The organism is Sulfitobacter sp. 1A13421, from assembly GCF_043557285.1.
Lineage (GTDB): Bacteria > Pseudomonadota > Alphaproteobacteria > Rhodobacterales > Rhodobacteraceae > Sulfitobacter > Sulfitobacter faviae.
In genome coordinates this window covers 55,937-102,747 of the sequence record NZ_JBIFFQ010000012.1, presented here as the reverse complement: position 1 = coordinate 102,747, position 46,811 = coordinate 55,937, and the positions used below count along the sequence as shown (strand labels likewise).

The following is a 46,811-nucleotide window of genomic DNA, read 5'->3' as shown; positions in this document are numbered from 1 at the left end:
TCCACATCAGTGTAAGGGGGTCATTTTTGGACGCCGATCACCCCTCTACGGGGTCAAAATTGCATGCTTGTTCACATAGTTGAGGGCCGCAGCGATAAAGCGGCGCTGACGGCGACGGCAAGGATGCTGGGCGTGAACTTTGAGGCCGCAGGGATTGCTATCCTGTCGGCTGAGGGGAAGTCCAATCTCGACCGCCCCTATGTCATTTTCCGTGAGTTGGGCATTCCGACTTTCCTGCTCTGGGATTGTGATTACCATCTGCCCGAAGCTAAGCGCAAGCCCGCCACAGACCTTGCCTTGAGCAAGCTCGCAAAGCCGGATCAAGTGTTCGATGCCGCCCCGACCGATGACCTTGTCAGCGATTGCTATGCGCACTTCGGCAATGCGCTGGAACACCGCCTCAAACAAGATATCACCCCGGAAATTCACGCCGAGTGCCTTGCAGCTGCCTGCGAGCCCTTCGGCGTGGAGCCGAACAATGACACCCAGAAAATCCCCGAAGTCGTTTATCAGACTTTGCAGCGCGCGAGGGAACAGGGTCACGAAAGCGAAATGCTGAAGGAGGTTGTGCGCTCAATGTGGCATTTTTTCCGCGATGAGGACCTGCCTGAACCGCCACAAGCGCAAGCCATGGTCGCCGTTGCGTGAAAGGCGACACTGAAATGACTGAGTTTGTGTCAGCCCGAGAGCGTCGCGCGCACGGTCCATGGAGCGATCTCGCGCTACATACGATCGGCTGGCGTGCATTTCAGGATCTGTGCTCGCAGGTCTGTGAGGTGGTGCTTAGCCGTCCAGTCGAGATTTTCCGGGAAGCTCAGGATGGCGGCCAGGACGCGGTGTTTCTGATACCGTCGAGTCCTGATGCCCGCGCCCCCGCCATAGGCACGATTCAGTGCAAGCACACCTCAGAAGCGCGCAAGGCGCTGAAGGCGGGCGACCTGTCGGGCGAGATCGAACACGTCGAGGAGCTGGTACATGCTGGTCTAGCAGACACGTACGTGTTCATGACCAACATGAGCATCGATGCGCCTGTCGCTGCCAAGATGCGCGCTCGCTTGCGAGAGCTCGGAGTGCGCAAGCCGCATATCTTAGGCAGCCAATATATCGTCAGGGTCATCCGGAGCAGCGCTCGCCTGCGCGCCCTCGTGCCACAGGTCTATGGTCTTGGCGATCTGACTTCGATCGTCGACGAGCGGCTCAGTGAACAGAGTCGGGCGCTCCTCGATAGTTGGATTCCGAAGCTGCGAACTTATGTTCCGACCAAGGCCCATCGCGAAGCCGTCAATGCCATCTCTGATCATGGAGTTGTGCTCCTGCTCGGCAATCCATCGAGCGGAAAATCGGCGATCGGGGCGATCATTTCAACGATAGCATCCGAGAACCCAGACAGTACGGTCCTAGCTCTCACCAGTCCCCGTGATTTCGAGACGGGCTGGAACCCGAACGACCCCGGTCGATTCTTCTGGATCGATGACGCATTCGGTCCGAACGTGCTGCGCGACGATTATGTCCAAGACTGGGCCTCAGCGTTTTCAAAATTGCGTGCGGCGATCAAGCACGGCAATCGCTTTCTGCTGACGTCGCGTAAGCACATCTATGAGGGTGCGCGGCGGCAACTAGGCCAGCGCAATCTAGCGCAATTCACAGACGGAAGCGCCGTAGTAGACGTGGGCGATCTAAATTTCGCTGAAAAATCCCAGATCCTGTATAACCACATCAATTTCGGCGAACAGAGTCAAAGTTGGCGATCTAACGTGAAACCGCACCTTGCGGCCGTGGCAGCAGTCGAGAATTTTCTTCCCGGCATTGCCGAACGGCTCGGGGACCCGAACTTTACCAAAGGGCTGGCACCACGCAAGACATCGCTTGTCCGCTTCATGGAAGAGCCGACCGAGCACCTGATCGATACTGTCAACGCCTTGGATGATCAGCTGCAGGCGGCGCTTATTCTGGTCTATGTTCATCAAGCCGGTTTTGATCCTTGTGACTATGACCAACAGGCTGCGAAGGCTGTCGCAGATCTGACCGGGTATTCAATCACCAAGATTCAAGATAGCTTCGCCGAGTTGAAGGGGTCGTTCCTGAAGCTCTCCGGCCCCAGGTGGACCTTCGCACACCCGACGATTTCGGACGCCCTGACTGAGGTCATGCGGCAGAAGCCACATATGATGGCGGCGTTGATCCGCGGCGCTCCTATCGACACCATCCTCGGAAGCTTTACATGCGAAGGAAGCCCGCTCATCCGAGATGCACTGGTCATCCCGACCACACTGGACGACGCTCTGGTCGCCCGCCTCGGCCGGACCCCCGATGAACTTCATCGAAATCGAATGCTGTTCCACTTTCTCTACTATCGCGCCAGCGAGGTGGTTTTCTTCAAAGCGGTTCAGCAAAATCCAGATTTGTTGGAGCGATTGTCTTGGCGGTCCAGTCCCGTTGTCGACGACCCTAAGCTTGCCACCCACGGACGCGCAAATCGCCTAGGACTCTTGCTAGACCATCTGCGCGAGGAAGCAGCAGACAGGCTCGTGTCAGCGGTGCAAGATGAGCTTGACACCTCTTTCTTCGAAGAAGAGGACATGCTCGGCCTACTGTCGCCGTTACAGTTGGTCGGCATGGGTATGGGATTGCGGACCACGATCTTGCCATCCCTCGAAGATCGGATCGATGAGATTTCGTCAGATGCCGATCTCGACGACGAACCCGATAGCCATTTCGTGAAATTGCTCGACTTTCTGGATCGCGTGGAGGCGATTGGCGTGGACACCGAAGCCACTGCTTTAGTCGAAGAAGCCCGTGATCAGGTCGGGCGCTCGATTGATGAGATCGAAGAACGCAAACGTGAGCGGGACGAGGAGGACGAGAGCGATACGGATTGGACTCACATCGTGACGCGCGAGAAGGAAGAAACCGTGCGGCCTCATGCGATGCGATCGACTTTCGACGACATTGACAAATAGAAGCGACCGGTCTTGAACGCTGCTTCGCACACCACCGTCTTCTTTGGGGTGACACAGGCCTTCTGCCGCCTTCGACATCACGACTGGTGTGGGCCAGAAGACATCCCAAACAACAGAATGGCACGTCCGCTAAGGGGCTGAGACTGGGCTTTCGCCGCGCTTGGCTCGAAGGTCTGGTTTGGGCCGTCGCGTCGTACCGACAGGGCGAATGTAAGTTTTTAAGCTCCCTGCACGGTCGGGACCAGACATAAAACCTTACTCCCGCGATCCTATGTCCAAGGTGCCGCCCCGCGCGAGAGATTGCCGGCACAAAGTCCCCGCTGTCACACCACCAGAACGTAAGCCTGTCACACGCCGAATTGCGGCCGGCCCCTGTTGTGCAACGTCAATCCTCACTGCCATCTTCGGCCTCGCGTTTCCGCTCGAAAGACGTCCATACGAACTCGCCAGTCTTCTTGTTCCTGTAGATGGCAACCTTGTCGCGCCTGAGCTTCCGAAATGGCATGTTCTCACGCTGCAATTCGGCGCGGGAAATCTCCCCACGTTCCAGCCGCTCCTCGTCTCGTTGCCGAGCTCGCGCTTTCTGCCGTTGCCGCTCTTCGAAATCGAAGTACTTGGGACCATCCTCGTCACGCATGTCATCCCTCCCCATTGTCGTGGAACGCCATACGTTCTCGCCAGGCCCCCAACAGTTCATCAAGCAGCGACAAGTCATCGAGCGGCCGATACCCAGGAACTTCGATCTGCACGAATCCGGACGGTGCCTCGTTCATCCCGAGGCCCTTGGCTATGGACCTCTCATAGTCGGAGAATTGGCGACCCAGCGCATACCACCGGGATGCCGTGCGTGCCCAACCCCGGCAGGCGTCAACCGCGACGAGCTGTGAGGTCATGATCCAACCGCCCGCAAGTCTCGGGTGCCCCGACACCATGCCCCAAAGGATTGGTGCGCCGTGGCGAGATACGTGGGGTCGCCAGTAGTTCAGCACAGGTGCCTCGGCGAGGTTAGTTTCGGAAGGGCCACCATCGGCGGCTTTGATGGCGGAACGTATTTTTTTGGCCCAGTGGGGCTGCGCAGGTTTCTTGTCCACGAGGAACTCCCAAATTGAAAAAGGCATGTTTGATGAACGACGGAGGTCGGGGGGCATTGCCATCCCCTCGCGATAATTCTTCTCAGTGCAACACGGGGCGGTTCATTGCCTGCTCGACAGCATCCAGCATTCGAATGACCGATCTCAGGCTGACGTGGTGCGGGGTCCGGATGGCCTCGATGACCTCCTTGACCGCATCAACGGCATCCTGAGGAAGTTCGCGACGCGCTCCTTCCCGTTCGGCAAATCCGATCAGGTGTTCTTGCGTCAGGGCAGCCAGTTCCGTGGGTGGACAGCGACTCAAGAAAGGTGCTGACAGACCACGCAGGCTATTGGCTGTCAGGATCCAGGTAATCCAGGACATATCGAAGCCGATGCGGAAGTACGGACATGACCAGTGGCGCGCGGTAGTCCTCTCAAGGAGCGGCAAAAGACCCTCGGTCAAAGAAAACCGCTGACCGCCCAATGACTGCACATCCCCAGCCTTCTCTATCTCGTCAATCACGATTACAGGATTGGCTATTTGAGACGCCATGATCCCTTCCAGAACCTTACCCGGGCTCGCCGATCCCCAGCCTCGCTGAGACCCCGTCACAGCAAACGAGGCGGGCTCCCCTGTGGCTTCGATGATTGTCGTTGGAACGGAGAGTAGGCCCCCCAGCAGGCGCGCCCAGTGGCTCTTCCCGATCCCTGGCGGACCAACGAGAAGCATCGGTCGGACAAGGGGCGCAGGATCGCCGTTGCGGACCGAAGCGCGCATGTCCCGCCAAAGACGATCGGTGGCAGGTGCCATCCACGGCATGGCGGTATGAATGGCGCTGGCGATCTCGTCGGCGCGATGTTCGGTCTCGACCGGCATAAGCATTGCACCCTTCCGGAAGACCTCGACCCGCGCACGGTCATTTCTGTCGAGGTGCGCCAACCCGGATTGGTTCACGACCTTGCGGAGATATTTTTGCGTCCGGCGCTCTATCTTTGCCCGGTCCTCTTCCGACACGCTCAATTCATCGGGAGGATTCTCCATGTTCTCCCTGTACCGCCACAGGAAACGTTTCAGGCGCGTGTTGAGCTCGAATTCAGTTGGCAGGTCTTCGGGAGGGAACCTGACATCGGCAAACGGTATTCGGGGCATTGGAAGTCCTCTCTGAGCCGGTCCGCCATTCGATTGGCGACCAGCATTTGGCAGCGCGGGGCTGCCAAGGGTTTCAGTCAGAGGATCCGGATCCTTGAGAACGTTATGAGAACATTGCACCGCCTAGGTCAATGGCATCAGGGCACTCCGCGGGCCCAGGCCAAAGTCAGTAGGCGCAAATCGCCAAATCAGCATTAAGTCATTGAAGTAAAAAGAAACCACCGACAACCCGGGTTGTCGATGGTGATTTGATCCGTGCCGGAGTGGTCAAAAAAACCCGATAGTGGACACTTTATGCTGGGTTTCACATTGCAATGCTTGATTGAACTGACCCTCATTTAGATTAGCCTCAGATCGAACAGGTCATGTAGCCTTAAAACGACACGAAGCCTGCGCCATTCCCGAACTGCTATATATAGCTGAATTTCATTCAGCACGCACAGCATCTTGAGATACGGAGAGGTTCGCGAAATCTATGCGCCGATTCCGAGGCAACTCTATCCCGATTTACAACCCTCAGTGCGTCCACGCCCCACGGCGACCGGTCGCGAAATTCTCGCCATAGCCGCCGGGGCGGACGTTGGGCTTGCGCTTGTTGGGCAGTTGCACCTGCGCGTCGATGCCGTGATCGCGGGCGTATTCTTCGGCGGCTTCGCGGGTGTCGAACTGCAAGCGCACTTGGCTTTGCGTATCATCTGACGAAGTCCAGCCCATCAGCGGATCGACCCTGCGCGCTTCCGCGGGCGAAAACTCAAGCAGCCAGACACGGGTCTTGGCCGTGCCGGAGGACATCGCTGTACGGGCGGGTTGGTAGATACGTGCGCGCATTTCGGGACTCTCGCTTCAATAACCTCGGGCTTTATCTAATATTCCGTGCCAAGGGGCAAGGGAATGCAGGCCCGCGCAAATAAACCCTACCATGCTGCGGTGCAGAGACTACATCAAGATCACCCCATTGGAGTGTTCCATATGACCCCCTTCGCCCTCTTCGCCCTACAAAGCCAGATCGCCGCCCTCGCGGTGGAAACCCAGATCGTGATGTCGCTGCGCCTCTTGGGCATGGCAGGCGCGCTGCCCGCCCGCCCCGGTGAGAGCAACCGCATGGTGGCCGAGAAAGGCCCGGCCATGGTCAAAGCCTTCACCGCCGGGACGCAGGCCATGATGCTGGGCAAACGCCCCGATCAGATCATGGACGCCTCGCTCGCCCCTCTGGCCCGCAAGGTGCGACAGAATCGCAAACGGTTGATGAAGTAGCGGCAAAAGCGCCCTTCGCGCCCCCCTGCCCCTTGAACCCCGCGTGAAAGAGGGCACCTATGGGAAGCTTGACGAAGGATACCCGCGATGCCCTATGCCCATTCCGACAAGACCGAGGGGATGCCGATGCTGGCAAACCCCGCCCCAGACGTGCGCAACCGCCCCAAACTGGAGGGCGGCCATAAGTTCAAACTGGTCACCGAATTCGACCCGGCGGGCGACCAGCCCACGGCGATCAAGGAACTAACCGAAGGGGTGAACTCGGGCGAGCGCGATCAGGTGCTTCTGGGCGCCACCGGGACGGGCAAGACCTTCACCATGGCCAAGGTCATCGAAGAGACGCAGCGCCCCGCCATCATCCTCGCCCCCAACAAGACGCTGGCGGCGCAGCTTTACGGCGAGTTCAAGGGCTTCTTCCCCGACAACGCGGTGGAATACTTCGTCTCCTACTACGACTACTACCAGCCCGAGGCCTATGTCGCGCGCTCCGACACCTTCATCGAGAAGGAGAGCCAGATCAACGAGCAGATCGACCGGATGCGCCACTCCGCCACCCGCGCGCTGTTGGAGCGTGACGACGTGATCATCGTGGCCTCGGTTTCCTGCATCTACGGCATCGGTAGCGTCGAGACCTACGGCGCGATGACGCAAGACTTGAAAGCGGGCGGCATGTACGACCAGCGCAAGGTCATCGCCGATCTGGTCGCCCAGCAGTACAAGCGCAACGACGCGGCCTTTCAGCGCGGCTCTTTCCGAGTGCGCGGCGACAGTCTTGAAATCTTCCCCGCGCACCTTGACGACCGCGCTTGGCGGCTGTCCTTCTTTGGCGAGGAATTGGAAAGCATCACCGAGTTCGACCCGCTCACAGGTGAGAAGACCGACACCTTCGAGCAAATCCGCGTCTACGCCAACAGCCACTATGTGACGCCGAAACCGACGATGCAGCAGGCCATCCAAGGCATCAAGAAAGAGCTGCGCACCCGGCTTGACCAACTGGTGGCCGACGGCAAACTGCTGGAGGCGCAGCGGCTTGAGCAGCGCACCAATTTCGACATCGAGATGCTGGAGGCCACTGGCGTCTGCAACGGGATCGAGAATTACTCGCGCTATCTGACGGGCCGCGCACCGGGCGAACCACCCCCCACCCTGTTTGAGTTCATCCCCGACAACGCCATCGTTTTCGCGGATGAAAGCCACGTCTCCGTCCCCCAGATCGGCGGCATGTACAAGGGCGACTACCGGCGCAAATTCACACTGGCCGAACATGGCTTCCGCCTACCCTCCTGCATGGACAACCGCCCGCTGAAGTTCGAGGAATGGGACGCCATGCGCCCGCAGTCGGTCTTTGTCTCGGCCACCCCCGCGGCGTGGGAGATCGAACAGACCGGCGGCGTTTTCACGGAACAGGTCATCCGCCCCACCGGCCTTTTAGACCCCCAAGTCGAGATCCGGCCCGTGGAAATGCAGGTTGATGACTTGCTCGACGAGGTGCGCCGCGTGGCTGCCGATGGCTACCGTACGCTTTGCACCGTGCTAACCAAACGCATGGCCGAAGACCTCACCGAATACATGCACGAACAGGGCATCCGCGTGCGCTACATGCACTCCGACATCGACACGATCGAGCGGATCGAGATCCTGCGCGACCTGCGGCTGGGCGCCTTTGACGTGCTGATCGGGATTAACCTTCTGCGCGAGGGGCTCGACATTCCCGAATGCGGATTGGTCGCCATCCTCGATGCCGACAAGGAAGGTTTCCTGCGCTCCGAAACCTCGCTGATCCAGACCATCGGCCGCGCCGCGCGGAACGCCGAAGGCCGCGTCATCATGTACGCCGACCGCATCACCGGCTCGATGGAGCGCGCCATGGGCGAGACCGAGCGCCGCCGCGCTAAGCAGATCGCCTATAACGAGGAACATGGCATCACCCCGGCCACGGTCAAAAAGAACGTCGAGGACATCCTCGCCGGGCTCTACAAGGGCGACGTGGACATGAACCGCGTCACCGCCAAGGTCGACAAGCCGATGGCGGGCGGCAACCTGCAAGCCGTGCTCGACGGGCTGCGCGCCGATATGCGCAAGGCCGCCGAGAACCTTGAGTTCGAAGAGGCTGCGCGCCTGCGTGACGAAGTCAAACGGCTGGAGGCCGTGGACCTTGCCGTCGCCGATGATCCGATGGCGCGGCAGCAGGCAGTCGACCGCGCCGTCGATGCCGCGCAGCAAGCCTCAGGCCGCAGCACCTCAGGCCGCGGCGGCATGCGTGGCGGCAATGTAAAACGCCGTAAACGCTAAAGAGAAAGGGCCGCACTGCTCGGGGTGGCCCTTGAACAATTCCAACACTAAAACACCGCAACTACCGTCGCAGCGCCGCCACCAAGGCCAACACCAGCGCAGCACCGATTGCAGCGACGACCAGCAGCAACAGCAAGCCCCCCGCGGCCACCACCGTCACGCCCAGCGCGGCAAGGATGAAGGGCAGCGCCACGGCGCCGACGACACCCAGAACGAGGTAAAGAACTCGGTTCCGGCCGGCCACGGCCCCGGCAATGGCCCCGGCGGCAAGCCCGACCACCACGAGCGCGATCAGCGCCACCGCGCCAAGCGTATCAAGAAAGGCTTCCATCGAAGAGTTCTCCTAAATCAAATGAAGGGTACGAATGGCACGCCGCATGCCCCAAGGGTCAGCAGCAGGCCGAGAGCGATCATTCGGCGCATCGGGGATTCCTTTCCAATCACGGCCAAACCAGCCGCACTTTCATCAGACCCGATCCGCTGCGCGAAAACAATGGGCTCCCCGGAATATCGCTGCAGCGAAAGGGAGGCGTCATCGCCTCCCCTAACCAATTGGAGCGCCCATCAAATCCAGTAATAAGGCACGCCGTAGTGATCGAACGTCCGCTCTTGCCATGCGCGGTCGCTGTGCCACTGCTCGGTCCGCTCCGGCGCGCCTTTGACTGTGGCCTCGTCGATGTTGGTCATGAAACCATCGCGCGAGGGGTCATAGTTCAGCGCGTTCCACGGCACCGGATAATGCTCTTCCCCGAGCCCCAGAAAGCCGCCGAAGCCCATAACGGCATAGGCGACCTTGCCGGATTTCTTGTCGATCATCAGGTGGTCGATATGGCCGATTTCGGTCCCATCCGCGCCGAAAACGGCGGTGCCGTTCACGTTGTCCGAAGAAACCAGCGATGCGGGTGCTGTCGTGTCAGTCATGGCTTGTTCCTCTCATGATTGCTGTACCCACAAAACCCAAGGCAGGCGGTGCCGGTTCCCGCAATACGGGCAGACTGGCGGGGATCGGCTTAGCCCCGGCGCGGCGCGGTCCGGGAACAATTGCGCGCGGCGTTGGGTTGATCACTCAATAGACACGCACGCATTCGAGAGGGATCAAACAATGGAATATGGACTTTTAGGGCTCATCATCCTCATCGCCGACATCTACGCCATCTATCAGGTCGTCACCTCCAGCGCCTCGGGCGCGGCCAAGATCGCATGGGTCTTGGGCATCATCATCCTGCCAGTGCTGGGCTTCATCGTCTGGCTCATCGCAGGCCCCCGCGGCAACAAGGCCCACGTCTGAGCCCACGTCGGGCGACCCTGACATTGCAACTGCAAAACCCGGTGCCCTCGGCGCCGGGTTTTCACCTTCCTCCCGGCAAGCAACGATTTGTTAACCGCCATTAACCAAGATCGCAGCAGGAGCCTGCCATGCGATCTGCCCTTTGCCTTACCCTACTGGCCTGCCAGTTCAGCCCCACCGCCGCCCACGCCGGGCCGTGGCTGCGCGAGGAAGGCACGACCTTCATCTCAAGCTCCTTCTCGGCGACTTACTTCTACGACCTCTCCCAAAGCACCTATATCGAATACGGGCTGCGCGAGCGGCTCACACTCGGCTTCGACCTCAACACCGCGCAAAGCCGTTTTGGCCTGCAAAGCGGCCATGCCACCGTCTTCCTACGCTTCCCCTTGGGAGAGCCGAGTGACACGGGCCGCTGGGCCTATGACATTGGCGCCGGGGCAAGCTGGTCGGGGGAACTCATCTCCCCCCACCTCAGGGCCGGGCTGTCTTGGGGCCGTGGTTTCACATTGGGCGAACGGAACGGCTGGCTGACCGTCGACGCCTCTGCCCGCTGGGAGTTCGGGTTTTCGCAAGAAGTCATAAAGATCGATAGCACCGCCGGGCTCGACTTCGCCCCCGTGACCACCGGAATGGCGCAGGTCTTTCTTACCTATACTGGCGGCGAGACCTACGCCAAATTCGCGCCCTCCGTCGTGCTGTCGCCCAGCTTCAGCAAATACCGCCTGCAATTGGGCAGCGAAATCCCCTTCGACGCGCCGGAAAATACCGCCCTGACCCTCAGCCTCTGGCGGAAGTTCTAAAGCAAATGGCCCCGCCGATCTCCGGCAGGGCCGTTCATCACCTCAGCGCAGCGCCACGGTTAGCGGTTGTCCATCCGCACCATGACAGAGACCTTGCCCTTCACCGGCGTCGGCCAAACCACATGCAGCTGATCCCGGTCCGGCCCTTCGGCGTGTTTCACATAAGGCATGTCGAACTGCGCCACGTTGTTGCCGTTGCGGATCGCCCCATGGGCCACCACCGCGTCGCTATTGAGCGCTTGCCCCTCGAAAGGCAGATGCCCAGCGGTATCAATCACCCAAGTCTCTGACGGGGTCGACTGGGTGAACTCGATCTCGGCCATATTCTCGACCTGCGTGGTCACCGCATGGAAGGAATTGCCCTTCATCACCACGTTCTTGCATCGCGACAGGTCAAGATCGGCAAAGGTCGTATCCACCCGCTCGGCGCGGTCGATGCTGCCGTTAAGGCTGCGGAACCGGTTGCCGGTGATGGTCACCCCGCTCAGGAAATGCCCCGCACCATGAGGTTTTACCACGATATAGCTGAACCACGGGGCCACCTCCCCGGACAGAAAGATATTGTCGCTGATGCTGAGCGCGCTGAACGAATAGCCCGTGGTGAAGGCCGGGGTCGGGTCCTGCTCATTCGTCCATTCGATAAAGCAATTGTCGACGTAATTCCCGGTCACCACCGCGCTGGTATGGGCCGAAGCAAGGATCAGCCCCGCCGAGCGCACACCGTTATCGACCGCATCCCCCTGAAAGAAGTGATTGCCCGTCACGATGCTGTTGCCCCCCGCCAGCAGTGCGAAGTGGCGGAACTTGGTCGCACGGCAGTCGCGCAGCTTCACGTCGTTGGCGTTGGTGTTAAGCGCGATGGAGGTCCGGTTCGGCACCGTCAGCGCATCCTCCGCCGACAGGAACTGGCAGCGGTCGATCAACATGCCCTGACAGCCCCCGCCGATCGAGGTGACGCCACGGTCTTTCGGGCGGCTGACGAAACAGTCCCGCAGGTGAAAGATCAGCCCCGAGGGCGCGAGGTTGATCGCGCTGCACCGGTTGTTGCACTGGAACTCGATATCATCGAGCACGAACTTCGACAGCGAGGCGAAGCCGCTGAAATCCACTATGTACTGGAACTTGCGGAAGGTGAAACTCTGCGTCCCCTCCGCATCGTAAAGCGGCGCGTTGAGCGTGATCTCCTGCGTGGCGACATTCTTGGACCGCACATAAATCTCGCGCCCCACCCCGGTCCCTTCGACCAGCGCGCCCACCGGCACATTGGCGATATTGGTCACATTGGTTAGCTTGCGCGCGTCCGAGGCCGCGTAGCGCGCCTGCGACGTCACCACCACCGTGTCCCAAGCGCTGCTCGACGCGGCCTCAAGCTGGCCGTTGCGGATCACCCGCCGGGTGGCATAGCTGGTCTTGTCCGGCACCGCCGCCTGCATGTCGAGCGGCCCGGTCACATTCACCTTGCGCCCCCCCATATCGAGCGAGTCGTGATCCGCGTTGTTCAAGAGCGCCTGAAAGGCTTTCAGAAAAGCGGTCTCTTCATTCTCGAAGGCTTCGATATAGCTGGGCAGATCGAAATTGCGGCGCAGCAACAGCACCGCCCCCACCGGCATGGTCACATGGCCCTCGAATTTGACCGGCGTGTCAAAGGTCACATCCCCGTTCAGCAGGTAGTTCCCCGCAAGCACCAGCACCGTGCGCCCCGCCGCCGCGGCATTTGCAGCCTCGAAGGCGGCGGAGTCGTCGCTCACCCCGTTGCCCACCGCACCAAAGTCGCGCACATCGACCTGCGCCAGCATGTCCCGCAAAAAGATCGAGGTGACATCCTCGATCACGATATCATCGATCCGCACCACGCCGCCCGTCGGCCCGGTCAGGTCCAACCCGAAATGCCCATAGACGGCCCCGGTGCCCCAGACCATATCGACCCCGCCGCGGTCGCCGCTGCCGATGATCGCGCTGACCTCGACCACCTCGCCATAGGCCGTCAGCGTGACCGACGGCCCGGCCTCCGTCACGCCGCTCACCCGGCCCCCGCCCGCCTGCGCCGGATAGCCCGCGATCCGCACCGTCGGCAGGTTGCCACTCACCGCCTTCACCCGCGCCGTGACCCGCAGATAGCAGCCCGGCAGCAGCGGGATCTGCCCCATGTAGCGCAGCCGTTGCGTGGCTTGCGTCTTCAGCAGTTCCAACGCCCCGCCAAAGTCCTGATCCGCGGGGACAAAAGCGGCATTTGCCGCGTTCTCATAGGTGTCCGACCCCGGCGTGCCATCGCCGCTCGACCAGACATCCAGCCCCGCCGCAAAGGGGGTGGGCATCAACACCACGCCATCGGTAATCGCCTTGTTCATCGCTTTTCCTTTCCCCGGTCCGCACCTCCCACCGGGGCGCGCCGCTCAACTGCTCAGGCTCGGCGAGGGCCGAACCGCGAGGTCAGGGAAGTATCAACGATGTATTAACCCGCATTTGCCCCGCCGCGCGGGAGCCGCGCAACAATGGTCAGACATTGGCCCCCGGCGCGTCGAGGATTTGCACCGCGCCGATGCGCCAGCCCGCCTCCGTCCGTTCCATCAGATAGCCCAACAGATGCGTGAACCCCTGAGGATCAACCACCTGCACTACCTGATAAAAACGCGCCCCATCCGCGCGCCGGTCAAGGAACCGCACCTCCGCCGGGTTCTGCACCATCGGGTAGCCATTGCTCACCATGCTGCGGAAATTCTCAGGGGTTTGGAAAAAACGCTGCAAATTCGGCGTGGCGAATTCTAATGCGGCGGCGAAATCATTCGCGCGAAAAGCGTCGAACTGGCGGTTGATCGTCTCTTCGATCTCAGCCTGCTGCGCCATCGCGCCAAAGCTCAGGAGGGCTGATAGCACCAGCCCTCCGAAAAACGTGAACATCCCTTTGCGCATTGCCTTTCCCCCTTGCCCTTGCTGAATGATCTAAGTCACGCAAGGGCAGAGGCAAAAGTTTCACGCGCTGGTCAGCTTGCCGGCCAGCGCATCGTCGATCAGCGCGACGGTCTCTTCCACGCCATAAAGCGCGATGAAGCCGCCAAACCGCGGCCCCTGATCGGCGCCCAGCAGCACTTGGTACAGCGCTTTGAACCAGTCGCGCAGCGGGTCGAAACGCTCCTTGCCCACGGCAAAGACCATGCTTTGCAGCGCCTCGGCATCCAGCCCGCCGTCCCAGCCCTTGAGCCGGTCGCGCAGGTCTTCCAGCGCTTCGCGCTCCAGATCGGTGGGCGCGCGGAACACCTTCGTAGGTTTCACGAAGTCATTGAAATAGCGCACCGCGTGACCTGCCGCCGCATCCATGCCGGGGTTGGTCTCGGGCGTGGCCTCGGGCGCGTAGCGCTGGATGAAACCCCAAAGCTGCGACTTGTCCTCGGCGCTCGACACGGAGGCGAGGTTCAAGAGCATTGAGAAAGGCACCACCATATCCGACTTCGGGACATCGCCGCCGTGGATATGCCAGACGGGGTTATTCAGCCGCGCCTTCACGTCCTGCGTCTCATAGGCGCGCAGCTGCTGGTGATACTCGTCGACCGCCTTGGGGATCACGTCGAAATACATGCGCTTGGCCGTTTTGGGCTTGAGAAACATGAAATACGACAGGCTCTCGGTGCTGGCATAGGTCAGCCACTGGTCGATCGAGATGCCGTTGCCGGAAGACTTGGAGATCTTCTGCCCGTTCTCGTCGAGGAACAGCTCATAGCTGAAATGCTCGGGCTTCTTGCCGCCGAGGATCTCGCAGATGCGGTCGTAGATCGCCGTGTTGGTGGCGTGCTCCTTGCCGTACATCTCGAAGTCGACGTCGAGCGCGGCCCAGCGGGCGCCGAAATCGGGCTTCCACTGCAGCTTCACGTTGCCGCCGGTGACCGGCAGGGTCATCTCGTTGCCGTCCTCGTCGTCGAAGGTGATCGTGCCGTCCTTGGCGTTGACCTCCTTCATCGGCACATACATCACGCGGCCCGTTTCGGGGTGGATCGGCAGGAAGATCGAATAGGTCTGCGCGCGCTCTTCGCGCAGCGACTTCAGCATCACCGCCATGATCTCGTCGTACTTCTCGCAAGCGCGCAGCAGCACCTCGTCGAACTGACCCGAGCGGTAGAATTCGCGCGCGGAATAGAACTCGTACTCAAAACCGAAGGTGTCGAGGAAGCGGCGCAGCATGGCGTTGTTGTGATGGCCAAAGCTCTCATGCGTGCCGAAAGGGTCCGGCACGGAGGTCAGCGGCTTGTGCATATGCTCTTCCAGCATCTCCCGCTGCGGCACGTTGCCCGGCACCTTGCGCATACCGTCGAGGTCGTCCGAGAAACACACCAGCTTGGTCGGGATGTCGCTGATCTCTTCAAAGGCGCGCTTGATCATCGTGGTGCGCAGCACTTCGCCGAAGGTGCCGATATGCGGCAGGCCCGAGGGGCCATAGCCCGTCTCGAACAGGACGTAACCCTTCTCTGGCGGCTTCTTTGCATAGCGTTTGAGCACCCGGCGCGCTTCTTCAAAGGGCCATGCTTTGCTGCTAAGTGCCGCGTCTCGGGTCTCGGACATGTCAGATCATCCATCTTTTGGCGTCCATGCGCCCAATGCGCACGGGGTCGCCCGTTCCTATTGCGTCACTCCCTGAGGGTCAATATTCTGCACCGCAACATACCTGTGCAAAGGATACCGCGATGCCCGACACATCTTCCCTCTCGCTCAGCGCCCAAGACAGCCTTGTCGCGCTGATGATCGCGGTCTCGGCCTCGGATGAGGACATCCGCACCGCCGAACTGGTCAAAATCGAATCCGCGCTGAACCTGCTGCCGGTCTTCTCGGGCTATGACAATGATCGCGTGGCGACGATCAGCAAGACGGTCTTTGACCTGTTTGAGCAGGAAGACGGGCTTGATGCCCTCTTTGGTCTGATCCGCGAAGCCCTGCCCGAACGCCTGAACGAAACGGCCTATGCGCTGGCCTGCGACGTGGCCGCCGCCGATGGCACGCTGGACGAGGCCGAGCTGCGGCTGCTCGAAGAAATCCGCTATGAGCTTAACATCGACCGGCTCCACGCCGCCGCGATCGAACGCGGCGCGCGGGCGCGGCACCTGACCTGAGCGCGGGTTAGGACTCTTCTAGCGCAACTTCCGGCTCGGCCCCGACCTCGGCTTCGGCATCCGGGTCGGGCGCCGCTGGCGTGTCTGGCGCGGCTTCGCCCTCCGGCTCGGGCTTCACGGCGACGTTATACAACAGGCCCCACCGCTCCAGCAGCCCACGTTGCACACGTTTGGCCCGCGCGTTCCAAGCCCGCGCCCCCGGCGGACGCTCTCGCTCGGCCCGACTGATCTTGGCCCGTTCCTCGATATTCGCGGTCAGGATCGTAAAGGCCAGCACCCGGTCCTCGGGCGTGGTCAGGAACCCGGCCAGCGCCGAGACGAAGTTCAGCGTGCCGGTCTTCGCGTCGATCTCAATCGGATTGTCGCGCTCAGGGCGGCCCCGATCATCGCGCAGATAGACCGGTTTCAAGATCGGCCGCAGCCCCGTGCCGTGAATGCGCGCCAGCCCCCCGGCCATGTCATGCACGGTCATCTTGCTGTCGTCACCAAGACCCGAATGGTCGATCATCGCCGGGTTTTCCATGCCCAGTTCCTCAATCGCCCATTTGTTCATCTCGGCGGCAGAGGCCCGCAGGCTCGGCACCGTACCCAACCGTTTGGCGCTGGCAGCCATGCCGACCATCTCGGCGGTGAGGTTGGTGGAGTATTTCAGCATGTCCTTGAGGATGGGCCGCAGCTTGGTGCTGCGGTGGGTAACGAGGGTCTCGCCCTCTGGCAGCGTCCCAATCAGCTCCGCATCGCCCAGTTTGATGCCATGGCTCCGGGCGATAGTGGCAAAGATGTCGCCCGCATAGACACCGGGCCGCCGGATCGGCAGCCAGCGCGCCCCGCCAGAGCCCAAGGCCCCTTCCGCGACCGTCCAGACATCGCGCTCAGGCCGGTTCTCGTAGGTATAAACCGGCCCGCTGCGATCCACGACTTCCATCGTGGCGACGCGCACGGCGGGGGCATAGCGCGCCGCGCGGCCCTCCATCGTCACGTCATAACCGTCGCCGCTGCGCTTCCACTCGAAATGCACCCGGTTGTAGTTCAGCGCGATGCCAGAGACGCCGGGGTTGTAGCCGACATGGTCAGGCTGCTCGGGGTCAATCGCAAAGGTCGCGGGCAGCGCGCCCTCATAGACCTTGAAACCGCCCTTCACGCCGATGATGCCCGCCTCTTTCAGGTCTTCGGCCATCTGCCCCAGATTGTCACTGTCGAGGGTCGGATCCCCCCCACCGACGAGGATCAGATCGCCCTGCACCTCACCATCGACGACACCGCCGGTCGCCAAAAGGTGCGTCTCGAACACATGATCCGGCCCCAGTTGATCCAGCGCATAAAGCGCGGTGATCGCCTTGATACTGCTGGCGGGCGGGATGCCATCGGTGGCGTTGGACGCCTCCAGCCAGATGCCGGTGTCTACGTCGACCACGGCAAAGGCCACCGTGCCGGTGATCCCGCTGTCGGCGATGATCTCGGACACATTGGGAATGGCCTGTTTATACAGGTCGGCATCGCGCCCCACGGGGCGCAACGAAGTGGTCGGCGGCTCGGCCCAAGCAGAGGCCGCCGCCAGTGCAGCGGCAGCCGTCCCAAGGAAAATGCGGCGTGTGAAACGTCGTGAAAAACTCTGGCTCATGGGCTAGATATAAACCCCAAGCGGCGTTCGGCCACAACCGGTCTGACAAGGGTGAAGCTTTCGCGGTTGCACAAAACCGCCGACCTGCTAACCCAACGTCATGCAACGCGCTATTCCGATCATGTTCATCGCCATGTCACTGATCCCCGCAGGGGACAGCGCGGGTAAAATCCTGACCTCAGGCATGGGGGTGGCACCGGTCTTCGTGGCATGGTCGCGCTTTGCCATCGGGGCGCTGATGGTGCTGCCGTTCCTGCCCCGTGGCACATGGGGGCTGATGCGCGACTGGCGGCTGTGGCTGCGCGCGGGCACCTTGGCCTTGGGGATCACCTGCATTCAAACCGCGCTCAGGACCGAGGCGATTGCCAATGTCTTCGCCGCCTTCTTTATCGGGCCGATGATCAGCTACCTGCTGGCCGCGATCTTTCTGCGCGAACGCATCAGCCTGCTGCGCAGCGCGTTGATTCTGCTGGGTTTTTGCGGCGTGCTGCTGGTGGTGCGCCCGGGGCTGGGCGGTGGCACAGGCGGGCCGGGGCTCCTTTTTGCCGTGGCGGCGGGGCTGTTCTACGGCGTCTTTCTCACCATGTCGCGCTGGCTGTCGGACCTCGCCCCGCCCCTTGCTCTGACCTTTACCCAACTGGCGATGAGCGCGGTGATGCTGCTGCCTCTGGGTCTGATGAACCTACCCGCAGCCACCCTGCCCGTCGCAGGGTTGGCCACTGCAAGCGCGCTGTTTTCGATGCTGGGCAATCTGCTGCTGCTCTATGCCTACCGCCGGGCGCCCGCCACGCGGCTGGCGCCGTTGGTCTATTTCCAACTGATCGCGGCGGTGTTGCTGGGATTGTTTCTGTTCAGCACCCTGCCCGATGCACTGACTTGGGCGGGGCTGGCGGTGATCATCACGGCGGGCATCACCTCGGCCCGGCTACGCTGAGCGCCAGCCCCCCGCGGCCCGCAGCGCGGTGGACGACACATCGACCATCGGCACATTCACGAAACACCACGCCGGCGCCATGGCCCGGCCCAGCAACTGGCTGTTCCGCCCTGCGATCCGGTAGGGCGCATAAAGCGCCGCCGCCCTGCTCATCCGGGCCGATATACGCTGCCCGGGGCGCGCAAGCACGCCCACCGGCACCGTCTCCATGATCTGCTGCCAGTCTTGCCAGAGGTGAAACTGCGCAAGATTGTCCGCCCCCATCAACCAGACGAACCGCACACCAGGATAATGCCGCCGCAGCGCCGCCAGCGTCTGAGCGGTGTAGCGCGTGCCAAGCTGCGCCTCGATCCCCGTGATCTCGACCTTGGGGTGATCCATCACCGCCCGCGCCCGCGCCATGCGTTGCGCCATGGGCGCCGGGCCATGCTCTTTCAACGGGTTGCCGGGGCTCAGCAGCCACCAGACCCGATCCAGCCCGAAGCGTTTCAATGCCTCGCGGGTGATATGCGCATGCCCCTCATGCGCCGGGTCAAAGGACCCGCCCAACAGGCCGACGACCTGCCCTTTGGTGGCGAATGGCATGGTATTGCGCAAGAAAATGGCCCCCGATCCGAAATCAGGGGCCAAAGGAGGGGCATTGCAGCCCTTTGTCAATGCGAAGCCCTTACTTGTGCTTCACGATCTCGCCCGAGCGCAGCCGCGCGACATAGCTGTTCAACTCACGTTTCACGATCGGCATCAGGAAGTAGAGCGCGATGATGTTCACGATCGCCATGGAAAAGAGCATCGCATCGCTGAAGTCGATCACCGGCCCAAGGCTCGCCGCCGCGCCGATCACGATGAAGAGGCAGAAGATCACCTTGAAGGTCAGCTCCTTCGCCGCCCCCTCGCCAAAGAGATAGGTCCATGCCTTGAGCCCGTAGTAGGACCAGCTGATCATGGTCGAGAAGGCAAAGAGCACCACCGCCACCATCAAGAGCACCGGGAACCACGAGAAGGCCCGCGCATAGGCCGCCGAGGTCAGCGCCACGCCGCTCACGTCGCCCTCGGTCGCGATCCGGCCCGCCTCGGCGTTCCAGATGTAGAGACCGGTTTCCGGGTCTTGGTTGAGCACGCCGCTGATCACGATGACCAGCGCGGTCATGGTGCAGATCACCACCGTGTCGATGAAGGGCTCCAAAAGGGCCACGTAACCTTCGGTCACCGGCTCCTTGGTGCGCACCGCCGAGTGGGCGATGGCCGCCGAACCGATGCCCGCTTCGTTGGAAAACGCCGCACGGCGGAAGCCTTGGATCAACGCGCCGGTAAACCCGCCGACCACGCCAAGGCCGGTGAAGGCGCCCATGAAGATTTGGCCAAAGGCCCAGCCGATCATATCCCAGTTAATGATCAGGATCAGGATCGAGACCAGCACATAGAAGATGCCCATGAAAGGCACGATCTTTTCAGTTACCCGCGCGATGGACTTCAGCCCGCCTGCGATCACCGCAAAGGTCACGCCCGCAAGGACAACCCCGGTGATCCAGCCCGGATAGTCGCCCAAGACACCCGCCAGCTGGGCATGGGCTTGGTTGGCTTGAAACATATTGCCGCCGCCAAGCGCGCCGAGGATGGTGAAGATCGAGAAGAGCACCGCCATGAAACCACCCAACGGCAGGCCCCGCTCGGAAAAGCCTTTGACAATGTAATACATCGGCCCGCCCGAGACATGGCCGTCGGGGAATTCATTGCGGTATTTCACACCAAGCGTACATTCGGTGAACTTGGTCGCCATGCCGAACAGGCCCGCGATGACCATCCAGAACGTGGCCCCCGGCCCGCCGATGCTGACCGCCACCGCGACGCCCGCGATATTGCCCAGACCCACGGTGCCCGACAGCGCCGTCGCCAGCGCCTGAAAGTGGCTCACCTCGCCCGCGTCGTCGGGATCGGAGTAATCCCCCTTCACAAGCTGGATCGAATGCCAGAACCCTTTGAGCTGGATGGCCCCAAAATAGACGGTAAAGACCACGGCCCCCACGACCAGCCAAAGCGCGATCCAAGAGAAATTCGTCCCCGGCAGCGGGGCAAAGATGAATGACACATACCAGCCGGTGTAATCGGCAAAGATCTGGTTGATACGTTGGTCGATGCCCGCAGCCTCTTGCGCGGCGGCAAGGCCCGGCAGCAATGACGCAAAGGCTGCCATCGCAAAGGTCAGTAACTTGTTCATGGCGTTTCCTTTCAGGGAATGATCGTGACCGGCACGCTGGAGCCCGCGACCAACCGGCCCGTCACCCCACCAAAGAGCCGCTTGAGGCCCCGCTCACCAACCCGCCCGACGACGATCTGAACCGCGCCGCGCTTCTTGGCCACCGCTTCGAGGATATCGGCCACGTCGCCATGCCGCACGATTCCCTCGACCTCGACACCGGCGGCCTTGGCCTCGGCCACGGCAGGGTCGAGCACCACGTCATGGGCGCGCTGCAACTCCTGCTCGCGCCGCTTGTGGCGCTGCTCGTTCTCTTCCTTGGTCTGAAAGGTGAAAGGCGACCATTCGATCACAAAGCAAACGGTGATCGAACAATCCCCGATCTGTTTGGCCTGTGACTGGGCAAACGCCAAGGCTCGCGCGCCGGCCTCCGACCCGTCCAGACCCACAACGATGGTGGATTTTGTCATGAGTATTTCCCTGTTGTTGCGCTGAAACCGGCGCACCGCGAACGGCGAGAACCGCCTTCAACCTCCCTACTCTGCGGTAGGCGGTTTTTACCGTCCAACCGCAGATTGAATAAATTCTAGCGCGAAAACGGCAGAAAAGTCGACCGAATTTCACTGATCGACTGAGCGGATCGCCTGCCAAACCCTTGCAAAACCATCCAATAGCCTGCCCAGCCATGCCGCCTGCGCGCGCCACGGGCGCGCCACGCAAACCGCCGCCGGGCAAGGTGCCTGTGCGGTACAGAGTGTTTGATATTGCCCCGCCCGGGCGATATTGCACTGCAAACCCCAAAACGCGTTGCAAGGATTCTCCAATGGCCGCCTATCAATACGTCTATCACATGTCCGGCGTCTCCAAGACCTATCCCGGGGGCAAGAAGACATTCGAAAACATCCACCTGAACTTCCTCCCCGGCGTGAAGATCGGTGTCGTCGGCGTCAACGGCGCGGGTAAATCCACCCTGCTCAAGATCATGGCCGGGCTCGACAAGGATTTCTCGGGCGAGGCTTGGGCCGCCGAGGGCGCCAAAGTCGGCTACCTCCCGCAGGAGCCGAAGCTCGACCCCGAAAAAACCGTCCGCGAAAACGTGATGGAGGGCGTGGCCGAGAAGAAGGCCATCCTCGACCGTTACAACGAATTGGCGATGAACTACTCGGACGAGACCGCCGAGGAGATGGCCAAGCTGCAAGACGACATCGACGCGCAGAACCTCTGGGACCTCGACAGCCAGATCGACGTCAGCATGGAAGCGCTGCGCTGCCCGCCGGACGACGCGATGCCGGAAAACCTCTCGGGCGGTGAGGCGCGCCGCGTGGCGCTCTGTAAGCTGCTGCTAGAAGCGCCCGACATGCTGCTGCTCGATGAGCCGACCAACCACCTCGACGCCGAGACCATCGCTTGGCTGCAGCAGCACCTGATCGACTACAAGGGCACCATCCTCTGCGTCACCCACGACCGTTACTTCCTCGACGACATCACCGGCTGGATTCTCGAACTCGACCGTGGCCGCGGTATTCCTTACGAGGGCAACTACTCCGACTGGCTGGAGCAGAAGGCGAAGCGGCTGGCGCAGGAAGCGCGCGAGGACAAGTCCAAGCAAAAGACGCTGGAGCGCGAGCTTGAGTGGATGCGCCAAGGCGCCAAGGCCCGTCAGGCGAAATCCAAAGCCCGGATCGCGGCTTATAATGAGATGGCCGAACAATCCGAACGCGAGAAGCTTTCTCGCGCACAGATCGTCATCCCCAACGGTCCGCGCCTCGGCAACAAGGTGATCGAGGTCGAAGGTCTGAAAAAGCACATGGGCGACAAGCAGTTGATCGACGGGCTCGACTTCTCCCTGCCGCCCGGTGGCATCGTTGGTGTGATCGGCCCCAACGGCGCGGGTAAATCGACGCTCTTCAAGATGCTGACCGGGCACGAGAAACCCGACGAGGGCAGCATCGAATACGGCGACACGGTTGAGTTGTCCTACGTCGACCAGAGCCGCGATGACCTCAACGCCGAGGACACCGTCTGGCAGGCGATCTCGGGCGGGGCGGAATTGATCAAGCTCGGCGACGCCGAGGTGAATTCCCGCGCCTATTGCTCGTCCTTTAACTTCAAGGGCGGCGACCAGCAGAAGAAAGTGGGCCTCCTGTCGGGCGGTGAGCGCAACCGCGTGCACATGGCGCGGCTCCTGAAAGAGGGCGGCAACGTGCTGCTGCTCGATGAGCCGACCAACGATCTGGACGTCGAAACCCTCCGCGCGCTCGAAGATGCGCTGGTGGATTTCGCCGGCTGCGCCGTGGTCATCTCGCACGACCGTTTCTTCCTCGACCGGATTTGTACGCATATTCTGGCGTTTGAGGGCGAGGCGCATGTGGAATGGTTCGAAGGCAACTTCGAAGACTACGAGGAAGACAAGAAGCGCCGTCTGGGTGCCGATGCGCTGGAGCCCAAGCGCCTGAAGCACAAGAAGTTCGCGCGGTAAGCATTGCGAATGAGCGATCTAAAGGGCGTCGGATTTCCGGCGCCCTTTTTCTTTTGCGCAACGCCGCAACAGCCCCGCCCGGTGGTACACCGGGCATCGCCCTCCCTCCCCCCGGAGGGCGATTCTGCAACGCTGCAACAGCTTGCCAGACCTCCACATCTTGCAGCGCCCTGCCAAACAGCGCGGTAGCGGATCGCCCCCCAGGGAGGGCGATGCCCTTACCGCTTACCTCCAACGCAAAAACCCGCCCGCAATGCGGACGGGTCTATCCCTTCAAAGGCTCCTGCCCTCAGCGTTCGTCGTCGATCGCCGTTTCCAGCTGCGCAAAGAGGTTATCCTCATCATGCCGCACCAGACCGTGCAGCGGATCCCAGCTTTGCAGATATTCGCGCAGCTTATTGCTGGCCGACAGACCCGACCAGAGGCGCTGTTCGGTCACCGAATGCACCTGCAATGACGGGGGCAGCCCGCCATTCATGCCCTTGCCGTCCCAGTTCTTCTCCAGATGCTCGCGCATCCGCTCGGCCATAGAGGCCGTGTTCAACCGCGCGCGGCTCATCACCACGCCGATGAAACGCCCGCTGCCCGCATAGGCCAGATGAAACCGCATGCCCTCCAGCGAATGTACCGAAGCGCGGGCCACCTGCTCCATCTGGCGGCGGAATGCCGGCGCCTTGACCGCGCGGTAGATGCCGCGCGCCCCCTCGACCGAGATCGAAAACAGGCTCATCGAGAAACAGCCGCTCGGCAGGCGCAGCAGGTAGTTCTCAAGCGCAGAGACATTGCTACAGGCCGAGACATCGAGATCGAAATCCTCGTCAAAGCGGATCTGCATCATCTGCGTCAACTCGGCCAGCGTATGCTGCGCCTCGCGCTCGCGCAGCAGAGACGCGTTGAGCATGCTGGCGGCATTGATCCGCGCGCTGAGTTCGACACCATCCAACGGTTTGCAAAGGAAATCCGTGGCACCCGCGTCAAATGCCCGCTGCATCATCGCAGGCTCTTTGCTGGCGGTGATCATGATGATCGGCACGGCGCGGTAAAAGGGCACATCGCGGATCATCTCACACAGGCTGATCCCGTTGATGCCCGGCATCATGATATCAAGCAGGAAGGAATCGAAGGGCCGGTTCGACTCCTGCATGATCTCCAGCGCCTCTTCCGAGCTTTCGCAGCAGGTCAGCTCGTAATTGTCATTCTCGGTCAGGCAACCTGTGAGCAGATCAAGGATGACCGGGTCATCGTCTACGGCAAGGATACGCATCATGTCTCGTTACTCCACATGGGGGGCGCTGGCAGGCGCACTAGGGGCTTTCTGGCAAAAAACCACCTACGCCGGGCAGCAATGAGACCGGTTTGCGGCAAACTCGGGACGGTGAAATTTGGCGTGTTTCCCGCAAAATATGGGGATCACGAAACTTCGTGGCGGGAATTTGCCGAAAACCACGCGACAAAGCGCGCCCAAACCCGCCAAAATGCGATGCCCCTTGAACGAATCCCCCCCGAGTGCAATATAGACGGTGCAGACGTTATCTTTTTCGACCCACTGTCTCCCTCATACGGCGCTCAGTCTATCGATCCAGACCAACCACGCCGGGCCATCGCACCAACGCGGATGGCATCAATATGGAGACTACGGATATGGCCACTGGCACCGTAAAATGGTTCAACACAACTAAAGGCTTCGGCTTCATCGCACCCGACGGCGGCAGCAAAGACGTTTTCGTGCACATTTCCGCTGTTGAGCGCGCTGGCCTGACCGGCCTGGCCGACAACCAGAAAGTGACCTTCGACATCGAAGCTGGCCGTGACGGCCGTGAATCCGCGACCAACCTCGCGCTGGCCTAAGGCCCGGGGGCTTCGGCCCTGATGCAAGAATTCGAACCGACCTGCTGACACCGGCAGGTCGGTTTTTTTATGTCCAGCCTTGCTAAAATAGCCTCCCATGGCAAAATGCGGGCGAAACGCATTATTTTGATGGAGCCTGCCATGCGCCGCCGTACCTTTTTGACCAGCACCGTGGCCGCAGCCGCCCTTCCCCTGATGGCGCAGGCGCGCACCGCCGCCTATGACCCCGCCCCGCAGATGGTGCCGATGAAAGCGCAATATGCGCCCGGCCAATTGCTGATCCTGCCGCGGAGTCATTACCTCTATTTCGTGACGTCGCCGGGCCAAGCGATGCGCTATGGCGTGGGCGTCGGCAAAGCGGGGCTGGAGTTCACCGGCACCGCGACCATCGACGTGAAAAAGGAATGGCCCACGTGGCGGCCAACCAATGAGATGATCGAACGCGACCCGCAGGCTTACAAACGTTTCATCGGCAACACCGACGCCCAGCCCGGCGGCCCCGGCAACCCCTTGGGCGCGCGGGCGCTCTACCTGTTCCAGAACGGGCGGGACACTTATTTCCGCATCCACGGCACCACACAGCCGAACTCCATCGGGCGGTCCGTGTCGAACGGCTGCATCCGGATGCTGAACGAGCATGTGATCGACCTCTACCAGCGGGTGCCGATTGGGACGAAGGTTACGGTACTCTAGGGCCCCTTTCGACAACACCCGGCCCGGAATCAAGCCGCAGGCGCCGGGCCATCGCCTGCCCGCCCCGGCGGGTAGGCGATTTAGTGAGTTCGGGTGCGCCATTGCGAAGGCGCATCACGGCTGAACCATAAAGTGGCACGAGGCTCCGTCGGATCGCCGGCCCGCGTGCAGGCGCTGGCCCTTCCGACCAAGAAAAAGGGCCAGCGCAGCGCCGGCCCCTCCCCTCATCATAGACGCCAAAGCTTACTGAAGCGCCTTATCCGTCACATCATGCGTCCAAGCGCCCTCGGGCTCCTTGGTGATCATGCCACCTTCCATGGTGATCGCCGCACTGCGATCAAAGGCCGCCTCGTCCAGCCGCCCGTCGCTGCCCTCGGTCAGCTTGGCGATCTCGCCCATCATGCGGGTCTGGTGCTTTTCGGTCTGCGCGCCGGTCTGGTCATTTTCCAGCACGATGTCGGCGGCTTCCTCGACATTCTCCTCGGCGTATTTCCAGCCTTTCATGGAGGCCCGGACGAAGCGCGCCAGTTTGTCGACCATCTCGGGGTCTTCGAGGTTCTCTTCGGTGGTATAAAGACCGTCCTCCAGCGTGGAGATGCCCTCGTCCTCATATTTGAAAACCACCAGATCCTCGGGCGTCAGCCCTGCGTCGATTACCTGCCAATATTCGTTGTAGGTCATGGTGGTGGCGCATTCGACCTGCTTTTGCAGCAGGGGATCGACGTTGAAGTTGATCTTCTGGATCGTCACGCCGCCCTCGGAGCCATCGGTCGGATAGCCCAGCTTGCCCATCCAGCTCATCAGCGGAATTTCATTGCCAAAGAACCAAGTGCCCAGCGTGTTGCCGGGGAAGTCCTCGGGGCTTTCGATGCCGTGTTCCTTGAGGCAGGTCAGCATCAGGCCGGATTTCGCGAAGGGCTGCGCGATGTTGACGATGGGCGCGCCCTTCTCACGCGCGGCCAGCGCCGAGGGCAGCCAGTCCACCATCACGTCGGCCCCGCCGCCCAGAAGCACCTGCACCGGCGCGATGTCCGGGCCGCCGGGCTTAATGGTGACGTCGAGCCCCTCTTCTTCGTAGAACCCCTTGTCCTTGGCCACATAGTAGCCCGCGAACTGGGCCTGCGTGACCCATTTGAGCTGTAGCGTCAGGTCGTCAGCGGCCTGCGCCACGCCCCCCCAGAGGCCCAAGGCCGCCCCGGCGGCGATCTTCGTGATGGTTTTCATTTTTATCTCCCTGTTGGTTGGTCGTCTCTAGTTCCTTTGGCTGGGGTGCCAGAAGGTCACCCGTCCTTCGATAAGGGCCATGATACCATAGAACGCCGATCCGGCTATTGCCGCGACAACAATCTCGGCCCAGACCAGATCAAGCGCAAGCTGCCCAACCGAGGTGGAGATGCGAAAGCCCATGCCCAGCACCGGAGAGCCGAAGAATTCAGCAACAATGGCGCCGATGAGGGCAAGGGTGGTGCCGATCTTCAACCCGTTGAAGACAAAAGGCATCGCCGCGGGCAGCCGCAGCTTCAGAAGCGTCCGCCAATAGCCCGCCGCATAGGTGCGCATCAGGTCGCGTTGCATCGCGTCGCTGGCCTGCAGCCCCTGCACCGTGTTCACCAGCATCGGGAAGAACACCATGACCACGACAATCGCCGCCTTGGACTGCCAGCCGAAGCCGAACCACATCACCATGATCGGCGCCATGCCGATGATCGGCAGCGCAGCCACGAAGTTGCCCACCGGCAAAAGGCCGCGTTGCAAGAAGGGAAAGCGGTCAATCGCCAGCGCCGTCAGGAAGGCCGCGCCGCAGCCGATGATGTAGCCGCTCAGCGCCCCTTTGATGACGGTCTGCACGAAGTCAATCCACAGGATATCGAGCGAAGAAGCCATGCGCGCTGCGATCACCGAGGGCGCAGGCAGCAGCACTTGGTTGATCTCGAACCCGCGCACCACGCCCTCCCAGACGGCGATCAGCGTGATGCCAAAGACCAGCGGTGCCGCCAGCGACGCGCCGCGCGAGGGCCGCTGGCGCGCCAGCCAAACGTTGAGCGACAGGCCGGCGACCCATGCGACGATGGCAAAAAGAACCCAGCCCATCATGCCATCCCCATCCGTTTCAAGGTCAGCCGCTGCACCAGCCCGATAAGCCCCACCATGGCCGCCGCAAGCGCCGCCGCCATGAGAAGCGCGCTCCAGATCTGCACGGTCTGGCCGTAGTAGCTACCGGCCAAGAGCCGCGCGCCGAGGCCAGCGACAGCCCCCGTCGGCATCTCGCCCACAATGGCCCCGACCAGCGAGGCCGCGACCCCCACCTTCAGCGAAGTAAAGAAGTAGGGCATCGAAGACGGCAGCCGCAGTTTCCAGAAGGTCTGCCAGCCGCTCGCATTCCAAGTGCGCATCTGGTCAAGCTGCATCTGGTCGGGGCTGCGCAGCCCCTTCACCATGCCCACGACGACGGGGAAGAACGACAGATACATGCTGATGATCGCCTTGGGCAGCAGGCCTGACAGGCCCACGGCATTCAAGACCACGATGATCATCGGTGCGATGGCGAGGATCGGAATCGTCTGGCTGGCGATCACCCAAGGCATCACGCTCATGTCCATCGTGCGGTTGAAGACGATGCCCACGGCGAGAAGCGTGCCGAGCGCGGTGCCCATGACGAAGCCCAGAAAGGTCGCACTGAAGGTGACCCATGTGTGGTAGATCAGCGAGCGTTTCGAGGTGACCTTCTTCTCCACCGTGGTCTTCCACAGTTCCGCGCCGACCTGATGCGGCGCGGGAAGTTTTGGTTTCTCCTGCGACCAGGTGTCGGCCACCAATTCCGAGAATGTCAGCGTTTTGTCGGCCCGTGCCGCCACATCCCGCGCCCATTGTGCGTTGAGCGCGACAGCCGCGCCATACCAGACGACGATCAACAGACCCACGACCGTGAGAACGGGGATAATGTTACGCATCAATCGTCCCCATGCCCGGCGCGCAGCCCCTCGCGCACGCGGTGCGCGATTTCCAGAAACTCGGGCGTCTCGCGAATCTCCAAAGGCCGTTCGCGCGGCAGCGGACTTTCGATCACGTCGGCAATCCGTCCGGGGCGCGGGCTCATCACCACGATCTTGGTGCTGAGGTACACCGCCTCGGGGATCGAATGGGTAACGAAAGCAATCGTCTTTTCCGTCCGCGCCCAAAGCTTCAGCAGTTGCTCGTTAAGGTGGTCACGCACGATCTCGTCGAGCGCGCCGAAAGGTTCGTCCATCAGCAGGATGTCGGCATCGAAGGACAGCGCCCGCGCGATGGAGGCGCGCTGCTGCATCCCGCCCGAAAGCTGCCAAGGAAACTTCTTCTCAAACCCCGAAAGCTCCACGAGGTCGAGCACCCGTTTCACCCGCTGGTCCTGCTCGGCCCGGGGCACGCCCATGATCTCCAGCGGCAAGCGGATGTTGCCGCCGATGGTGCGCCATGGGTAGAGCCCCGCCGCCTGAAAGACGTAGCCATAGGCCCGCGATTTACGCGCTTCCTCGGGCGAGACGCCGTTGATGGTCACGCTGCCGCCCGTGGGCTGCTCGAGGTCGGCCATGACCCTCAGAAAGGTCGTCTTGCCGCAACCCGAGGGGCCGATGAAGCTGACGAAATCCCCTTTGTGGATCTCTAGGTTCACGTCTTTCAACGCGTGGACCGGCCCGTCATTGGTTTGAAAGGTCAGGTCAAGATTGCTGGCGCTGATCACGCTCTGGCTGTCATTCACGTATTTTACTTCCCTGTTGGTCGGCCGCTTTTAGCGCGGCACTTTACCCGGTTGTCGTGGCGGTTCTACATCGCTCAGATCCCCGCCGGGATGTTCAGCGGATCACGCTTGATCATCTTGGGGCTGTTGAGTTCCTTCCATTTGCTGAGGGCCACGTTGGCGCTCGGGAAGGCCGGGCGCGGCACGAAACGGCCCCGGCCGGGCTGCGGCTGGCTGTTCTGACCCCAAGCCCAGATCACCTCGCCACGGCTCAGGGTATAGCGGCTCTGCGCCTTGACCTCGAAGCCCTCGAAGACGTTGTAATCCAGCACCGAATGGTGGTTCGCGGGGCTGATCGTCTTGGTGATCTTCGGATCCCAAACCACGATATCGGCATCCGCCCCTTCGACGATCGCACCCTTCTGCGGATAGATGTTGAGGATCTTGGCGATATTGGTCGAGGTCGCGGCGACAAACTCGTTTGGTGTCAGGCGGCCCGTCTCCACCCCTTCGGTCCAGAGCACCGCCAGACGCTCCTCCAGCCCGTTCGAGCCGTTGGGAATGATCCGGAAATCATCGCGCCCCGCGCGTTTCTGCTCGGTCGAGAAGGCGGCGTGGTCGGTCGCCACCACCTGTAGGCTGCCCGATTGCAGGCCGGCCCAGAGGCTGTCCTGATGGTCTTTCGAACGGAAGGGCGGCGACATGACGCGGCGCGCAGCATGGTCCCAATCGGTGTTGAAATACTCTGACTCGTCCAGCGTCAGGAACTGGATCAGCGGCTCGCCGTAAACCCGCATCCCCTTCTGCCGCGCACGCCGGATCGCCTCATGCGTCTGCTCGCAAGACACATGCACGATATAAAGCGGCACACCCGCCGTGTCGGCAATGGTGATGGCGCGGTTCGCGGCCTCGCCCTCAAGCTCCGGCGGGCGGGAATAGGCATGGCCCTCCGGCCCGGTGATGCCCTGATCGAAATACTTCTGCTGCAACTCGGCCACCAGATCGCCGTTCTCGGCATGGACCATCGGCAGCGCGCCCAGTTCTGCACAGCGCTTGAAGGAGGCGAACATCTCGTCGTCCTCGATCATCAAGGCGCCTTTGTAGGCCATGAAGTGCTTGAAGCTGTTCACCCCCATGTCGACCGCGTCCTTCATCTCGTTGAAGACGGTCTCGTCCCAGCCGGTGACGGCCATGTGATAGCCGATGTCCGAACAAATCTGCGGCGCCGACTTGCGGTGCCATTCGTTGATCGCGTTCTTGATACTGCCATCGGCGCCGGGCAGGCAGAAGTCGACCACCATCGTGGTGCCGCCCACCGCCGCGGCCCATGTGCCGGACTCAAAGGTCTCGGCCGCCGTGGTGCCCATGAAGGGCATCTCCAGATGCGTATGCGGATCGATCCCGCCGGGGATCACATAGGCGCCTTCCGCGTCGATGTATTCGTCACCCGTAAGGTCTTCGCCGATGCGCTTGATCTTCTCTCCCTCGATCAGCACGTCGGCCTTCCATGTCCGGTCCGCCGTGCAGACCATACCACCCTTGATTACCTTGCTCATCGTCTTCTCCCCATCTTTTCTGGCAATTCACGTCGGGGGGGGGCCGGGGCAGCACCCCCGACCTCCGCCCGAGTGTTCAGCCCTTTATTTCCGCTGTCTCCAGCACCGCATGGAGCAGCACATCCGCCCCCGCCTTGGCCCAATCCTTGGTGATCTCCTCTGCCTCGTTATGGCTCAGACCATCGACACAGGGGCACATCACCATCGCCGTCGGCGCCACGCGATTGATCCAGCAGGCGTCATGCCCCGCGCCCGAAATCAGGTTCATATGGCTGTAGCCCAGCCGTTCGGCAGCGTTGCGCACAGCCGTCACGCAACCCTCGTCAAAGGCCACGGGATCAAAGCCGCCGACCTTTTCGAATTCGATCTGCACATCCATATCGTCGGCGATCTTTTGACCCTCTTCGCGCAGACGGGCCTCCATATCCTCGATGACCGACAGTTCGGGCGACCGGAAATCGACGGTAAAGACCGTCTTGCCGGGGATCACATTGCGTGAATTGGGATAGACCTCGATATGGCCCGCCGCGCCGACCGCATGAGGCGCATGGCTGAGCGCGATCTCGTTCACCTTCTCCAACACCCGCGCCATGCCCAGCCCCGCGTCGCGGCGCATCGGCATGGGGGTGGAGCCTGTGTGGCTGTCCTTGCCGGTGATCGTCACCTGCGTCCAGCTTAAGCCCTGCCCGTGGGTCACAACGCCGATATCCTTGCCCTCGGCCTCGAGGATCGGGCCCTGTTCAATGTGCAACTCGAAGAAGGCATGCATCTTGCGCGCGCCGACTTCCTCCTCGCCGCGCCAGCCGATGCGCTGCAACTCGTCACCAAAGCTTTTGCCCTCAGCATCGGTGCGCGCGTAAGCCCAGTCTTGCGTGTGGATGCCAGCAAAAACCCCCGACGACAGCATCGCGGGGGCGTAACGGGTGCCTTCTTCGTTGGTGAAGTTGGTCACGACGATCGGGTGTTTGGTCTTGATGCCCAGATCGTTCATCGTACGGATGATCTCCAACCCGCCGAGCACGCCAAGGATGCCATCGTATTTCCCGCCCGTCGGCTGGGTGTCGAGGTGGCTGCCTACATAGACCGGCAGCGCATCGGGGTCGGTGCCCTCCCGCTGGGCGAACATATTGCCCATCTGGTCGAGCCCCATGGTACAGCCCGCCGCTTCACACCACTTTTGGAACAGCGCGCGGCCCTCGGCGTCTTCGTCCGTCAGCGTCTGGCGGTTGTTGCCCCCCGCCACGCCGGGGCCGATCTTGGCCATTTCCATCAAGGAATCCCACAGACGGTCGGGATCAATCTTGAGGTTCTCTCCGGGCGCGGGCATAGGTCACTCCTCTGTCATCGGCTTGGGCCGTGTTGTTTTTTTACCATTTGGTAAATCCACGATTGCGATTAGGTTAGGCTCTGTCAAGAACTGGTTTGAAACAACCCGCCGCCGATCCGGCAAACGCCTTTTTTAGCAGCACCAAGGATCATTGCCTTGCCCGAAAGCTCCGCCAAGAAACCCAGCCGCATCCAACGACGTAACCGCCGGGTGATTCTGGATGCCGCGCTCGAAGTCTTCTCCAAACACGGCTACCGGGGTGCCACGCTGGATCAGATCGCCGCCGAGGCTGGGCTGAGCAAACCGAATATTCTCTATTACTTCAATGGCAAAGAAGACATTCACGTCACTTTGCTGTCGCAGCTGATGGAAACATGGCTCGACCCGCTGGTGGAACTGGACCCCGAAGGCGACCCCCGGCGCGAGATTTTGGACTATGTCGAACGCAAGCTGACCATGTCGCGCGAATTGCCGCGCGAGAGCCGTCTTTTCGCCAATGAAATCCTGCAAGGCGCACCCCGGATCGAGCCGGAATTGCACAGCCATCTCAAACCCCTGTTTGATGAGAAATGCGCCGTGATCGCGGGCTGGGTGGCGGCGGGAAAACTGCCCGCGCTGGACCCGGAGCACCTGATCTTCTCGATCTGGGCGACGACCCAGCACTACGCGGATTTCGAGGCGCAGGCGCAAATCCTGCTCGGTCCCGAGACCGACCCCCGGCCCCGCGCGCAGGCCCATCTTCGGGCGATGTTCGGCGCGCTTTTGGACCAGCCCGCGCCAGCGCCAAACGGTTAACCATAACGGCCAGCGGCACCCTGCGTTTAATCCCCCGTTAACACATGCCCCCCAGTCTAACTGGCGGGTGCGGGCTCCTTCCAAGGTAAAGGGGCAGTGATGAATGTAGGCGATATAAAGGGCGCAGGGGCTGCGCGGGATGCGAAGGGCGCAAATCCGGCAGCGTGCGGTGAACCAGCGGGCGCGCCGCCCGTCACCCGCGAAGAGATGGCCCGGGATGCGGCAATGGCGCTGATCGTGGCGCGGCGGGAGATGGCAGAGATACCGCCCCCCGCTGCCGATACCGCCACCCCGTCGCGCAGAAAGTCCTGAACGCGGGGCGCGGTGGCACTTGTCTTACTCCGCCGGTTCGACCGCGTTGACGGAGGGGTTATTGGGGTGCGTGGTCCAATTGGCATAGTCCGGCGTCACCGTCTTGCCCGTGCGCAGGTCGGTGGTGCCCGCCGCCAGTTCCTCCATCGAGATGCAGTCCTCAACCGGGCAGACATTGACGCAGAGGTTGCAAGCGACGCATTCCTCTTCGATCACGGTAAAGGTGCGGTCTTCGGACATGGCGATGGCTTGGTGGCTGGTGTCCTCGCAAGCCGCAAAGCAACGCCCGCAGGAGATGCAGAGGTCTTGGTCGATCTTCGCCTTGGCGACGTAGTTCAGGTTCAACTGGTTCCAGTCAGTGACATTCGGCACCGCGCGCCCCACCAGTTGGTCGACCGAAGTCAGCCCCTTCTCGTCCATATATTCCGACAGGCCCGAGATCATCTCTTGCACCACCTTGAAGCCATAGGTCATCGCCGCCGTGCAGACCTGCACATTGCCCGCGCCAAGGGCAAGGAACTCCGCCGCGTCGCGCCATGTGGTGACGCCGCCGATGCCGCTGATTGGCAGACCGTGGGTCTCGGGGTTGCGGGCGATCTCGGCCACCATGTTGAGCGCGATGGGCTTGACCGCCGGGCCGCAATAGCCGCCGTGGGTGCCCTTGCCGTCGATCGTGGGCTCAGGCGCGAAGAGGTCCAGATCGACCGAGGTGATCGAATTGATCGTGTTGATCAGGCTCACCGCATCCGCGCCGCCGCGCTTGGCGGCCTCGGCGGGATAAATCACGTTTGTGATGTTCGGCGTCAGCTTCACGATGACCGGCATCCGCGTGTACATCTTGCACCAGCGGGTGACCATTTCGATATATTCCGGCACCTGCCCCACGGCAGAGCCCATGCCCCGTTCGGCCATGCCATGCGGGCAGCCGAAGTTCAGCTCGATCCCGTCGGCGCCGGTCTCCTCCACATGCGGCAGAATGGCTTTCCACGCCTCCTCCTCACAAGGCACCATGATCGAGGCGATGAGCGCGCGGTCGGGGTAGTCGCGCTTGACCGCTTTCATCTCGCGCAGGTTCACTTCCAGCGGGCGGTCGGTGATCAGCTCGATGTTGTTGAGGCCCAACAGCCGCCGATCCGCGCCCCAGATCGCGCCGTAGCGTGGGCCGTTGACGTTGACCACCGGCGGCCCTTCGGAGCCGAGGGTCTTCCATACCACCCCGCCCCAGCCCGCCTCATAGGCGCGGCGCACATTGTATTCCTTGTCCGTCGGCGGGGCGGAGGCCAGCCAGAACGGGTTGGGGGATTTGATCCCGATGAAGTCGCTTCTCAGATCAGCCATGTTATGTCTCCCTCTCGGCGCGGCCTCAGCCCGCCGCCCCCATCAATGTGGTGTGAATGTCCATCGCCGCGTCGCGGCCCTCGGCCACGGCGGTCACCGTCAGGTCATCGCCGCCGCTGGCGCAGTCGCCCCCGGCCCAGACCCCGTCGAGGCTGGTGCGCCCGGTGCCATCGACCTTGATCTTGCGCCCGTCGAGTTCGGGCAGGCCCTCGCCCAACAGCGTCTGACCGATGGCCTTGAACACCTGATCCGCTTGCAGGCGCAGGGTTTGGCCGGTGCCCTTCATCGCCTCATCGACATATTCAAACTCGATCTCGCGCACCGACCCGTTGCCATGGACGGCAATCGGCACCGCATGGGTCACGATCCGCACGCCCTTGGAGGCGGCGAGGTCCTGCTCGAACACGCTTGCATTCATCCGGTCGCGCCCGCGGCGATAGACCAGCGTCACATTGAGCGCGCCCAGCAGTTTCGCCTGCACCGCCGCGTCCACCGCCGTCATCCCGCCACCGATCACCACCACGTCGCGGCCAATCGGCACGCCGGAGATATCGCTGGCCTGCCGCAGTTCGGCGATGAAATCGACCGCATTGGCAACCCCGGCCTTATCCTCGCCCTCGGCCCCAAGGGCATTAACGCCGACCAGCCCCATCCCGAGGAAAACCGCGTCGTAATCGGCCTTCAGTTCATCGAGAGTGACATCCCGGCCCACGGCAACCTCATGCCGGAAGGTGATCCCGCCGATCTGCATCAGCCAATCCACCTCGGCCTGCGCGAAGCCGTTCGGGGTCTTATAGGCCGCGATGCCATATTCGTTCAGCCCGCCGGGCTTGGGCCGCGCGTCGATGATCTCAACATCATGGCCCAGCATCGCCAGACGGTGCGCGCAGGACAGACCCGCCGGCCCCGCGCCCACCACTGCGATGCGCTTGCCCGTGGCTGCGGCCCGCTCGAAGGGATGCACGCCCTGCGCCATCAAATGATCCGTCGCATAGCGCTGCAACTGGCCGATCAACACCGGCTTGCCCTCGGCCACCTCGCGCACGCAGACCTCTTCGCAAAGCGTCTCTGTCGGGCAGACCCGGGCGCACATGCCGCCGAGGATGTTCTGGCTCAGGATCGTCTTGGCCGCCGCATCGGGCGTGCCGGTGGCGATCTGCCGGATGAACAGCGGAATGTCGATGTCGGTCGGGCAGGCCGTCATGCAGGGCGCGTCGTGGCAAAAGTAACAGCGGTCCGCCGCGACCAGTGCCTCATGTTCGTCCAAGGGCGGATGAAGATCCGAAAACCCCTCGGCATAGCTCTGCGGTTCTAACCGCCCCGGAACGATCCCCGGCTCAAACACATCTCGTGCCATATCAAAATCCCTGTCGTTTTCTTGGTGTTTTGAAAACGCTCTCATGGAATCATTTTTTTATCAACTGGTAAATTTTTGAAAACCGCGCCTGCCGGAAAATCCCGAGATGCCTGCCAGTTTTGTAACAGGCAGGTTATATTTCATGGGCGCTTCCTTGCTTGCGGCCCCTCGCCCCGTAAAAATCCTTGATTTTAAAAATAGAGATTCCAATATCACAACTGCGACGCGAAGACTTTTCGACCCGGCTGCCCTAAGGCTCCAGCGATCACGAATTCGACCGAGCCGCGCTGCCGCATGTTGCGGGCAGATCAAAGAGAGGGAGACACGGGGCATGGCTACTGGCACCGTAAAATGGTTCAACACGACAAAAGGCTACGGCTTCATCGCACCGGATGCGGGCGGCAAAGACATCTTTGTCCATATTTCCGCAGTAGAGCGCGCGGGCCTGACCGGGCTGGCCGACAACCAAAAGGTCACTTTTGACGTCGAAGCGGGCCGCGATGGCCGCGAAAGCGCGAGCAACATCGCGCTGGCCTGAACGGGCCACATCACGAGGATCGAAACGGACGCTGCGGCGTCCGTTTTTGTTAGCGGCGCTCGGCGGCGCGGGCGGAAAGCTCTGCCACCGCAGGGCCGATGTCCTCCACGATCAGCGCCACCCCTTCGGCATTGGGGTGGATGCCGTCGCCTTGGAAATAGCGCTGCACCGTCTCGCTCCGCGCGCTGGCGGCATTCTTTTCCTCGGCCAGCAGGCCGGTAAAAAAGTCCGGGTAAAACAGCGTGCCGTAAGCCTTGGCCAGATCGGGGTAGAGCCCTTCGAACTCCGCCTTATAGCCTGCCCCATAGTTGCCCGGCGCGCTCATGCCGACCAAGAGCACCTCAACCTCCGCCTTTTCCGCAGCGGCAAGGATGCCGTCGATGTTGCCGCGCGCCTGCGCCGGGTCCAGCCCGCGCAGCAGGTCGTTGCCCCCCAGCGTCACGATCATCGCGTCCACCTCGGGCGTCAGGGTCCAGTCGACCCGCGCCAGCCCGCCAGCTGTGGTATCGCCCGACACGCCCGCGTTGAAGATCTTGGCCTCGACCCCCTCGGCATCCAGCCAGTCTTGCAATTGCGGCACGAACCCCTCCTCGGCGGGCAGCCCGTAGCCTTGGGTCAGGCTGTCGCCGAGGGCTGCGATCACCACCTCCTCGGCCTGCGCCGCGCTGCCTAAAACAAAGGCAAAACAGATCAATACCTTGCGCATCCTTCGCGGACCTCCATATCCATCACGTATCCCAAGCCAAAGGCGACCCGATGAGCGACCCTGTCTATGACCTTCAAGATGTCACGCTGAGCCTCAAGGGCAATGCCGGCCCCGTCGATATTCTGCGCGGCATTTCGTTGCAGGTCCAGCAAGGGGAGAGCATCGCGCTGACCGGCGCTTCCGGGTCGGGCAAATCCTCGCTCCTGATGGTCATGGGCGGGCTGGAGCGCGCCACCGGCGGCAAGGTCACCGCCCTCGGCCATGACCTGAGCGCGCTGCGCGAAGACGGGTTGGCCCGGTTCCGGCAGGGGCGCATGGGGATCGTCTTTCAGTCTTTCCATCTCATCCCCACCATGACCGCGCTTGAGAATGTCGCCACCCCGCTGGAGCTTTCCGGCGCCGAGGGCGCCTTTGACCGCGCCCGGGCCGAGCTTGAGGCCGTGGGACTGGGCCACCGGATCAACCAATATCCCGCGCAGATGTCGGGCGGCGAGCAACAGCGCGTGGCACTCGCGCGCGCCGCAGCACCCCGCCCCGCGATCCTCTTGGCGGATGAGCCGACAGGCAGTCTCGACAGCCGCAATGGGGCCGCGATCATGGACCTGCTGTTTGAACTGCGCGACCGCCATGGCGCGACGCTGGTGTTGGTCACCCATGCCGATGATCTGGCGCAGCGCTGCGACCGGGTGGTGGAACTCCGCGACGGGCGCCTCGCATGAGCCTGCGCCTTGCCGCCCGTTTCGCCCGCCGGGAAATGCGCGGCGGCCTGCGCGGCTTTCGCCTGCTGCTGACCTGTCTTGCGCTTGGCGTGGCCGCACTGGCCGCTGTCGGGACCGTCCGCGCAGCGATCGAAGCCGGGTTGGAGGCCGAGGGCGCGGCCCTTCTGGGCGGAGATGCCGAGCTTGATTTCACCTACCGTTTCGCTGCCCCCGAAGAGCGCGACTGGATGGCCGAACGCGCCACGCGCGTCTCCGAGATCGTCGAGTTCCGCTCCATGGCCGTCACCGGCGCAGGCGAGACCTCCGAACGCGCGCTCACGCAGGTGAAGGCGGTCGATGACCTCTATCCGCTGATCGGCGAGATGGTCTTGGACCCCGCCCTGCCGTTGGAAGAAGCCCTTTCGCCCGAGGCCACCGTCCTGCCCGGCGCGGTGATGGAGCGGGCACTGGCGGATCGGCTGGCCCTCTCCCCCGGTGACACTTTCGCCCTTGGCGAGGCGGAGTTCACCCTGACCGCGCTGATCACACGTGAACCGGATTCCGCCGCCAACGGATTTTCCCTTGGGCCCCGCACACTGGTCAAACGCGCGGCGCTGGATGGCTCCGGCCTGCTTGCCCCCGGCACGCTTTTCAACAGCAAATACCGTCTCGAATTGCCCCAAGGCACCGCCCTCGCCCCGCTCGAAGCCGAGGCCAAGGCGCGTTTTGCCGATGCCGGGATGCGCTGGACCGACGCGCGCAACGGCGCGCCGGGCGTGGCGCGTTTCGTCGAACGGCTGAGCGCCTTTCTGGTGCTCGTCGGGCTCTCGGGCCTTGCCGTCGGCGGGGTCGGCGTGGCGGCAGCGGTACGGGCCTATCTGCAACGCAAAACCGCCGTCATCGCCACCTTCCGCGCCATGGGGGCGTCGAGAGCGACGATCTTTCAGACCTATTTCATCCAAGTCGGCATTCTGGCCATGGTCGGGGTCGCCCTTGGCCTGCTGATAGGGGCGGGGCTGCCCTTGCTGCTTGCGCCGCTGATCGAGGCCAGCCTGCCCCTGCCCGCGCGTTTCACCATCTACCCCGCCCCATTGATTGAGGCCGCGCTCTACGGGCTGCTGACCGCCGCTCTCTTCACCCTCTGGCCGCTCGCGCGCAGCGCCGATGTCCGCGCCGCGACCCTATTCCGCGACGACTGGCAACGGCAATCACCTTGGCCCGCCGCGCCCTACCTTGTCGCGATGGCGCTGCTGCTGGCCACTCTGCTTGCGCTGGCGGGTTGGTTCAACGGCTCGTGGTCGCTCACGCTTTGGACGCTGGGCGGCTTGGCCGTGACGCTGGTGGTGCTGGCGCTGGCGGCGGCGCTCTTGCGTCTGCTGGCCCGTGCTGCGGCCCGCCGGGCGCGGGGCCATCCGCGCCTGCGGTGGGCGCTGGCGGCCATCGGCGGCCCCGGCGAAGGGGCGACGGCGGTGGTGCTGGCGCTTGGCCTTGGCCTGTCGGTACTGGCCGCGGTAGGTCAGATCGACGGCAACCTGCGCCGGGCAATCTCGGGCAACTTGCCTGATGTGGCGCCCTCCTACTTTTTCGTCGACATCCAGAAAGACCAGATGCCCGGCTATACCGCGCGGCTTGAGGGCGATCCAGCCGTGTCGCGCATCGAAAGCGCCCCGATGCTGCGCGGCGTGATCACCCAGATTAACGGACGCCCCGCGCGTGAGGTCGCGGGCGATCACTGGGTGGTACGCGGCGACAGGGGCGTGACCTATGCCGCCCTGCCCGGCAAAGATACGCAGATCACGGCGGGGCAGTGGTGGCCCGAAGACTACAGCGGCGATCCGCAAATCAGTTTCGCCGCCGAAGAGGCCGAGGAGATCGGGCTGGAACTGGGCGATACGCTCAGCGTCAACATCCTTGGCCGCGACATCACCGGCACGATTACCAGCTTTCGCGAGGTCGATTTCTCGACCGCCGGGATCGGTTTCGTGCTGACGATGAACCCCGCCGCCCTTGCCGGCGCGCCGCATAGTTTCATTTCGACCGTCTATGCCGAACCCGAGGCCGAAGCCGCGATCCTGCGCGATCTTGCCAGCGAATACCCCAACATCACGGCCATCCGCGTGCGCGATGCGATCGACCGGGTGGCGGCAGTGCTGGCCGGGCTCGCCTCTGCCATTTCCTTTGGCGCCTTGGCCACGCTGGCGACGGGGTTCATGGTGCTGATCGGGGCCGCCGCCGCAGGCACCGGCGCGCGCAGCTATGAGGCGGCGCTGCTGAAAACCATGGGGGCCTCGCGCCGCGCCATCGCCACCAGCTTTGTGCTGCGCGCCGCGCTGCTCGGCCTCTTTGCCGGAACGGTGGCGCTGCTGGCCGGGATCACCGGCGGCTGGGCCGTGAGCCATTTCGTCATGGAGACTGATTTCGCCGTGGTCTGGCCCAATGCGCTGCTGATCATCACGGGCGGCGTGTTGGCGACGGTGCTGGCGGGCTTGGGCTTTGCACTGAAGGCACTGAACGCACGGCCAGCGGATATGCTAAGGGCGCAGGAATGATCCCCCGCCCTTAGATGGTTTCTGGGTCTAAGCCTTATTCAGCCGCTTCGGCGTAGTCTTCCAGCGGCGGGCAGGTGCAGATCAGGTTGCGGTCGCCGTGCACGTTGTCAACGCGGTTGACCGGGGGCCAGTACTTGTCGACGCGGAAGGCACCGGGCGGGAAGCAGCCCTGCTCGCGGCTGTAGGGACGGTCGCCCCATTCCACCACCAAATCCTCCACCGTATGCGGCGCGTTCTTGAGCGGGTTGTTGGCGCGGTCCATGCGGCCTTCCTCGATCTCGCGGATCTCCTCGCGGATCGCCAGCATCGCATCGCAGAAACGGTCCAGCTCGGCCTTGGTCTCGGACTCCGTCGGCTCCACCATCAGCGTGCCTGCCACCGGCCAAGACATCGTGGGCGCGTGGAAGCCGCAGTCGACCAGACGCTTGGCGACATCCTCGTTGGTGATCCCCGCCGTCTCCTCGTAGGGGCGCACGTCGATGATGCACTCATGCGCCACCCGGCCAGAGGGGCCTTTGTAGAGCACGTCGTAAGCCCCTTCGAGCCGCTTGGCGATGTAGTTGGCGTTGAGGATCGCCGCCCGGGTCGCCTGCGTCAAACCGTCCCCGCCCATCATCAGGCAGTAAGACCATGAGATCGGCAGCAGCGAGGGCGAGCCGTAGGGCGCGGCCGAAACGGCGGCGCCTTCCTCGTTCGGGTGGCCCGGCAAATGCGCGATCAAATGCGATTTGACGCCGATCGGACCCATGCCGGGGCCGCCGCCACCATGCGGAATGCAGAAGGTCTTGTGCAGGTTCAGGTGGCTCACGTCGCCGCCCAGATCGCCGGGACGCGACAGGCCGACCATGGCGTTCATGTTGGCCCCATCGATATAGACCTGACCGCCATGTTCATGGGTGATCTTGGTGACCTCATGCACGGTCTCTTCAAACACCCCGTGGGTCGAGGGGTAGGTGATCATGCAACCGGCGAGGTTCTCGCTGTGCTGTTCGGCCTTGGCGCGGAAATCGTTGAGATCGATATCCCCGTTGGAGGCGGTCTTGATCACCACGACCTTCCAGCCCACCATCTGAGCGGAGGCAGGGTTGGTGCCATGAGCACTCATTGGGATCAGGCAGATGTTGCGATGCCTCTCGCCCTTGGCACGGTGATAGGCGGCGATGGTCAACAGCCCCGCATATTCCCCCTGCGCGCCCGAGTTCGGCTGCATGGAGATCGCGTCATAGCCGGTGATCTCGCAGAGTTTGTCCGAGAGATCGTCGATCATTTCCTGATAGCCGAGCGCCTGATCGGCGGGCACGAAGGGGTGGATGAGCGAGAACTCGCGCCACGTCACCGGCATCATCTCGGCAGCCGAGTTCAGCTTCATGGTGCAGGAGCCCAAGGGGATCATCGCCCGGTCGAGCGCCAGATCACGGTCCGCGAGGCGACGCATGTAGCGCATCATCTCGGTCTCGGCCCGGTTCATGTGGAAGATCGGGTGCGTGAGGTAATCGCTCGTGCGCAGCAGCCCCTCGGGCAGACGGTACTCGGGCGTGAAATCATCATCCGCCTGACGGATGCCGAAGGCGCGCCAGACCGCCTCGATCGTGTCAGGGCGGGTGCGTTCGTCGAGCGTAATGCCGACGCGGGTCTCGCCCACGCGGCGCAGGTTGATGCCCTCGTCCACGGCGGATTTCATCACCGCGGCCTGCAGCGGGCCGACCTCGACAGTGATCGTGTCGAAATAGGCATCCGGCTGCACCTCGAAGCCCGCGGCCTCCAGCCCCTTGGCCAGACGCACGGTCTTGCGGTGGATGCGCTGCGCGATGGCCTTGAGGCCTTCGGGCCCGTGGAACACGGCATACATCGAAGCCATCACGGCCAGCAGCGCCTGCGCGGTGCAGACGTTCGACGTGGCCTTCTCACGGCGAATATGCTGCTCGCGGGTCTGCAAGCTGAGGCGATAAGCGCGGTTGCCATGGGCGTCGATGGAGACACCGACGATCCGCCCCGGCATGGCACGCTTCATGGAATCCTTACAGGCCATGTAAGCGGCATGTGGGCCGCCATAGCCCTCGGGCACGCCGAACCGCTGGGTGCTGCCCACGGCGATGTCGGCGCCCATGGTGCCCGGTTCTTTCAGCAGGGTCAGCGACAGCGGGTCGGCGGTGACGATGCCCACGGCCTTGACCTCGTGCAGCGCCGCCATGTGGTCGGTGAAGTCGCGCACATGGCCATAGGTGCCGGGATACTGGAAGATCGCGCCGAAAACCTTCTCGGCCTCCATCTCCTCGGGTTCGCCGACGATGACCTCGATGCCCAGAGGCTCGGCGCGGGTCTTCATCACCGCGATGTTCTGCGGGTGGCAGTTGGCGTCGATGAAGAAACCCTTGGCCTTCGATTTCGAACTGCGCTGCGCCATGGTCATCGCCTCGGCGCAGGCAGTGGCCTCGTCGAGCAGCGAGGCATTCGCGATTTCCAGCCCGGTGAGGTCGCTCACCATGGTCTGGAAGTTCAAGAGCGCCTCCAGACGGCCCTGCGAAATCTCGGGCTGGTAGGGCGTATAGGCGGTGTACCACGCCGGGTTCTCAAGGATGTTGCGCTGGATCGCCGGGGGCGTGACCGTGCCATGGTAGCCCTGACCGATCAGGCTGGTGAGCACCTTGTTCTTGCCCGCCACGCGACGCATATGCTCAAGCACCTCACGCTCGCTCATCGCCTTGCCGAAATCGAGCGGCTCTTTCGCGCGGATCGCTTTCGGCAGCGTGTCGTCGATCAGCGCATCAAGGCTCTCGGCGCCCACGGTGTCGAGCATCTGAGACATCTCGGAAGGGGACGGGCCAATGTGACGCCGATTGGCGAAATCATAGGGCAGATAATCGGTGGGCTTGAAGCTCATGTCGGGTTCCTCGTCACGGCGCGGCAGGGCGCCCCCTGTTTGTGGCGCGCCGCCCATGGGGCGACGCAGGTGATCAGCAGCGCCGGAGCCCCGGCGCGCGCGGCGGTTTAGCCGATGAATTTCTGATAGGCGGCTTCGTCCATGAAGTCGTCCATCTGGCTGGCGTCAGAGACCTTCATCTTAAAGAACCACGCCTCGCCCTGCGGGTCGTCGTTGACCATGCTGGGGTTGTCGGTCAGCGCGCCGTTAACCTCGGTGATTTCACCGTCGATGGGCGCAAGGATGTCCGACGCCGCCTTCACGGATTCGATCACGACGACCTCGTCGTCCTTGCTGACGGTGGTGCCTTCCTCGGGCAGTTCCACGAATACGACATCGCCCAGCTGCTCGGCGGCGTGATTGGTGATGCCCACGACCACTTCGTCACCCTCGACGCGCAGCCATTCATGCTCTTCGGTAAATTTCATAATGGAGTTCCCTGTGTAGATTCAGCGTTTGAAGTTCGCCGCGACGAACGGCATTTTCGTGACAGTCAGTGGCAAGCGCTTGCCGCGTACCTCGCCCCAAAGCGCGGTGTCGACCTTCGCATGCTCGGCGCTGACATATCCCATGGCAACCGGGCCGCCAACAGTCGGACCAAAGCCGCCCGAGGTCACGCGGCCAACCTCATTGCCACCCTCGGCGGCATCATAAATGGCGACCCCCTCGCGCATCGGCGCGCGCCCCTCGGGCAGCAACCCCACGCGCTTGCGCGGCGCGCCGTCGGCCAGCTGCTGCAAGATCACGCCCGCGCCCGGGAAACCGCCCGCGCGGTCGCCGTCCTCGCGCCGCACCTTCTGGATGGCCCAGTTCAGCGCCGCCTCGACCGGCGTGGTGGTGGTGTCGATGTCGTGACCATAAAGGCAAAGCCCGCCTTCAAGCCGCAGACTGTCGCGCGCGCCAAGGCCGATGGGCTCCACCTCCTCCATCGCCAAGAGCTTTCGCGCCAGCGCCACCGCGTCACCGTTGGCGACGGAAATCTCGTAGCCATCCTCCCCGGTGTAGCCCGAGCGCGACAGGGTGACGGTGATCCCATCAAGATCGACGTCCCGCGCCACATCCATGAATTTCATATCCGCCACCGAGGGCTGCAACCGCGCCAAGGTAGCCTCGGCCTGCGGCCCCTGCAACGCCAGCAGCGCGCGGTCGTCCAGCACCTCAATCTCGCAACTGTCCGACAGGGCCTCGCGCATCAAGGCGATGTCATCATCCTTGCAGCCGGCATTCACCACGACAAACAGATGATCGCCCAGATTAGCCAACATCAGGTCATCCAGAATACCGCCATTGGGATCGGTAAACATGGCATAGCGCTGGCGCATCTCACCAAGGCCCAGCACATCGACCGGCACGAGCCGCTCCATCGCCAAGGCCGCATCCTCATAGCTACCAGACTTCGCCCGGACGACGACCTGCCCCATGTGGCCCACGTCGAACAACCCGGCGGCGGCGCGGGTGTGCAGGTGCTCTTTCATCACGCCAAGGGGGTATTGCACGGGCATGGAATAGCCCGCGAAGGGCACCATCTTGGCCCCCTGTTCCACATGCAAATCATGCAATGCCGTCTGCTTGAGATCGCTCATCCGGTTCGCCTTTCCTGTCGCTTCCGGATGACCTTTTGACCATGCCGGCACCTTGGCGCCGCAAATGCTGCGCCTGATGCCCCCTCTGTCCTTCCGCCTGAGATCGTTATCCCTTCGGCGTGCGCATCCGCGCCCCTCTCCAGAGTCTTGGTCACATCACGGTCCTGGGGCCTGAGAGTTTCCGGGGCGGTTGCTCCTTCGGCATCGGTGTTAACCGATTCTCCCGTGACGATTGGGCCTTTCGTATGCTGGGGCATACCTCTGCGTCAAGCATGCTTGTGAGCCGATGCAACACATGTTTTGGTGCGCGCGACAAATACAGGACCTTTCGCGCATGACCCCCTACTTTTTCGGCTACGGCAGCCTCGTGAACCGCAACACCCATAGCTACCCCGATGCCCGCCCGGCGCAGCTCGACGGCTGGCGCCGCCAATGGGTCCGCACCGAAGGCCGCGATATCGTCTATCTTTCCGTGGTGCAGCACCCCGAGACCCGGATCGACGGGCTGATCGCCGCCGTGCCGGGCGCGGATTGGGCGGCGCTGGACAAACGCGAATACAGCTACGAACGCCACGCCTCAGGCGGCGCGGTGGTGCATGACCTGACCCCCGCCCCCGACATCGCCCATTACGCGATCCCCGCCGACATCGCGGTGACCCACGGCGATCACGTCATCCTGCTCAGCTATCTCGATGTGGTGGTCCAAGGCTTCCTGCGCGAATTCGGCACCGAGGGCGCGGCGCGCTTTTTCGACACGACCGACGGCTGGGACACGCCCATCCTCGACGACCGCGCAGCCCCGCTCTACCCGCGCCACCAAACGCTGACAGAAGCGGAAACCGCCGTGGTCGACCAGCACATGGATCGCCTGTCAGTGCAGATCAAAGAACGCGCCGAAACAACCTTCGCCGCAAGGAACTTCTAAGGGCGAAACACGCCCCCAAACCTCCTTCATCCTTTCTCAAATACCCTCGGGGGACCGGGGGCAGCGCCCCCGGGAAGTCGCCCCAAGCGCTCCCGCCTGCCAATCAGCCGCGCGCCTTCACCACCTGCAACAGCGGCATCACCTGCGCCATCTCCGGCCCATGCTCCTGCCCCGTCAGCGCCAGACGCAATGGCCGGAACAGCCCGCGCCCCTTGCGGCCCGTGGCTTCCTTGACCGCTGCGGTCCAGCTGGACCAAGTGCTCTCATCGAAAGGCATATCGGGCAGCAGCAGCATGGCCTGTGCCACGAATTCGCGGTCTTCCTCGGCAATCACCGGCTCCGCCCCGTCGCGGAACATGGCCCACCAGGGGCCGAGGTCCTTCAAGGTCGAGATATTCTCGCGCGTCACGGCCCAGAACTGCGCGGCCTTGTCCTCGGGCACGCCTAGGGCGGTGATGTCGTCTTTCACGGCCTCCAGCGGCAATTGCTGCAAGTAGCGCCCCGTCAGCGGGAAGAGGTCGGCCACGTCGAATTTCGTCGGGGCCGAGCCGAAGCGGTTGATGTCGAAGCCGTCGATCAGCTCTGCCATATCCGTGCGCAGTTCCACCGGATCGGAGGACCCCAGCCGCGCCATCAGGCTCAGCAGCGCGAAGGGCTGCACCCCCTGTTCGCGCAGGTCGCGCAGGGCCAGCGTGCCGAGCCGTTTGCTCAACGCCTCGCCCTGCGGGCCGGTCAACAGGGAGTGGTGCGCGAAGGAGGGCACCGCCCCATTACCGAGCGCCTCCATAATCTGGATTTGCGTGGCGGTGT

44 protein-coding genes and 1 riboswitch (1 of these 45 cut by a window edge) are annotated in these 46,811 nt (G+C 62.6%); of the genes, 17 read left to right on the top strand and 27 right to left on the bottom strand.

Annotation, left to right across the window (positions count from 1 at the left end; genetic code table 11):
* Window positions 1–63 precede the first annotated feature (63 nt).
* Entirely contained in the window at window positions 64–648 is a 585-nt protein-coding gene (locus tag ACGYLI_RS16715) for a TOPRIM nucleotidyl transferase/hydrolase domain-containing protein (RefSeq protein ID WP_394419962.1), read from the top strand.
* 14 nt (window positions 649–662) lie between these two features.
* A complete protein-coding gene (locus ACGYLI_RS16710; protein WP_394419960.1) occupies window positions 663–2,960 on the top strand; it encodes a hypothetical protein in 2,298 nt (765 codons plus the stop codon).
* A gap of 385 nt (window positions 2,961–3,345) precedes the next feature.
* On the opposite strand, the gene ACGYLI_RS16705 is transcribed toward ACGYLI_RS16710, so the two are convergent.
* The 4 genes from ACGYLI_RS16705 to ACGYLI_RS16690 form a co-directional block, all read right to left on the bottom strand.
* Window positions 3,346–3,597 (bottom strand): hypothetical protein, encoded by a 252-nt coding sequence (locus tag ACGYLI_RS16705; protein WP_394414427.1) that lies wholly within the window; start codon window positions 3,595–3,597, stop codon window positions 3,346–3,348.
* A 1-nt stretch (window position 3,598) separates the two neighbouring features.
* On the bottom strand, window positions 3,599–4,108 hold the full coding sequence (locus ACGYLI_RS16700; RefSeq protein ID WP_394414429.1) for a DUF6634 family protein: 510 nt from the start codon (window positions 4,106–4,108) through the stop codon (window positions 3,599–3,601).
* Between the two features lie 25 nt (window positions 4,109–4,133).
* Window positions 4,134–5,183, bottom strand: coding sequence for an AAA family ATPase (locus ACGYLI_RS16695; protein ID WP_394419959.1), 1,050 nt, complete (start codon window positions 5,181–5,183; stop codon window positions 4,134–4,136).
* Window positions 5,184–5,699: 516 nt separating this feature from the next.
* On the bottom strand, window positions 5,700–6,011 hold the full coding sequence (locus ACGYLI_RS16690) for an ETC complex I subunit (protein ID WP_067268114.1): 312 nt from the start codon (window positions 6,009–6,011) through the stop codon (window positions 5,700–5,702).
* A gap of 141 nt (window positions 6,012–6,152) precedes the next feature.
* Here ACGYLI_RS16690 and ACGYLI_RS16685 point away from each other — a divergent pair, with 141 nt between their 5' ends.
* Both ACGYLI_RS16685 and uvrB read left to right on the top strand, forming a co-directional pair.
* Window positions 6,153–6,437 (top strand): antifreeze protein, encoded by a 285-nt coding sequence (locus ACGYLI_RS16685; RefSeq protein ID WP_271692309.1) that lies wholly within the window; start codon window positions 6,153–6,155, stop codon window positions 6,435–6,437.
* An 87-nt stretch (window positions 6,438–6,524) separates the two neighbouring features.
* Window positions 6,525–8,729: an excinuclease ABC subunit UvrB gene (uvrB, locus tag ACGYLI_RS16680; RefSeq protein WP_394419958.1), complete on the top strand. Its 2,205-nt coding sequence runs from the start codon at window positions 6,525–6,527 to the stop codon at window positions 8,727–8,729.
* A 61-nt stretch (window positions 8,730–8,790) separates the two neighbouring features.
* Here uvrB and ACGYLI_RS16675 read toward each other — a convergent pair whose 3' ends face one another.
* Window positions 8,791–9,060, bottom strand: a complete 270-nt coding sequence (locus ACGYLI_RS16675) for a GlsB/YeaQ/YmgE family stress response membrane protein (protein ID WP_394419957.1) — start codon at window positions 9,058–9,060, stop codon at window positions 8,791–8,793.
* Between the two features lie 233 nt (window positions 9,061–9,293).
* Entirely contained in the window at window positions 9,294–9,650 is a 357-nt protein-coding gene (locus ACGYLI_RS16670) for a PRC-barrel domain-containing protein (RefSeq protein ID WP_067268120.1), read from the bottom strand.
* A gap of 181 nt (window positions 9,651–9,831) precedes the next feature.
* On the opposite strand from ACGYLI_RS16670, the gene ACGYLI_RS16665 reads away from it, so the two are divergent.
* Both ACGYLI_RS16665 and ACGYLI_RS16660 read left to right on the top strand, forming a co-directional pair.
* Window positions 9,832–10,017 (top strand): PLDc N-terminal domain-containing protein, encoded by a 186-nt coding sequence (locus ACGYLI_RS16665; RefSeq protein WP_067268122.1) that lies wholly within the window; start codon window positions 9,832–9,834, stop codon window positions 10,015–10,017.
* Window positions 10,018–10,145: 128 nt separating this feature from the next.
* Window positions 10,146–10,817: a hypothetical protein gene (locus ACGYLI_RS16660; RefSeq protein WP_394419956.1), complete on the top strand. Its 672-nt coding sequence runs from the start codon at window positions 10,146–10,148 to the stop codon at window positions 10,815–10,817.
* Between the two features lie 59 nt (window positions 10,818–10,876).
* Here ACGYLI_RS16660 and ACGYLI_RS16655 read toward each other — a convergent pair whose 3' ends face one another.
* The 3 genes from ACGYLI_RS16655 to ACGYLI_RS16645 all read right to left on the bottom strand — a co-directional run bounded on the left by ACGYLI_RS16655 (window position 10,877) and on the right by ACGYLI_RS16645 (window position 15,368).
* Complete coding sequence (locus tag ACGYLI_RS16655) at window positions 10,877–13,165, bottom strand: right-handed parallel beta-helix repeat-containing protein (protein ID WP_394419955.1); 2,289 nt, start codon at window positions 13,163–13,165, stop codon at window positions 10,877–10,879.
* A gap of 148 nt (window positions 13,166–13,313) precedes the next feature.
* Window positions 13,314–13,727 (bottom strand): DUF4864 domain-containing protein, encoded by a 414-nt coding sequence (locus tag ACGYLI_RS16650; protein WP_209217053.1) that lies wholly within the window; start codon window positions 13,725–13,727, stop codon window positions 13,314–13,316.
* A 60-nt stretch (window positions 13,728–13,787) separates the two neighbouring features.
* Window positions 13,788–15,368 carry a lysine--tRNA ligase gene (locus tag ACGYLI_RS16645; protein ID WP_394419954.1) on the bottom strand — a complete coding sequence of 527 codons (1,581 nt, stop codon included), beginning with the start codon at window positions 15,366–15,368 and terminating at the stop codon, window positions 13,788–13,790.
* A gap of 122 nt (window positions 15,369–15,490) precedes the next feature.
* On the opposite strand from ACGYLI_RS16645, the gene ACGYLI_RS16640 reads away from it, so the two are divergent.
* Window positions 15,491–15,913: a tellurite resistance TerB family protein gene (locus ACGYLI_RS16640; RefSeq protein WP_342851951.1), complete on the top strand. Its 423-nt coding sequence runs from the start codon at window positions 15,491–15,493 to the stop codon at window positions 15,911–15,913.
* A gap of 7 nt (window positions 15,914–15,920) precedes the next feature.
* Here the strand turns inward: ACGYLI_RS16640 and dacB are convergent, their stop codons facing one another.
* Window positions 15,921–17,534 (bottom strand): D-alanyl-D-alanine carboxypeptidase/D-alanyl-D-alanine-endopeptidase, encoded by a 1,614-nt coding sequence (gene dacB / locus ACGYLI_RS16635; RefSeq protein WP_394419953.1) that lies wholly within the window; start codon window positions 17,532–17,534, stop codon window positions 15,921–15,923.
* A 100-nt stretch (window positions 17,535–17,634) separates the two neighbouring features.
* On the opposite strand from dacB, the gene ACGYLI_RS16630 reads away from it, so the two are divergent.
* Complete coding sequence (locus ACGYLI_RS16630) at window positions 17,635–18,468, top strand: DMT family transporter (RefSeq protein ID WP_394418327.1); 834 nt, start codon at window positions 17,635–17,637, stop codon at window positions 18,466–18,468.
* Here the strand turns inward: ACGYLI_RS16630 and ACGYLI_RS16625 are convergent.
* The 3 genes from ACGYLI_RS16625 to ACGYLI_RS16615 all read right to left on the bottom strand — a co-directional run bounded on the left by ACGYLI_RS16625 (window position 18,460) and on the right by ACGYLI_RS16615 (window position 21,132).
* Entirely contained in the window at window positions 18,460–19,053 is a 594-nt protein-coding gene (locus ACGYLI_RS16625) for a nicotinate-nucleotide adenylyltransferase (RefSeq protein WP_394419952.1), read from the bottom strand. The genes ACGYLI_RS16630 and ACGYLI_RS16625 overlap by 9 nt on opposite strands.
* Window positions 19,054–19,135: 82 nt before the next feature.
* The gene (locus ACGYLI_RS16620) at window positions 19,136–20,683 is read right to left on the bottom strand and encodes a sodium:alanine symporter family protein (protein ID WP_209217050.1); all 1,548 of its coding nucleotides are present in this window, start codon (window positions 20,681–20,683) and stop codon (window positions 19,136–19,138) included.
* An 11-nt stretch (window positions 20,684–20,694) separates the two neighbouring features.
* On the bottom strand, window positions 20,695–21,132 hold the full coding sequence (locus ACGYLI_RS16615; protein WP_168612985.1) for a universal stress protein: 438 nt from the start codon (window positions 21,130–21,132) through the stop codon (window positions 20,695–20,697).
* 353 nt (window positions 21,133–21,485) lie between these two features.
* On the opposite strand from ACGYLI_RS16615, the gene ettA reads away from it, so the two are divergent.
* Window positions 21,486–23,141, top strand: a complete 1,656-nt coding sequence (gene ettA / locus ACGYLI_RS16610) for an energy-dependent translational throttle protein EttA (RefSeq protein ID WP_394412510.1) — start codon at window positions 21,486–21,488, stop codon at window positions 23,139–23,141.
* Window positions 23,142–23,430: 289 nt separating this feature from the next.
* On the opposite strand, the gene ACGYLI_RS16605 is transcribed toward ettA, so the two are convergent.
* Entirely contained in the window at window positions 23,431–24,408 is a 978-nt protein-coding gene (locus tag ACGYLI_RS16605; protein WP_271688979.1) for a response regulator, read from the bottom strand.
* Window positions 24,409–24,782: 374 nt separating this feature from the next.
* Between ACGYLI_RS16605 and ACGYLI_RS16600 the strand changes: the two genes are divergently transcribed.
* Both ACGYLI_RS16600 and ACGYLI_RS16595 read left to right on the top strand, forming a co-directional pair.
* Window positions 24,783–24,989 (top strand): cold-shock protein, encoded by a 207-nt coding sequence (locus tag ACGYLI_RS16600; protein ID WP_067265226.1) that lies wholly within the window; start codon window positions 24,783–24,785, stop codon window positions 24,987–24,989.
* Between the two features lie 141 nt (window positions 24,990–25,130).
* Window positions 25,131–25,682 carry a L,D-transpeptidase gene (locus ACGYLI_RS16595; protein ID WP_394419951.1) on the top strand — a complete coding sequence of 184 codons (552 nt, stop codon included), beginning with the start codon at window positions 25,131–25,133 and terminating at the stop codon, window positions 25,680–25,682.
* A 243-nt stretch (window positions 25,683–25,925) separates the two neighbouring features.
* Here the strand turns inward: ACGYLI_RS16595 and ACGYLI_RS16590 are convergent, their stop codons facing one another.
* From ACGYLI_RS16590 to ACGYLI_RS16565, 6 genes are all read right to left on the bottom strand, one after another.
* Window positions 25,926–26,906: an ABC transporter substrate-binding protein gene (locus ACGYLI_RS16590; RefSeq protein WP_271692321.1), complete on the bottom strand. Its 981-nt coding sequence runs from the start codon at window positions 26,904–26,906 to the stop codon at window positions 25,926–25,928.
* Between the two features lie 27 nt (window positions 26,907–26,933).
* Window positions 26,934–27,773 (bottom strand): ABC transporter permease, encoded by an 840-nt coding sequence (locus ACGYLI_RS16585; protein WP_394419950.1) that lies wholly within the window; start codon window positions 27,771–27,773, stop codon window positions 26,934–26,936.
* Window positions 27,773–28,633 carry an ABC transporter permease gene (locus ACGYLI_RS16580; protein WP_209217047.1) on the bottom strand — a complete coding sequence of 287 codons (861 nt, stop codon included), beginning with the start codon at window positions 28,631–28,633 and terminating at the stop codon, window positions 27,773–27,775. Before ACGYLI_RS16580 ends, ACGYLI_RS16585 begins: the two co-directional genes overlap by 1 nt.
* On the bottom strand, window positions 28,633–29,418 hold the full coding sequence (locus ACGYLI_RS16575; protein ID WP_067265237.1) for an ABC transporter ATP-binding protein: 786 nt from the start codon (window positions 29,416–29,418) through the stop codon (window positions 28,633–28,635). The genes ACGYLI_RS16580 and ACGYLI_RS16575 overlap by 1 nt, the downstream gene beginning before the upstream one ends.
* A gap of 74 nt (window positions 29,419–29,492) precedes the next feature.
* A complete protein-coding gene (gene hydA / locus ACGYLI_RS16570) occupies window positions 29,493–30,953 on the bottom strand; it encodes a dihydropyrimidinase (protein WP_271692325.1) in 1,461 nt (486 codons plus the stop codon).
* A gap of 76 nt (window positions 30,954–31,029) precedes the next feature.
* Entirely contained in the window at window positions 31,030–32,280 is a 1,251-nt protein-coding gene (locus ACGYLI_RS16565) for a Zn-dependent hydrolase (protein WP_394419949.1), read from the bottom strand.
* A gap of 156 nt (window positions 32,281–32,436) precedes the next feature.
* Between ACGYLI_RS16565 and ACGYLI_RS16560 the strand changes: the two genes are divergently transcribed.
* Window positions 32,437–33,075 carry a TetR family transcriptional regulator C-terminal domain-containing protein gene (locus ACGYLI_RS16560; protein WP_394419948.1) on the top strand — a complete coding sequence of 213 codons (639 nt, stop codon included), beginning with the start codon at window positions 32,437–32,439 and terminating at the stop codon, window positions 33,073–33,075.
* Window positions 33,076–33,174: 99 nt separating this feature from the next.
* On the top strand, window positions 33,175–33,387 hold the full coding sequence (locus ACGYLI_RS16555) for a hypothetical protein (protein ID WP_394419947.1): 213 nt from the start codon (window positions 33,175–33,177) through the stop codon (window positions 33,385–33,387).
* 24 nt (window positions 33,388–33,411) lie between these two features.
* On the opposite strand, the gene preA is transcribed toward ACGYLI_RS16555, so the two are convergent.
* Complete coding sequence (gene preA / locus ACGYLI_RS16550) at window positions 33,412–34,725, bottom strand: NAD-dependent dihydropyrimidine dehydrogenase subunit PreA (protein ID WP_394419946.1); 1,314 nt, start codon at window positions 34,723–34,725, stop codon at window positions 33,412–33,414.
* 25 nt (window positions 34,726–34,750) lie between these two features.
* Window positions 34,751–36,082, bottom strand: coding sequence for an NAD(P)-dependent oxidoreductase (locus tag ACGYLI_RS16545; RefSeq protein WP_394419945.1), 1,332 nt, complete (start codon window positions 36,080–36,082; stop codon window positions 34,751–34,753).
* Between the two features lie 331 nt (window positions 36,083–36,413).
* Here ACGYLI_RS16545 and ACGYLI_RS16540 point away from each other — a divergent pair, with 331 nt between their 5' ends.
* On the top strand, window positions 36,414–36,620 hold the full coding sequence (locus ACGYLI_RS16540; RefSeq protein WP_209217039.1) for a cold-shock protein: 207 nt from the start codon (window positions 36,414–36,416) through the stop codon (window positions 36,618–36,620).
* 49 nt (window positions 36,621–36,669) lie between these two features.
* Here ACGYLI_RS16540 and ACGYLI_RS16535 read toward each other — a convergent pair whose 3' ends face one another.
* On the bottom strand, window positions 36,670–37,326 hold the full coding sequence (locus ACGYLI_RS16535) for an arylesterase (protein ID WP_394419944.1): 657 nt from the start codon (window positions 37,324–37,326) through the stop codon (window positions 36,670–36,672).
* Between the two features lie 50 nt (window positions 37,327–37,376).
* Here ACGYLI_RS16535 and ACGYLI_RS16530 point away from each other — a divergent pair, with 50 nt between their 5' ends.
* Window positions 37,377–38,045: an ABC transporter ATP-binding protein gene (locus tag ACGYLI_RS16530; RefSeq protein ID WP_394419943.1), complete on the top strand. Its 669-nt coding sequence runs from the start codon at window positions 37,377–37,379 to the stop codon at window positions 38,043–38,045.
* Window positions 38,042–40,573: an ABC transporter permease gene (locus ACGYLI_RS16525; protein WP_394419942.1), complete on the top strand. Its 2,532-nt coding sequence runs from the start codon at window positions 38,042–38,044 to the stop codon at window positions 40,571–40,573. The genes ACGYLI_RS16530 and ACGYLI_RS16525 overlap by 4 nt, the downstream gene beginning before the upstream one ends.
* 34 nt (window positions 40,574–40,607) lie before the next feature.
* Here the strand turns inward: ACGYLI_RS16525 and gcvP are convergent, their stop codons facing one another.
* The 3 genes from gcvP to gcvT all read right to left on the bottom strand — a co-directional run bounded on the left by gcvP (window position 40,608) and on the right by gcvT (window position 45,076).
* Entirely contained in the window at window positions 40,608–43,454 is a 2,847-nt protein-coding gene (gcvP, locus tag ACGYLI_RS16520; protein ID WP_394419941.1) for an aminomethyl-transferring glycine dehydrogenase, read from the bottom strand.
* A 107-nt stretch (window positions 43,455–43,561) separates the two neighbouring features.
* Window positions 43,562–43,921, bottom strand: a complete 360-nt coding sequence (gcvH, locus tag ACGYLI_RS16515) for a glycine cleavage system protein GcvH (protein WP_067265267.1) — start codon at window positions 43,919–43,921, stop codon at window positions 43,562–43,564.
* 21 nt (window positions 43,922–43,942) lie between these two features.
* Window positions 43,943–45,076, bottom strand: a complete 1,134-nt coding sequence (gene gcvT / locus ACGYLI_RS16510) for a glycine cleavage system aminomethyltransferase GcvT (RefSeq protein WP_394419940.1) — start codon at window positions 45,074–45,076, stop codon at window positions 43,943–43,945.
* A 149-nt stretch (window positions 45,077–45,225) separates the two neighbouring features.
* Window positions 45,226–45,312: riboswitch (glycine riboswitch) on the bottom strand.
* Between the two features lie 98 nt (window positions 45,313–45,410).
* Between gcvT and ACGYLI_RS16505 the strand changes: the two genes are divergently transcribed.
* The gene (locus tag ACGYLI_RS16505) at window positions 45,411–46,001 is read left to right on the top strand and encodes a gamma-glutamylcyclotransferase family protein (RefSeq protein WP_322328965.1); all 591 of its coding nucleotides are present in this window, start codon (window positions 45,411–45,413) and stop codon (window positions 45,999–46,001) included.
* A 103-nt stretch (window positions 46,002–46,104) separates the two neighbouring features.
* On the opposite strand, the gene gltX is transcribed toward ACGYLI_RS16505, so the two are convergent.
* Window positions 46,105–46,811: the 3' portion of a glutamate--tRNA ligase gene (gene gltX, locus ACGYLI_RS16500; RefSeq protein WP_394419939.1), read on the bottom strand. Its footprint extends 631 nt past the window's final position; 707 of the gene's 1,338 nt are visible here — the last part of the coding sequence; the start codon falls outside the window, past its right edge; it ends in the stop codon at window positions 46,105–46,107.

Coding starts and splice junctions, on each gene's coding strand:
- ACGYLI_RS16715 (WP_394419962.1), top strand. CDS start 64: ATGCTTGTTCACATAGTTGAGGGCCGCAGCGATAAAGCGGCGCTGACG.
- ACGYLI_RS16710 (WP_394419960.1), top strand. CDS start 663: ATGACTGAGTTTGTGTCAGCCCGAGAGCGTCGCGCGCACGGTCCATGG.
- ACGYLI_RS16705 (WP_394414427.1), bottom strand. CDS start 3,597: ATGCGTGACGAGGATGGTCCCAAGTACTTCGATTTCGAAGAGCGGCAA.
- ACGYLI_RS16700 (WP_394414429.1), bottom strand. CDS start 4,108: ATGCCCCCCGACCTCCGTCGTTCATCAAACATGCCTTTTTCAATTTGG.
- ACGYLI_RS16695 (WP_394419959.1), bottom strand. CDS start 5,183: ATGCCCCGAATACCGTTTGCCGATGTCAGGTTCCCTCCCGAAGACCTG.
- ACGYLI_RS16690 (WP_067268114.1), bottom strand. CDS start 6,011: ATGCGCGCACGTATCTACCAACCCGCCCGTACAGCGATGTCCTCCGGC.
- ACGYLI_RS16685 (WP_271692309.1), top strand. CDS start 6,153: ATGACCCCCTTCGCCCTCTTCGCCCTACAAAGCCAGATCGCCGCCCTC.
- uvrB (WP_394419958.1), top strand. CDS start 6,525: ATGCCCTATGCCCATTCCGACAAGACCGAGGGGATGCCGATGCTGGCA.
- ACGYLI_RS16675 (WP_394419957.1), bottom strand. CDS start 9,060: ATGGAAGCCTTTCTTGATACGCTTGGCGCGGTGGCGCTGATCGCGCTC.
- ACGYLI_RS16670 (WP_067268120.1), bottom strand. CDS start 9,650: ATGACTGACACGACAGCACCCGCATCGCTGGTTTCTTCGGACAACGTG.
- ACGYLI_RS16665 (WP_067268122.1), top strand. CDS start 9,832: ATGGAATATGGACTTTTAGGGCTCATCATCCTCATCGCCGACATCTAC.
- ACGYLI_RS16660 (WP_394419956.1), top strand. CDS start 10,146: ATGCGATCTGCCCTTTGCCTTACCCTACTGGCCTGCCAGTTCAGCCCC.
- ACGYLI_RS16655 (WP_394419955.1), bottom strand. CDS start 13,165: ATGAACAAGGCGATTACCGATGGCGTGGTGTTGATGCCCACCCCCTTT.
- ACGYLI_RS16650 (WP_209217053.1), bottom strand. CDS start 13,727: ATGCGCAAAGGGATGTTCACGTTTTTCGGAGGGCTGGTGCTATCAGCC.
- ACGYLI_RS16645 (WP_394419954.1), bottom strand. CDS start 15,368: ATGTCCGAGACCCGAGACGCGGCACTTAGCAGCAAAGCATGGCCCTTT.
- ACGYLI_RS16640 (WP_342851951.1), top strand. CDS start 15,491: ATGCCCGACACATCTTCCCTCTCGCTCAGCGCCCAAGACAGCCTTGTC.
- dacB (WP_394419953.1), bottom strand. CDS start 17,534: ATGAGCCAGAGTTTTTCACGACGTTTCACACGCCGCATTTTCCTTGGG.
- ACGYLI_RS16630 (WP_394418327.1), top strand. CDS start 17,635: ATGCAACGCGCTATTCCGATCATGTTCATCGCCATGTCACTGATCCCC.
- ACGYLI_RS16625 (WP_394419952.1), bottom strand. CDS start 19,053: ATGCCATTCGCCACCAAAGGGCAGGTCGTCGGCCTGTTGGGCGGGTCC.
- ACGYLI_RS16620 (WP_209217050.1), bottom strand. CDS start 20,683: ATGAACAAGTTACTGACCTTTGCGATGGCAGCCTTTGCGTCATTGCTG.
- ACGYLI_RS16615 (WP_168612985.1), bottom strand. CDS start 21,132: ATGACAAAATCCACCATCGTTGTGGGTCTGGACGGGTCGGAGGCCGGC.
- ettA (WP_394412510.1), top strand. CDS start 21,486: ATGGCCGCCTATCAATACGTCTATCACATGTCCGGCGTCTCCAAGACC.
- ACGYLI_RS16605 (WP_271688979.1), bottom strand. CDS start 24,408: ATGATGCGTATCCTTGCCGTAGACGATGACCCGGTCATCCTTGATCTG.
- ACGYLI_RS16600 (WP_067265226.1), top strand. CDS start 24,783: ATGGCCACTGGCACCGTAAAATGGTTCAACACAACTAAAGGCTTCGGC.
- ACGYLI_RS16595 (WP_394419951.1), top strand. CDS start 25,131: ATGCGCCGCCGTACCTTTTTGACCAGCACCGTGGCCGCAGCCGCCCTT.
- ACGYLI_RS16590 (WP_271692321.1), bottom strand. CDS start 26,906: ATGAAAACCATCACGAAGATCGCCGCCGGGGCGGCCTTGGGCCTCTGG.
- ACGYLI_RS16585 (WP_394419950.1), bottom strand. CDS start 27,773: ATGGGCTGGGTTCTTTTTGCCATCGTCGCATGGGTCGCCGGCCTGTCG.
- ACGYLI_RS16580 (WP_209217047.1), bottom strand. CDS start 28,633: ATGCGTAACATTATCCCCGTTCTCACGGTCGTGGGTCTGTTGATCGTC.
- hydA (WP_271692325.1), bottom strand. CDS start 30,953: ATGAGCAAGGTAATCAAGGGTGGTATGGTCTGCACGGCGGACCGGACA.
- ACGYLI_RS16565 (WP_394419949.1), bottom strand. CDS start 32,280: ATGCCCGCGCCCGGAGAGAACCTCAAGATTGATCCCGACCGTCTGTGG.
- ACGYLI_RS16555 (WP_394419947.1), top strand. CDS start 33,175: ATGAATGTAGGCGATATAAAGGGCGCAGGGGCTGCGCGGGATGCGAAG.
- preA (WP_394419946.1), bottom strand. CDS start 34,725: ATGGCTGATCTGAGAAGCGACTTCATCGGGATCAAATCCCCCAACCCG.
- ACGYLI_RS16545 (WP_394419945.1), bottom strand. CDS start 36,082: ATGGCACGAGATGTGTTTGAGCCGGGGATCGTTCCGGGGCGGTTAGAA.
- ACGYLI_RS16540 (WP_209217039.1), top strand. CDS start 36,414: ATGGCTACTGGCACCGTAAAATGGTTCAACACGACAAAAGGCTACGGC.
- ACGYLI_RS16535 (WP_394419944.1), bottom strand. CDS start 37,326: ATGCGCAAGGTATTGATCTGTTTTGCCTTTGTTTTAGGCAGCGCGGCG.
- ACGYLI_RS16530 (WP_394419943.1), top strand. CDS start 37,377: ATGAGCGACCCTGTCTATGACCTTCAAGATGTCACGCTGAGCCTCAAG.
- ACGYLI_RS16525 (WP_394419942.1), top strand. CDS start 38,042: ATGAGCCTGCGCCTTGCCGCCCGTTTCGCCCGCCGGGAAATGCGCGGC.
- gcvP (WP_394419941.1), bottom strand. CDS start 43,454: ATGAGCTTCAAGCCCACCGATTATCTGCCCTATGATTTCGCCAATCGG.
- gcvH (WP_067265267.1), bottom strand. CDS start 43,921: ATGAAATTTACCGAAGAGCATGAATGGCTGCGCGTCGAGGGTGACGAA.
- gcvT (WP_394419940.1), bottom strand. CDS start 45,076: ATGAGCGATCTCAAGCAGACGGCATTGCATGATTTGCATGTGGAACAG.
- ACGYLI_RS16505 (WP_322328965.1), top strand. CDS start 45,411: ATGACCCCCTACTTTTTCGGCTACGGCAGCCTCGTGAACCGCAACACC.